60 protein-coding genes and 1 pseudogene (1 of these 61 cut by a window edge) are annotated in these 55390 nt (G+C 70.5%); 48 read left to right on the top strand and 13 right to left on the bottom strand.

Annotation, left to right across the window (positions count from 1 at the left end):
• The 3 genes in view from BM051_RS24845 to BM051_RS24835 are tightly spaced (at most 36 nt apart) and all read left to right on the top strand, a layout consistent with a single transcriptional unit that may run on beyond the window.
• On the top strand, positions 1 to 945 hold the 3' portion of the coding sequence (locus BM051_RS24845) for an MCE family protein (protein ID WP_092535326.1). The gene continues 336 nt to the left of window position 1, outside the view; only the last 945 of its 1281 coding nucleotides appear in the window; its start codon lies beyond the left edge, outside the window; it ends in the stop codon at positions 943 to 945.
• Between the two features lie 36 nt (positions 946 to 981).
• Positions 982 to 1689 carry a hypothetical protein gene (locus BM051_RS24840; RefSeq protein WP_243859819.1) on the top strand — a complete coding sequence of 236 codons (708 nt, stop codon included), beginning with the start codon at positions 982 to 984 and terminating at the stop codon, positions 1687 to 1689.
• A gap of 22 nt (positions 1690 to 1711) precedes the next feature.
• Positions 1712 to 2857 (top strand): hypothetical protein, encoded by a 1146-nt coding sequence (locus tag BM051_RS24835; protein WP_092535323.1) that lies wholly within the window; start codon positions 1712 to 1714, stop codon positions 2855 to 2857.
• A 51-nt stretch (positions 2858 to 2908) separates the two neighbouring features.
• Here the strand turns inward: BM051_RS24835 and BM051_RS24830 are convergent, their stop codons facing one another.
• Both BM051_RS24830 and BM051_RS24825 read right to left on the bottom strand, forming a co-directional pair.
• Positions 2909 to 3121 (bottom strand): hypothetical protein, encoded by a 213-nt coding sequence (locus BM051_RS24830; RefSeq protein ID WP_092535320.1) that lies wholly within the window; start codon positions 3119 to 3121, stop codon positions 2909 to 2911.
• Positions 3118 to 4362 carry a hypothetical protein gene (locus BM051_RS24825; protein ID WP_177217002.1) on the bottom strand — a complete coding sequence of 415 codons (1245 nt, stop codon included), beginning with the start codon at positions 4360 to 4362 and terminating at the stop codon, positions 3118 to 3120. Before BM051_RS24825 ends, BM051_RS24830 begins: the two co-directional genes overlap by 4 nt.
• 76 nt (positions 4363 to 4438) lie before the next feature.
• Between BM051_RS24825 and BM051_RS24820 the strand changes: the two genes are divergently transcribed.
• From BM051_RS24820 to BM051_RS24810, 3 genes are all read left to right on the top strand, one after another.
• Positions 4439 to 5368: a glycosyltransferase gene (locus BM051_RS24820; protein ID WP_092535317.1), complete on the top strand. Its 930-nt coding sequence runs from the start codon at positions 4439 to 4441 to the stop codon at positions 5366 to 5368.
• A 225-nt stretch (positions 5369 to 5593) separates the two neighbouring features.
• Positions 5594 to 9106, top strand: a complete 3513-nt coding sequence (gene rpoB / locus BM051_RS24815; RefSeq protein WP_092535314.1) for a DNA-directed RNA polymerase subunit beta — start codon at positions 5594 to 5596, stop codon at positions 9104 to 9106.
• A 147-nt stretch (positions 9107 to 9253) separates the two neighbouring features.
• The gene (locus tag BM051_RS24810; protein WP_092535311.1) at positions 9254 to 13168 is read left to right on the top strand and encodes a DNA-directed RNA polymerase subunit beta'; all 3915 of its coding nucleotides are present in this window, start codon (positions 9254 to 9256) and stop codon (positions 13166 to 13168) included.
• A 110-nt stretch (positions 13169 to 13278) separates the two neighbouring features.
• Here BM051_RS24810 and BM051_RS24805 read toward each other — a convergent pair whose 3' ends face one another.
• Together BM051_RS24805 and BM051_RS24800 are read right to left on the bottom strand one after the other, a co-directional pair.
• Complete coding sequence (locus BM051_RS24805; protein ID WP_092535308.1) at positions 13279 to 14130, bottom strand: SDR family NAD(P)-dependent oxidoreductase; 852 nt, start codon at positions 14128 to 14130, stop codon at positions 13279 to 13281.
• Positions 14131 to 14287: 157 nt separating this feature from the next.
• Positions 14288 to 15109 carry a M15 family metallopeptidase gene (locus BM051_RS24800; RefSeq protein ID WP_092535305.1) on the bottom strand — a complete coding sequence of 274 codons (822 nt, stop codon included), beginning with the start codon at positions 15107 to 15109 and terminating at the stop codon, positions 14288 to 14290.
• Between the two features lie 129 nt (positions 15110 to 15238).
• On the opposite strand from BM051_RS24800, the gene BM051_RS24795 reads away from it, so the two are divergent.
• Positions 15239 to 15976 (top strand): D-Ala-D-Ala carboxypeptidase family metallohydrolase, encoded by a 738-nt coding sequence (locus BM051_RS24795; protein WP_092535302.1) that lies wholly within the window; start codon positions 15239 to 15241, stop codon positions 15974 to 15976.
• A gap of 108 nt (positions 15977 to 16084) precedes the next feature.
• Here BM051_RS24795 and BM051_RS24790 read toward each other — a convergent pair whose 3' ends face one another.
• Genes BM051_RS24790 through BM051_RS24770 form a run of 5 tightly spaced genes read right to left on the bottom strand, consistent with a single transcriptional unit; the run spans position 16085 to position 19260 of the window.
• The gene (locus BM051_RS24790; protein WP_092535299.1) at positions 16085 to 16552 is read right to left on the bottom strand and encodes a hypothetical protein; all 468 of its coding nucleotides are present in this window, start codon (positions 16550 to 16552) and stop codon (positions 16085 to 16087) included.
• A 4-nt stretch (positions 16553 to 16556) separates the two neighbouring features.
• Positions 16557 to 17156: a hypothetical protein gene (locus BM051_RS24785; RefSeq protein ID WP_092535296.1), complete on the bottom strand. Its 600-nt coding sequence runs from the start codon at positions 17154 to 17156 to the stop codon at positions 16557 to 16559.
• Between the two features lie 60 nt (positions 17157 to 17216).
• The gene (locus BM051_RS24780) at positions 17217 to 18332 is read right to left on the bottom strand and encodes a hypothetical protein (protein ID WP_092535293.1); all 1116 of its coding nucleotides are present in this window, start codon (positions 18330 to 18332) and stop codon (positions 17217 to 17219) included.
• 11 nt (positions 18333 to 18343) lie between these two features.
• Complete coding sequence (locus tag BM051_RS24775; protein WP_092535290.1) at positions 18344 to 18685, bottom strand: WXG100 family type VII secretion target; 342 nt, start codon at positions 18683 to 18685, stop codon at positions 18344 to 18346.
• Entirely contained in the window at positions 18685 to 19260 is a 576-nt protein-coding gene (locus tag BM051_RS24770) for a YbaB/EbfC family nucleoid-associated protein (protein ID WP_092535287.1), read from the bottom strand. The genes BM051_RS24775 and BM051_RS24770 overlap by 1 nt, the downstream gene beginning before the upstream one ends.
• 440 nt (positions 19261 to 19700) lie before the next feature.
• Here BM051_RS24770 and rpsL point away from each other — a divergent pair, with 440 nt between their 5' ends.
• From rpsL to truA, 37 genes and pseudogenes are all read left to right on the top strand, one after another.
• Entirely contained in the window at positions 19701 to 20075 is a 375-nt protein-coding gene (rpsL, locus tag BM051_RS24765; protein ID WP_003102113.1) for a 30S ribosomal protein S12, read from the top strand.
• Between the two features lie 73 nt (positions 20076 to 20148).
• Positions 20149 to 20619, top strand: coding sequence for a 30S ribosomal protein S7 (gene rpsG, locus BM051_RS24760; RefSeq protein WP_092535284.1), 471 nt, complete (start codon positions 20149 to 20151; stop codon positions 20617 to 20619).
• 73 nt (positions 20620 to 20692) lie between these two features.
• Entirely contained in the window at positions 20693 to 22792 is a 2100-nt protein-coding gene (gene fusA, locus BM051_RS24755; RefSeq protein WP_092535281.1) for an elongation factor G, read from the top strand.
• Between the two features lie 122 nt (positions 22793 to 22914).
• Positions 22915 to 24108, top strand: coding sequence for an elongation factor Tu (tuf, locus tag BM051_RS24750; RefSeq protein ID WP_092535278.1), 1194 nt, complete (start codon positions 22915 to 22917; stop codon positions 24106 to 24108).
• A 411-nt stretch (positions 24109 to 24519) separates the two neighbouring features.
• The gene (gene rpsJ, locus BM051_RS24745) at positions 24520 to 24825 is read left to right on the top strand and encodes a 30S ribosomal protein S10 (RefSeq protein WP_003883485.1); all 306 of its coding nucleotides are present in this window, start codon (positions 24520 to 24522) and stop codon (positions 24823 to 24825) included.
• A 30-nt stretch (positions 24826 to 24855) separates the two neighbouring features.
• Positions 24856 to 25512: a 50S ribosomal protein L3 gene (rplC, locus tag BM051_RS24740; RefSeq protein WP_092535275.1), complete on the top strand. Its 657-nt coding sequence runs from the start codon at positions 24856 to 24858 to the stop codon at positions 25510 to 25512.
• Entirely contained in the window at positions 25509 to 26216 is a 708-nt protein-coding gene (rplD, locus tag BM051_RS24735) for a 50S ribosomal protein L4 (protein WP_092535272.1), read from the top strand. Before rplC ends, rplD begins: the two co-directional genes overlap by 4 nt.
• Positions 26213 to 26524 (top strand): 50S ribosomal protein L23, encoded by a 312-nt coding sequence (rplW, locus tag BM051_RS24730; RefSeq protein WP_092535269.1) that lies wholly within the window; start codon positions 26213 to 26215, stop codon positions 26522 to 26524. Before rplD ends, rplW begins: the two co-directional genes overlap by 4 nt.
• 16 nt (positions 26525 to 26540) lie before the next feature.
• A complete protein-coding gene (gene rplB, locus BM051_RS24725; RefSeq protein WP_092535266.1) occupies positions 26541 to 27374 on the top strand; it encodes a 50S ribosomal protein L2 in 834 nt (277 codons plus the stop codon).
• Positions 27375 to 27392: 18 nt separating this feature from the next.
• The gene (gene rpsS / locus BM051_RS24720) at positions 27393 to 27674 is read left to right on the top strand and encodes a 30S ribosomal protein S19 (RefSeq protein ID WP_009152380.1); all 282 of its coding nucleotides are present in this window, start codon (positions 27393 to 27395) and stop codon (positions 27672 to 27674) included.
• A 35-nt stretch (positions 27675 to 27709) separates the two neighbouring features.
• Positions 27710 to 28138: a 50S ribosomal protein L22 gene (gene rplV / locus BM051_RS24715; protein WP_092535263.1), complete on the top strand. Its 429-nt coding sequence runs from the start codon at positions 27710 to 27712 to the stop codon at positions 28136 to 28138.
• Positions 28138 to 28995: pseudogene (gene rpsC, locus BM051_RS24710) on the top strand (30S ribosomal protein S3); the annotation flags it as partial. The gene rplV and the pseudogene rpsC, both read left to right, overlap by 1 nt.
• A 195-nt stretch (positions 28996 to 29190) precedes the next feature.
• Positions 29191 to 29610, top strand: coding sequence for a 50S ribosomal protein L16 (gene rplP, locus BM051_RS24705; protein WP_009152383.1), 420 nt, complete (start codon positions 29191 to 29193; stop codon positions 29608 to 29610).
• Positions 29610 to 29864, top strand: a complete 255-nt coding sequence (gene rpmC / locus BM051_RS24700) for a 50S ribosomal protein L29 (protein ID WP_092535260.1) — start codon at positions 29610 to 29612, stop codon at positions 29862 to 29864. The genes rplP and rpmC overlap by 1 nt, the downstream gene beginning before the upstream one ends.
• Positions 29861 to 30142: a 30S ribosomal protein S17 gene (gene rpsQ, locus BM051_RS24695; protein ID WP_092535257.1), complete on the top strand. Its 282-nt coding sequence runs from the start codon at positions 29861 to 29863 to the stop codon at positions 30140 to 30142. Before rpmC ends, rpsQ begins: the two co-directional genes overlap by 4 nt.
• 75 nt (positions 30143 to 30217) lie before the next feature.
• The gene (gene rplN / locus BM051_RS24690; RefSeq protein ID WP_092535254.1) at positions 30218 to 30586 is read left to right on the top strand and encodes a 50S ribosomal protein L14; all 369 of its coding nucleotides are present in this window, start codon (positions 30218 to 30220) and stop codon (positions 30584 to 30586) included.
• 3 nt (positions 30587 to 30589) lie between these two features.
• Entirely contained in the window at positions 30590 to 30904 is a 315-nt protein-coding gene (gene rplX, locus BM051_RS24685; protein ID WP_092535251.1) for a 50S ribosomal protein L24, read from the top strand.
• Positions 30904 to 31473 (top strand): 50S ribosomal protein L5, encoded by a 570-nt coding sequence (gene rplE / locus BM051_RS24680; RefSeq protein WP_092535248.1) that lies wholly within the window; start codon positions 30904 to 30906, stop codon positions 31471 to 31473. Before rplX ends, rplE begins: the two co-directional genes overlap by 1 nt.
• A complete protein-coding gene (locus BM051_RS24675) occupies positions 31473 to 31658 on the top strand; it encodes a type Z 30S ribosomal protein S14 (RefSeq protein WP_092535245.1) in 186 nt (61 codons plus the stop codon). Before rplE ends, BM051_RS24675 begins: the two co-directional genes overlap by 1 nt.
• A gap of 78 nt (positions 31659 to 31736) precedes the next feature.
• Positions 31737 to 32135, top strand: a complete 399-nt coding sequence (rpsH, locus tag BM051_RS24670; protein ID WP_092535242.1) for a 30S ribosomal protein S8 — start codon at positions 31737 to 31739, stop codon at positions 32133 to 32135.
• An 18-nt stretch (positions 32136 to 32153) separates the two neighbouring features.
• The gene (gene rplF / locus BM051_RS24665; protein WP_092535240.1) at positions 32154 to 32693 is read left to right on the top strand and encodes a 50S ribosomal protein L6; all 540 of its coding nucleotides are present in this window, start codon (positions 32154 to 32156) and stop codon (positions 32691 to 32693) included.
• Between the two features lie 2 nt (positions 32694 to 32695).
• Positions 32696 to 33094 (top strand): 50S ribosomal protein L18, encoded by a 399-nt coding sequence (rplR, locus tag BM051_RS24660; protein WP_092535237.1) that lies wholly within the window; start codon positions 32696 to 32698, stop codon positions 33092 to 33094.
• Between the two features lie 31 nt (positions 33095 to 33125).
• Entirely contained in the window at positions 33126 to 33764 is a 639-nt protein-coding gene (gene rpsE, locus BM051_RS24655) for a 30S ribosomal protein S5 (protein WP_092535234.1), read from the top strand.
• Position 33765: 1 nt separating this feature from the next.
• A complete protein-coding gene (gene rpmD, locus BM051_RS24650) occupies positions 33766 to 33951 on the top strand; it encodes a 50S ribosomal protein L30 (protein WP_092535231.1) in 186 nt (61 codons plus the stop codon).
• On the top strand, positions 33948 to 34394 hold the full coding sequence (gene rplO, locus BM051_RS24645; RefSeq protein WP_092535228.1) for a 50S ribosomal protein L15: 447 nt from the start codon (positions 33948 to 33950) through the stop codon (positions 34392 to 34394). Before rpmD ends, rplO begins: the two co-directional genes overlap by 4 nt.
• A 435-nt stretch (positions 34395 to 34829) precedes the next feature.
• Positions 34830 to 36137 carry a preprotein translocase subunit SecY gene (secY, locus tag BM051_RS24640; RefSeq protein ID WP_092535710.1) on the top strand — a complete coding sequence of 436 codons (1308 nt, stop codon included), beginning with the start codon at positions 34830 to 34832 and terminating at the stop codon, positions 36135 to 36137.
• Entirely contained in the window at positions 36134 to 36685 is a 552-nt protein-coding gene (locus BM051_RS24635; protein ID WP_092535225.1) for an adenylate kinase, read from the top strand. Before secY ends, BM051_RS24635 begins: the two co-directional genes overlap by 4 nt.
• Before the next feature lie 43 nt (positions 36686 to 36728).
• On the top strand, positions 36729 to 37508 hold the full coding sequence (gene map / locus BM051_RS24630) for a type I methionyl aminopeptidase (RefSeq protein WP_092535222.1): 780 nt from the start codon (positions 36729 to 36731) through the stop codon (positions 37506 to 37508).
• Positions 37509 to 37837: 329 nt separating this feature from the next.
• Complete coding sequence (gene infA / locus BM051_RS24625; protein ID WP_009948665.1) at positions 37838 to 38059, top strand: translation initiation factor IF-1; 222 nt, start codon at positions 37838 to 37840, stop codon at positions 38057 to 38059.
• A 37-nt stretch (positions 38060 to 38096) separates the two neighbouring features.
• On the top strand, positions 38097 to 38210 hold the full coding sequence (rpmJ, locus tag BM051_RS24620) for a 50S ribosomal protein L36 (protein WP_092535219.1): 114 nt from the start codon (positions 38097 to 38099) through the stop codon (positions 38208 to 38210).
• 194 nt (positions 38211 to 38404) lie between these two features.
• A complete protein-coding gene (rpsM, locus tag BM051_RS24615) occupies positions 38405 to 38785 on the top strand; it encodes a 30S ribosomal protein S13 (RefSeq protein ID WP_092535216.1) in 381 nt (126 codons plus the stop codon).
• Positions 38782 to 38976, top strand: a complete 195-nt coding sequence (locus tag BM051_RS24610) for a hypothetical protein (RefSeq protein WP_092535213.1) — start codon at positions 38782 to 38784, stop codon at positions 38974 to 38976. Before rpsM ends, BM051_RS24610 begins: the two co-directional genes overlap by 4 nt.
• Positions 38977 to 38995: 19 nt before the next feature.
• Positions 38996 to 39400, top strand: coding sequence for a 30S ribosomal protein S11 (gene rpsK / locus BM051_RS24605; protein ID WP_092535210.1), 405 nt, complete (start codon positions 38996 to 38998; stop codon positions 39398 to 39400).
• Positions 39401 to 39423: 23 nt separating this feature from the next.
• Positions 39424 to 40029 carry a 30S ribosomal protein S4 gene (rpsD, locus tag BM051_RS24600; protein ID WP_092535207.1) on the top strand — a complete coding sequence of 202 codons (606 nt, stop codon included), beginning with the start codon at positions 39424 to 39426 and terminating at the stop codon, positions 40027 to 40029.
• A 115-nt stretch (positions 40030 to 40144) separates the two neighbouring features.
• Positions 40145 to 41218, top strand: coding sequence for a DNA-directed RNA polymerase subunit alpha (locus tag BM051_RS24595; protein ID WP_092535204.1), 1074 nt, complete (start codon positions 40145 to 40147; stop codon positions 41216 to 41218).
• An 81-nt stretch (positions 41219 to 41299) separates the two neighbouring features.
• The gene (gene rplQ / locus BM051_RS30085; protein WP_092535202.1) at positions 41300 to 42100 is read left to right on the top strand and encodes a 50S ribosomal protein L17, sunset domain variant; all 801 of its coding nucleotides are present in this window, start codon (positions 41300 to 41302) and stop codon (positions 42098 to 42100) included.
• Positions 42101 to 42159: 59 nt separating this feature from the next.
• A complete protein-coding gene (gene truA, locus BM051_RS24585; protein ID WP_092535707.1) occupies positions 42160 to 42999 on the top strand; it encodes a tRNA pseudouridine(38-40) synthase TruA in 840 nt (279 codons plus the stop codon).
• A gap of 95 nt (positions 43000 to 43094) precedes the next feature.
• On the opposite strand, the gene BM051_RS24580 is transcribed toward truA, so the two are convergent.
• Together BM051_RS24580 and eccE are read right to left on the bottom strand one after the other, a co-directional pair.
• Positions 43095 to 43817 (bottom strand): hypothetical protein, encoded by a 723-nt coding sequence (locus BM051_RS24580; protein ID WP_092535199.1) that lies wholly within the window; start codon positions 43815 to 43817, stop codon positions 43095 to 43097.
• Positions 43814 to 44995 carry a type VII secretion protein EccE gene (gene eccE / locus BM051_RS24575; RefSeq protein ID WP_092535196.1) on the bottom strand — a complete coding sequence of 394 codons (1182 nt, stop codon included), beginning with the start codon at positions 44993 to 44995 and terminating at the stop codon, positions 43814 to 43816. The genes BM051_RS24580 and eccE overlap by 4 nt, the downstream gene beginning before the upstream one ends.
• 495 nt (positions 44996 to 45490) lie before the next feature.
• Here eccE and eccB point away from each other — a divergent pair, with 495 nt between their 5' ends.
• From eccB to BM051_RS24560, 3 genes are all read left to right on the top strand, one after another.
• Positions 45491 to 47119: a type VII secretion protein EccB gene (eccB, locus tag BM051_RS24570; protein ID WP_092535193.1), complete on the top strand. Its 1629-nt coding sequence runs from the start codon at positions 45491 to 45493 to the stop codon at positions 47117 to 47119.
• Between the two features lie 88 nt (positions 47120 to 47207).
• Positions 47208 to 47537 (top strand): hypothetical protein, encoded by a 330-nt coding sequence (locus BM051_RS24565; RefSeq protein ID WP_092535190.1) that lies wholly within the window; start codon positions 47208 to 47210, stop codon positions 47535 to 47537.
• Positions 47534 to 49153, top strand: coding sequence for a hypothetical protein (locus tag BM051_RS24560; RefSeq protein WP_092535187.1), 1620 nt, complete (start codon positions 47534 to 47536; stop codon positions 49151 to 49153). The genes BM051_RS24565 and BM051_RS24560 overlap by 4 nt, the downstream gene beginning before the upstream one ends.
• Before the next feature lie 25 nt (positions 49154 to 49178).
• Here the strand turns inward: BM051_RS24560 and BM051_RS24555 are convergent, their stop codons facing one another.
• Both BM051_RS24555 and eccD read right to left on the bottom strand, forming a co-directional pair.
• Positions 49179 to 50798, bottom strand: a complete 1620-nt coding sequence (locus BM051_RS24555) for a type VII secretion-associated serine protease mycosin (RefSeq protein ID WP_092535184.1) — start codon at positions 50796 to 50798, stop codon at positions 49179 to 49181.
• Between the two features lie 11 nt (positions 50799 to 50809).
• Positions 50810 to 52207, bottom strand: coding sequence for a type VII secretion integral membrane protein EccD (gene eccD, locus BM051_RS24550; RefSeq protein ID WP_092535181.1), 1398 nt, complete (start codon positions 52205 to 52207; stop codon positions 50810 to 50812).
• Between the two features lie 280 nt (positions 52208 to 52487).
• Here eccD and eccCa point away from each other — a divergent pair.
• A partial coding sequence (eccCa, locus tag BM051_RS24545; RefSeq protein WP_092535178.1) for a type VII secretion protein EccCa occupies positions 52488 to 55390 on the top strand: 2903 nt, incomplete at its 3' end.

The raw sequence follows: 55390 nt of genomic DNA, 5'->3' as shown, positions 1-55390 counted from the left end.
CGCCCGGTGACCGCGTCCGGCCCGTTCCTCGACGAGGGCGATGTCATCCCGGCGGAGAAGACCACCACGCCGATCCGCACCGACGAGGTCCTCGCCGACCTGGACGGCCTGGCGGCCTCGGTGCCCACCGAGGCGCTGCGCACCGTGGTCGACGAGTCCTACGACGCCTTCCGCGGCACGGGCGACGACCTGCAGGTGCTGATCGACACCGCGCGGGACTTCACCAGCACCGCGCGGGAGTACCTGCCGCAGACGGTCACCCTGCTCGACTCCGGCGGCCAGGTGCTGCGCACACAGAACGAGCTGGCCGGCTCGATGCGCTCGTTCAGCGCCGACCTGAACCGGCTCAGCGAGACGCTCCGCGACTCCGACGCCGACCTGCGGCACCTCATCGCGGTCACTCCGGAGGTGTCCCGGCAGGTCAGCGAGGTCCTCGCGGAGACGGGCCCCGGGTTGGGCGCGCTGGTGGCGAACCTGCTCACCACGGCCAACGTGATGGTGACCCGGCTGGACGGGCTTGAGCAGGTGTTCGTCACCTACCCGCTGCTCTCCGTCGGCGCGCAGACCGTGGCGCCCGGCGACGGCACCGCCCACCTCGGGCTCGCGCTGAACATGTTCGACCCGCCGCCGTGCACCAAGGGCTACCCGCGGGCCGAGGCGCAGATCGCCGGCCAGCACGGCTACCGGCCGGGCAACGAGACCACGCCACGCCAGCCGGACGAGAACGCCTACTGCGCCGAGCCGCAGGGCAGCCCGATCGCCGTGCGCGGCGCGCAGAACGCGCCGTACCACGGCGTCCCGGTGTCACCCACGCCGGAGCAGGTCGAGGCGAACCGGAACCGGCCGGCCGAGGAACTGGCCTCGTTGCGCGGCGTGCCGGGTCCGGCCGGCGGGCCCGGGCTGAGCCTCACCACCCTGCGCGACCTGCTCGCGCTACCACACTGACAGCGACCACACAACCGCCACGTACTCTGGAGAGCTATGGATTCCGACGAGCAGCGGGCCGACCGCGCGGAGACCCCCGAGGTCACCGCGGACGAGCGCCCCGCTGACACCGGCGCCGAGCACCCCGCGGACAGCGGCGCCGAGGACCGCGCGGAGGCCGGTGGTGCAGCCGGCTTCGCCGAGCCGGACGCCGTCGCGACCAAGGCCGAGCGGGACCGGAAGCTGACGAGACGGCTGGTGTTCGGCTCCGCCGCGCTCGCCGTCGCGTCGTTCCTGGCCGCCGCGCTGTTCGGCGTGCTCTGGTGGGTGGCGGAGGCCGACGACAACGTCGAGCTGGCCACCGCGCGGGACGAGGTGGTCCGGGTCGGCAGCGCCGCGGTCAAGGCGTTCACCGAGCTCGACCACAACAACCCGAAGGAGTTCTTCGACCGCTCGATGGCGGTGTCCGACGAGGAGCTCGCCAAGCAGATCGACGAGAGCCGGGAGGCCTACACCAAGGCGATGACCGAGGCGAAGACCACGGCCACCACCAAGGTGCTCGACATCGCCGTCGACGAGTTGAACCTGCACGAGGGCAAGGCCCGCTTCCTGGCCGCCATCCAGGTGGAGGTCGAGCAGGGGGACAAGACCAACACCAAGCAGATGCGCATGGAGGTCCAGATGACCCGGGTCGACCAGGGCGGCGACCAGGTGTGGAAGGTCTCCGGCATCAGCAACGTGCCCGTCGTCGGCGCCGGCCAGTGAACGAACGTCCGAGGAGTATCCGGTGACACCGTCCCGTCGCACCCCGCGTACCCCGGCCCCGGCGTCGACACGCCGCCCCAGGGTCGCCGGCCTGCGCAAGCCCGCCGCCGGCAAGGACTCCCGGCCCAGCCCGCGGCCCCGGCCCGAGCCGGCCGAGGAGCCCACCGGGCCCGCCGACCCAACAGCCGAGCGCGCCACCGAGGACACCACACCGGTCGAAGCGGCCGCGGATGCCCGGTCCACGGCGGAGCTCAACACCACCGCGGAGCCCGACACCACGGCGGAGCTCGACACCACCGCGGAGCCTGACACCACGGCGAGGCCCGACGACACCGCGGAGCCGGAGACCGTCGCGGAGCCCGAGTGGCCCACCGCGAGGACCGCGCCGGTCGAGGCCGAGCCGGACACCGAGCCGGAGGCCGGCGCCGAGGTCGGGAAGGACACCGCGACCGGGGCCGAGCCGGAGGCGCGGCCCCGGCCGAGTCCGCGACGCAAGACCCGGGACGCCGGCGTGACCAAGCCGACCAGCGAGGCCGAGGCGGCCCGAGCCGCCGGGGCCGCAGCGGGCCGACAGCGCGCGGCCGGCGGGTCGCGCCGGACGGTCACGGCGCGCTCGCCGAAGGTGCTCATCGGTGTCTTCCTCGCCGCGGCGGTGGTGTTCGCCGCGCTGGCCGTGTTCTTCCGGATCCAGGGCAGCGAGGCCGAGGCGGCCACCGCCAACAAGGCGCTGATCGACGTGGCCCGCACCGCCCAGGTGAAGCAGCAGACCAGCGAGGCGGTCGAGGCGCTGTTCTCCTACGACTACAACGACATCGCCAAGACCGAGAACGCGGCGAAGGACCTGCTGGTCACCGACGAGGTGCGGACGAAGTACGAGCAGCAGTTCGCCGAGGTCAAGCGGCTGGCGCCGGAGCAGAAGATGGTGGTGACCACCAAGGTCAGCCGCAGCGGCGTCGTGATGCTCGACGGCGACCGGGCGAAGGTGCTGCTGTTCGTCGACCAGACCTCCACCCGCACCGACGAGAACAAGACCTCGGCCGGTGGCTCGCAGCTGTCGGTGAACGCCGAGCTGCGCGACGGGAAGTGGAAGATCACCCAGATCGACACCTACAACGACATGCCACAGCCGCCGCCCGCCGAGCAGCCCGCCCCGCCGAACGGCAACTGAGCCTTCCGGGCGTGCCCGCTCCACCCGGCGGGCTCGCCCGGTGGTCCCGCGCTACCGCTCGGTGCCGCCCCGCGGGTCCTTCGGCCCGAAGACCAGGGCGAAGGTCACCGCCATGGGCAGGGCCACGCCCGCGGCCAGGCCCCAGGCGCTGCCGGTCAGTCCCTCGCTCTCGTCGCGGAAGGCGCCGAGCAGCACCGGGAACAGCAGCAGGAACACGGCCGCGCCGCGCAGGATCCGGAACACCGACCGCCGCCACCCGCTCACCGGCCGACCTCCGGCGGTGCCGATCCCCCGACCGCGGGGTCGGTCCCCTGCCGCACCTGGGTGATGAACCAGGTCGCGCCGACGACGAGCAGCGCGAACAGCAGCAGCCCCGCGCCGAACAGGCCGAGCAGCACGGCACGGTCGCGCAGCGGCAGCGCCCCGGTGAGCGTCACCTGCAACGACCCCACGGCGAACGCGATCGCCGCGGTGAACAGCGCCACCACCTCGATGGTCCGCACCGGGGTGGACTGCACGGTGCGGCGCAGCGCCGCGTTGTCCGCGACGAGCCGGTCGACCAGCTCCCGCTGCTCGGCCATCCACTCCGCCCGCCGGCGCTCGTCCCGGATGGTGTTGCGCTCGGCCAGGTACTGCTCCTGGAGCTGCTTGTGGCTGCCCCGCCGGCCGATCGCCGGCAGCAGGGCCAATGCCTCGTCGATGTCGTCCAGCGCCGCGTCGTGGTTCTCGCACATCCGGTGCCCGACCGCCAGCCGGTAGTGGAAGACGTGGTCGCCCGGGTGGCAGCGCACCGCCTCCAGCGCCCGGTCGCGCAGCAACTCGCCCTGGCCGTCGAACGGCCGGGCCACCCACAACCCGTTGAGGCACACGTCGACCACGTGCCGGGTGCGTCGCGGGTCGTGCCACGCCCGCTCGAACAGCGCCACCGCGTGCCTGCTCGTGATCGCCGTGCGGCCGAACGCGGAGAACGCCCGCAGCGCGACGAACAGGGGATCCTCCCGGTGCTCGCCGGCGGCCAGCGCCAGCAGCGAGGCGTCGAGGAACCGGTCGAGCTCGTCGAAGCCGAAGTTCGCCCGCAGCTTGCCGGCGTGGTAGAGGGCGGCGAAGTAGGCGATGTCGGCGGAGCCGTGGTCGCCGTCCATCACGGCGCCGGTCGCGGCCTCGATCTCGGTCCCGGACTCCACGCTGTCCTTGGTGACGAAGGCGTACCCGAGCGCCCACTTCTCGGCCACCTCGGTCCGCGCGTCCCCCGCCACGTGCGCGTGCAGCCACCGGGCGCACGCCGCCGCGGTGGACACCGAAGGGCGATCGAGGAACCGCCAGTACCAGTAGCGGTCGGCGCAGATGAGCAGGGCGTCGCCGGCGAAGTCGGCGGAGCGCACCTCGAACGGCGGCTCGGTGCCGTCCGCCAGCAGCTCCCTGGCGATCCGGTCGCAGACCCGGTCCAGCTCCCTGGTTCCCGCGGCCGCCGCCTCGGCCAGCTCGGTCACGATCGGTTCGGTCATGTCTCCCCTCGGTCCCCTCGTGAGGCGCGCCACGTGGCCGGCGCACGAGCCGTGATCATGGTGGTACACACGGCGCATGCGTGTCGACGTGGTCACCGCCGTGCACGCCGCCTACGCGCCCTTCCTGCCGGCCGCCTGGGCCTCGGTGCGCGCCCAGCGGCACCGGGACTGGACGTGGCTGGTGCAGGTGGACGGCCCCGCCACCGCCGTCACGGCCGCGTTGGCCGCCTGCGGCGCGGCGGACGACCCGCGGGTGCGCCTCGACGCGCACGGCACCCGGGAGGGGCCGGCGGTGGCCCGCAACATCGCGCTGGGCCGGGCCGAGGCGGACCTCGTGCAGAACCTCGACGCCGACGACGAGCTGGAGCCGGACGCGCTGACCGTCCTCGCCGCGGCGCTGCGGGAGCACCCCGACGCGGGGTTCGCCGTCGGACATGCCCGCGACCTGTTGCCGGACGGCACCCTGCGCGAGCATGCGCTCGACGTGCGACCGGGCCGGCTCGCCAGGGGCGAGCTGCTTCGAATCTGGCGCCACGACCCGCGCCGCGTTCCCGTGCACCCGGCCGGGGTGCTGTGGCGCCGCGACCTGCTGCTCCGGCTCGGCGGCTGGATGGCGCTGCGCGGGATGGAGGACACCGGCCTGCTGCTGGCCGCCTCCGCGGCCGCCGCCGGGGTCCACGTTCCCGCGGCCACCCTCCGGTACCGAAGGCACCCCGGGCAGCGGTCGACGCGCCGGGGAAAGTTCACGGGGGGGGGGTGCGCAGATCGCGCTGCTCCGGCAGCGGGCCGAGCGGCTCTCGAGCGAGCCCGTACCGGATCCGAAACCATACTGACCAGGCCGAACCCGGCGATCCGGTCCGCGCGGACTCCGCCAACCGCGTGCCACCGCGCGTGGGAGCTTGACTCCCGGACGGAGTGCGGTCACGCTTACTGCCGATGGCATCGCTCATGCGGGAGGCGAGCCGGGAGACGAGACGGTAGCGAGAGATCCGGCGTCTGGGACTGACGCTGGAACGCGGCAGGAGGCCGGGCCCCGTCCCTGTACCGGGGCGGCGACGGGAGGCCCCCTCGACAGGCGCCGTCTCAGGGGCTAGACTGCTTCTTTGCGCTGCCCACTTTCAGGCTGCCCAAACGCGGTAGCTAGGATGGTGGCACCACCGCACCCTTGACAGCACGTGTTACCAGTTGCTAACGCGGCTGCGCAACCGCTATGTCCCCGGAAGGACGCATCTTGGCAGTCTCTCCCGCGAACCAGGCCACTGCTGCGACCAACTCGGCTGTGTCTTCCACACCGTCAACGGGAGTCCCCGGAGCGCCCAAGCGGGTCTCCTTTGCGAAGATTCGCGAGCCGCTGAGCACTCCCAACCTGCTCGACATCCAGATCCGGTCGTTCGAATGGTTCACCGGCGACGAGGCGTGGTTCCAGCGCCGCGTCGAGGAAGGTGAGGAGAACCCGGTCGGCGGCCTCGAGGAGGTCCTCAACGAGATCTCCCCGATCGAGGACTTCTCGGGATCCATGTCCCTGTCCTTCTCCGACCCGCGCTTCGACGAGGTCAAGGCCTCCGTCGAGGAGTGCAAGGACAAGGACATGACCTACGCGGCGCCGCTGTTCGTCACCGCCGAGTTCGTCAACAACAACACCGGTGAGATCAAGAGCCAGACGGTCTTCATGGGCGACTTCCCGGTGATGACCGACAAGGGCACGTTCATCATCAACGGCACCGAGCGGGTCGTGGTGTCCCAGCTCGTGCGGTCGCCCGGCGTGTACTTCGACCAGTCGGTCGACAAGTCCACCGACAAGGACGTCTTCAGCGTCAAGATCATCCCGAGCCGGGGCGCGTGGCTGGAGTTCGACGTCGACAAGCGGGACACCGTCGGCGTGCGCATCGACCGCAAGCGCCGCCAGCCGGTCACCGTCCTGCTGAAGGCCCTCGGCTGGACCACCGAGGCGATCCGGGAGCGGTTCTCCTTCTCCGAGACGCTGCTGGCCACGCTGGAGAAGGACCACACCGCGGGCACCGACGAGGCGCTGCTGGACATCTACCGCAAGCTGCGTCCCGGCGAGCCGCCCACCAAGGAGAGCGCGCAGGCCCTGCTGGAGAACCTGTTCTTCAAGGACAAGCGCTACGACCTGGCCAAGGTCGGCCGCTACAAGGTCAACAAGAAGCTCGGTCTCGACGTGCCGTACGACACCGGCACGCTGACCGAGGAGGACATCGTCACCACCGTCGAGTACCTCGTCCGGCTGCACGCCGGCGAGACCAAGATGGAGGTGAAGCGCGCCGGCGGCACCGCCGAGGTGCCGGTCGAGACCGACGACATCGACCACTTCGGCAACCGGCGCATCCGCACGGTCGGCGAGCTGATCCAGAACCAGATCCGGGTCGGCCTGTCCCGCATGGAGCGCGTGGTCCGCGAGCGGATGACCACCCAGGACGTCGAGGCGATCACGCCGCAGACCCTGATCAACATCCGCCCGGTCGTGGCGGCCATCAAGGAGTTCTTCGGCACCTCGCAGCTGTCGCAGTTCATGGACCAGAACAACCCGCTGTCGGGCCTGACCCACAAGCGCCGCCTCAACGCGCTGGGCCCTGGCGGGCTGTCCCGTGAGCGCGCCGGCATGGACGTCCGCGACGTGCACCCCAGCCACTACGGCCGGATGTGCCCGATCGAGACGCCGGAAGGCCCGAACATCGGCCTCATCGGCTCGCTGTGCTCCTACGCGCGGGTCAACCCGTTCGGCTTCATCGAGACGCCGTACCGGAAGGTCGTCGAGGGCCGGGTCACCGACGAGGTGCACTACCTGACCGCCGACGAGGAGGACCGCTTCGTCAAGGCGCAGGCGAACGCGCCGATCGACGACGACGGCTACTTCGTCGAGGAGAAGGTCCTCGGCCGGCGCAAGGGCGGCGAGGTCGAGCTGATCGACCCGCTCGAGATCGACTACATGGACGTCTCGCCGCGGCAGATGGTGTCGGTCGCGACCGCGATGATCCCGTTCCTCGAGCACGACGACGCCAACCGCGCGCTGATGGGTGCGAACATGCAGCGCCAGGCGGTGCCGCTGCTGCGCAACGAGGCCCCGTTGGTGGGCACCGGCGTGGAGCTGACCGCCGCGGTGGACGCCGGTGACGTGCTGGTGGCCGAGCAGGCCGGCGTGGTCGAGGAGGTCTCCGCCGACCTGGTCACCGTCATGCACGACGACGGCAGCCGGAAGAGCTACGGGCTGTACAAGTTCCGTCGCACCAACGCCGGCACCTGCTTCAACCACCGGCCGATCGTCGCCGAGGGCGACCGGGTCGAGAAGGGCCAGGTCATCGCCGACGGGCCGTCCACCGACCACGGTGAGATGGCGCTGGGCAAGAACCTGCTCGTCGCGGTCATGCCCTGGGAGGGCCACAACTACGAGGACGCCATCGTCATCTCGCAGCGGCTGGTCCAGGACGACGTGCTCACCTCGATCCACATCGAGGAGCACGAGATCGACGCGCGGGACACCAAGCTCGGTGCCGAGGAGATCACCCGGGACATCCCGAACGTCTCCGAGGACGTGCTCGCCGACCTCGACGAGCGCGGCATCATCCGGATCGGTGCCGAGGTCCGCGACGGCGACATCCTGGTCGGGAAGGTCACGCCCAAGGGTGAGACCGAGCTGACCCCGGAGGAGCGGCTGCTCCGCGCGATCTTCGGTGAGAAGGCGCGCGAGGTCCGCGACACCTCGCTGAAGGTGCCGCACGGCGAGACCGGCAAGGTCATCGGCATCCGGGTGTTCTCCCGGGAGGACGACGACGAGCTGCCCCCCGGCGTCAACGAGTTGGTCCGGGTCTACGTCGCCAAGAAGAGCAAGATCCAGGACGGCGACAAGCTCGCCGGCCGGCACGGCAACAAGGGCGTCATCGGCAAGATCCTGCCGGTGGAGGACATGCCGTTCCTCCCCGACGGCACGCCGGTCGACGTCGTGCTGAACACCCACGGCGTGCCGCGCCGGATGAACATCGGGCAGATCCTGGAGCTGCACCTCGGCTGGCTGGCCTCGCAGGGCTGGAAGGTCGAGGGCGCGCCGGAGTGGGCGAAGGACCTCAACCCGGAGCTGCGCGACGTGGAGCCGGACACGCTCACCGCCACCCCGGTGTTCGACGGCGCCAAGGAGGAGGAGCTCATGGGGCTGCTCTCCTGCACGAGGCCGAACCGGGACGGCGACCGGCTGGTCCGCGAGGACGGCAAGGCGGTGCTGCTCGACGGCCGCACCGGCGAGCCGTTCCCGTACCCGGTCGCGGTCGGGTACATGTACATCCTGAAGCTGCACCACATGGTGGACGACAAGATCCACGCCCGGTCGACCGGACCGTACTCGATGATCACCCAGCAGCCGCTGGGCGGTAAGGCGCAGTTCGGTGGCCAGCGGTTCGGCGAGATGGAGTGCTGGGCGATGCAGGCCTACGGCGCGGCCTACACGCTCCAGGAGCTGCTCACCATCAAGTCCGACGACGTGCTCGGCCGGGTGAAGGTCTACGAGGCCATCGTCAAGGGCGACAACATGCCGTCCCCCGGCATCCCGGAGTCGTTCAAGGTGCTGCTCAAGGAGTTGCAGTCGCTGTGCCTCAACGTGGAGGTGCTCTCCAGCGACGGGGCCGCGATCGAGATGCGCGACTCCGATGACGAGGACCTCGAGCGTGCCGCCGCCAACCTCGGCATCAACCTGTCCCGCAACGAGTCCCCCTCCGTCGACGACGTGGTGCAGTAGTTGCCAGTCCAGTGACCGCCCGAAGTCAGGCCCTACCCAACGGGACCTCAGGGGACCGTGACGGTAGGCGACCAAAGGAAGCCATGAGTCGTAACTGTTGCTCAGTAACGCAACAACACCAAAATTCCGGGGAGGCGGACTAGTCCCGTGCTGGACGTTAATTTCTTCGATGAGCTCCGGATTGGCCTTGCCACCGCGGACGACATTCGACAGTGGTCCTTCGGTGAGGTGAAGAAGCCGGAGACGATCAACTACCGGACCCTGAAGCCGGAGAAGGACGGGCTCTTCTGCGAGAAGATCTTCGGTCCGACCCGGGACTGGGAGTGCTACTGCGGTAAGTACAAGAGGGTGCGCTTCAAGGGCATCATCTGCGAGCGCTGTGGTGTCGAGGTCACCCGCGCCAAGGTGCGCCGCGAGCGGATGGGCCACATCGAGCTGGCCGCCCCGGTCACCCACATCTGGTACTTCAAGGGCGTGCCCTCGCGGCTGGGCTACCTGCTCGACCTGGCCCCGAAGGACCTCGAGAAGATCATTTACTTCGCGGCCTACGTGATCACCGGCGTGAACACCGAGCTGCGGCACAACGACCTGCCCACGCTCGAGAGCGAGATCAACGTCGAGCGGAAGAACATCGAGGCCAAGCGTGACGCCGACATCGAGGCGCGGGCGCAGAAGCTCGAGGCCGACCTCGCCGAGCTCGAGGCCGAGGGCGCCAAGTCCGACGTGCGCCGCAAGGTCAAGGAGGGCGGCGAGCGGGAGATGCGCCAGCTCCGCGACCGGGCCCAGCGCGAGCTGGACCGGCTCGAGGAGGTCTGGACGACGTTCACCAAGCTCGAGCCGCGGCAGCTCATCGTCGACGAGCTGCTCTACCGCGAGCTGGTCGACCGCTACGGCGAGTACTTCACCGGTGGTATGGGCGCGGAGGCCATCCAGAAGCTGGCCACCGAGTTCGACGTCGACGCCGAGGCGGAGAACCTGCGCGAGACCATCCGCAACGGCAAGGGCCAGAAGAAGCTGCGCGCGCTCAAGCGGCTCAAGGTCGTGGCGGCGTTCCAGGCGACCGGCAACGACCCGCGTGGCATGGTGCTCGACGCCGTGCCGGTGATCCCGCCGGAGCTGCGCCCGATGGTGCAGCTCGACGGTGGCCGGTTCGCCACGTCCGACCTGAACGACCTCTACCGCCGGGTCATCAACCGGAACAACCGGTTGAAGCGGCTGATCGACCTCGGCGCGCCGGAGATCATCGTCAACAACGAGAAGCGGATGCTGCAGGAGGCCGTCGACGCGCTGTTCGACAACGGCCGCCGCGGCCGGCCGGTCACCGGCCCCGGCAACCGCCCGCTGAAGTCGCTGTCCGACCTGCTCAAGGGCAAGCAGGGCCGGTTCCGGCAGAACCTGCTCGGCAAGCGGGTCGACTACTCGGGCCGGTCGGTGATCATCGTCGGGCCGCAGCTGAAGCTGCACCAGTGCGGCCTGCCGAAGGACATGGCGCTGGAGCTGTTCAAGCCGTTCGTGATGAAGCGGCTGGTGGACCTCAACCACGCGCAGAACATCAAGTCCGCCAAGCGCATGGTCGAGCGGGCCAAGCCGCAGGTGTGGGACGTGCTGGAAGAGGTCATCGCCGGCCACCCGGTGCTGCTGAACCGGGCGCCGACGCTGCACCGCCTCGGCATCCAGGCCTTCGAGCCGCAGTTGGTCGAGGGCAAGGCCATCCAGCTGCACCCGCTGGTCTGCGAGGCGTTCAACGCGGACTTCGACGGTGACCAGATGGCCGTGCACCTGCCGCTGTCGGCGGAGGCGCAGGCCGAGGCGCGGATCCTGATGCTGTCGGCGAACAACATCCTGTCGCCGGCGTCGGGCCGCCCGCTGGCGATGCCGCGGCTGGACATGGTGACCGGCCTGTTCCACCTCACCCGGCGCATCGAGGACGCCGAGGGCGCGGGGCGTTCGTTCTCCTCGCCGGCCGAGGCGATCATGGCGCACGACCGCAAGGTGATCAGCCTGCACGCGCCGATCAAGGTGCGCGTCGCCGACCGGCAGCCGGGCAAGGAGCTGCAGGCGAAGCTGGCCGAGGACGGTTGGGAGCCGGGTCAGCCGTGGCTGGCCGAGACGACCCTCGGCCGGGTGCTGTTCAACGACCTGCTCCCGCCGGACTACCCGTTCGTCAACGAGCCGCTGCCGAAGAAGCGCCAGGCCGTGATCGTCAACGACCTGGCCGAGCGGTACTCGATGACGACCGTGGCGCAGACGCTGGACCGGCTCAAGGACGCCGGATTCCACTGGGCCACCCGGTCCGGGGTCACCGTGGCGATCTCCGACGTGCTCGTGCCGCCGGAGAAGAAGCAGATCCTCGACGAGTACGAGGCCAAGGCCGCGCAGGTGGAAAAGCGCTACCAGCGTGGTCAGCTCTCGCACGCCGAGCGGAACAACGAGCTGGTCAAGGTGTGGGCGCAGGCCACGGAGGACGTGGCCAAGGTCATGGAGGACCACTTCCCCGAGGACAACCCGATCGCGATGATCGTGAAGTCCGGGGCGGCGGGCAACATGACCCAGGTGCGGTCGCTGGCCGGCATGCGCGGTCTGGTGTCGAACCCGAAGGGTGAGTACATCCCGCGGCCGATCAAGGCGAACTTCCGCGAGGGCCTGTCGGTGGCGGAGTACTTCATCGCCACCCACGGTGCCCGGAAGGGTCTCGCCGACACCGCGCTGCGGACCGCCGACTCGGGTTACCTGACCCGGCGCCTCGTGGACGTGTCGCAGGACGTCATCGTCCGCGAGGTCGACTGCGGCACCAGCCGTGGCGTCAACATGCCGATCGCGGAGAAGGTGGCCGACGGGACGCTGCTGCGGACCGAGCACGTGGAGACCAGCGTGTACGCCAGGGCGTTGGCGGCCGACGCCGTCGACGAGAAGGGCAACGTGGTGCTCAACGCCGGGGACGACCTCGGCGACCCGGCGATCGAGAAGCTGATCGCCAGCGGGATCACCAGGGTCAAGGTGCGCAGCGTGCTCACCTGCGAGTCGGCCGTCGGGGTGTGCGCCACCTGCTACGGCCGCTCGATGGCCACCGGCAAGCTGGTGGACGTCGGCGAGGCCGTCGGCATCGTCGCCGCGCAGTCGATCGGTGAGCCGGGCACGCAGCTGACGATGCGGACGTTCCACCAGGGTGGTGTCGCCGGTGACGACATCACCACCGGTCTGCCCCGGGTCACCGAGCTGTTCGAGGCTCGGGTGCCGAAGGGCAAGGCGCCGATCGCCGACGTCGACGGCCGCGTGCGCATCGAGGAGAGCGAGCGGTACTGGAAGATCACGCTGATCCCGGACGATGGCAGCGAGGAGATCGTCTTCGACAAGCTGTCCAAGCGGCAGCGGTTGGCGATCACGCCCGAGGGGCGTCCGCTGGCCGACGGGGACCACGTGGCGGTCGGCCAGCAGCTGCTGGAGGGCACGCCGGACCCGCACGAGGTGCTGCGGGTGATGGGTCCGCGGGAGGCGCAGATGCACCTGGTGAACGAGGTGCAGAAGGTGTACCGCGCGCAGGGTGTGTCCATCCACGACAAGCACATCGAGGTCATCGTCCGGCAGATGCTGCGCCGGGTGACGATCATCGACTCCGGTTCCACGGACTTCCTCCCGGGCGAGCTGCCCGAGCGGACCAAGTTCGAGGCGACGAACCGGTCGGTGGTGGCCGAGGGCGGCGAGCCCGCCTCCGGCCGGCCGGTGCTGATGGGCATCACGAAGGCGTCGCTGACCACCGACTCGTGGCTGTCGGCGGCGTCGTTCCAGGAGACCACGCGGGTGCTCACCGACGCGGCGATCAACGGCCGCAGCGACAAGCTCGTGGGTCTGAAGGAGAACGTGATCATCGGTAAGTTGATCCCGGCCGGGACCGGCATCAACAAGTACCGGAACATCCAGGTGCAGCCGACCGAGGAGGCCAGGGTGGCGGCGTACGCCATCCCGTCCTACGACGACGGCTACTACACCCCGGATGTCTTCGGGACGGGCACCGGTGCCGCCGTTCCGCTGGACGACTACGACTTCGGCCGCGACTTCCGCTAGGCCGCAGGTCGACACGGGAGCCCCCGACCGGGTCCGGTCGGGGGCTCCCGCGCTTTCCTGCCCACCGCGCGGTCGTCCGTTCCGTCCCCGAACCGTGGCGGCCCGCGGTTCTAGCGGCCCCAGCGGGTGGCCGGGGGTGGTTCGAGTGCGCCGGCGAGCTCGCCGGCGAAGGCGCGGGCGATGTCCTCGACCTCCCACCGGTCCCGGCGCAACACCGGTTCCTTCACGGCGGGCTGGCGGACGATGTGCAGCGTCTCGCCGATGAACCGGATGAGTTGCCCGGTGATCCCCACCGACAGGTCGCTGAGCAGGTAGGTCACCAGCGGGGCGATCCGCTCGGGGGTGGCGGCCGGGCCGGAGCGCTGGTGCGCCTTCGGGTCCTCGCGCATCAGCTTCGTCCAGGCCAGCGGGCAGATCGCGTTCACCCGGATCCCGTGCTCGGCCAGGTCCACGGCCCACGAGGCGGTCATCGACGCGACCGCGCCCTTCGACGCGGAGTAGGCCGCGGCCTTCTCCTGGCCGAGCATCGAGCCGGACGCCACGTTCACGATGACCCCACCGCGCCCGGCGGCGTGCATCGCCCTGGCCGCGGCGGTGCCGCAGTACATCGAGCCGAGCACGTTGACCTCGATCACCGCCCGCAGCCGTTCGGGGTCGTCCCGCCACGGCGGCGCGTGGTGGACCACCGCGGCGTTGTTGACCAGCCCGTCGAGGCCGCCGAGCTGCGCGACGCAGCGGCCCACCATCACGCCGGCATAGTCGGGGTCGGCCACCGACCCCACATCCGCCACGGCCCGCCCGCCGGACGCCAGGATGCCCCGGGCCACCCGCTCGGCGAGCTCCCCTTCCACGTCGTTGACCAGCACTGACGCGCCCGCCCTCGCCGCGTGCTCGGCGTAGGCCCTGCCCAACCCCTGCCCCGCACCGGTGATCACCACGGCCTTGCCGTCGAGAAGTCCCATGACCCCGAGTCTGGTCGCGGTGCGGCCCTGGTGTTGGCTGGACCGCCCAGTGGCCACCCCCGTGCGCCGAGTGGGACCGCGGTGACCGGCGGTGCGCGACAGCCGGCCCGATCGTCCGCGCCGCCGCGAACCAAGCGGGACCGCCGCGCCGTGACGGTCAGTGGGGGAGCGCGTGGCGGGTCACCGGGAAGTCGAAGTAGGTGTCGGGGTACGGCTCGTCCCGGAAGGTGAAGTGCCACCACTCCTCCGGGAGGTTCCGGAAGCCGACCGCGGCGAGCGTGTCGCGCAGCAGATCCCGGTGCTCGCGCGCGGCACCGGTGATGCGGGAGTCGTCGGTGTGGGACAGCGTGTCGAAGCAGTCGAAGCCGGTGCCCATGTCGACGCTGTTGTCCGGGAAGCGCTCACCGACGGGTGCGAAGCACGGGACCAGCGGTTCGCCCGGCCGGTACGGCCGCTGCGGCCGCACCGGCAGCTTCACCAGCGTGAGGTCCACCGTGCTGCCGCGGCTGTGCCCCGACCTCTCGGCGATGTACCCCTCCTCGAATAGTCTCGACTTGTCGACATTGGGGTAGAACTCCGCCTTCATCCGCCGGTCGAACGGGTTGCGTGCCCAGCGCACGAAGTGATCCACCGCCCGCTGCGGCCGGAAGCAGTCGTAGACCTTCAGCGTGTACCCGCGGTCGAGCAGGCGCCGCTGTGCCGCCTGCAACGCCTCGGCCGCCGGCCGGGTGAGCAGGCACACCGGTTCGAGGTACCCGCGGATCCGGCGACCCACGAAGTTGTGCGGGCCGGTGTAGCGCATCTCCTCGAGGATCGTGGGCTCGACGTCGCGCAGCGCGACGAAGTCGGCCGGCGCGCGCCCGGAGGAGAGGCTCGACGACGCGGTCGCGGGCGGGGTGCCGACGGTGGTCACGGCGAGGACGGCGAGGGTGGCGGCGCAGGCCAGGCCGCGCAGCCGCCGGGCGGAAAGCCGGGTCATGCCCCTGTCTTAGCAGGCCAGCGGCCGTGAAAAAAAGCCCTTATGGTCCATTTGTGCGTCAATCGTTGACTGAGTTCCGGTGTTACTTCAGGCTTCCGGGTGTCACTCGTTCGAGTAGGTGGAGGTCTCATGTCCAGACGGATCGCGCGACTGCTCGCCGGCCTGCTGCTCGCCGTCGCGACCAGTTTCGTCGGCGCGGTGGTCACCGCCGCTCCCGCCACGGCCGACGGCTGTTACACCTGGAACCGCACCCTGTCGCAGGGCATGTCCGGCGAGGACGTGCGGCACCTGCAGATCCGGGTCTCGGGCTATCCCGGCTACGGCAACGTGCTGGCGCTCGACGGTGACTACGGCCCGGCCACGAAGGCGGCCGTCACCCGCTTCCAGCAGGCCTACGGCCTCGGCGCCGACGGCATCGCCGGGCCGGCGACGTTCGGCAAGATCTACGCCCTCCAGGACGACGACTGCACCCCGGTGAACTTCTCCTACGCGGAGCTGAACAGGTGCAACTCGACGTGGTCGGGTGGCGCGGTGTCGGCGGCCACGGCCCGCGCCAACGCGCTGGTCTCGATGTGGAAGCTGCAGGCCATGCGGCACGCGCTCGGCGACCAGGCCATCCGGGTGACCAGCGGGTTCCGCAGCCACGCGTGCAACGACGCGGTCGGCGGCGCGCCGAGCAGCCGCCACCTCTACGGCGACGCGGTCGACCTCGGCTCCGGCCCGCACTCCCTGTGCACCCTGGCCAAGCAGGCGCGCAACCACGGCTTCAACGGCATCCTCGGCCCGGGCTTCCCGGGGCACAACGACCACACCCACGTCGACCACCGCTCCAGCCGCTACTGGTCGGCCTCCAGCTGCGGCATCTGACGGCCGCGAGGTGCCCTCGGCCGGTGGCCGGGGGCACCTTCCGCGGTGGCGGCGCCTCCGGGTTCTCCGAGTGCCGGCGGCACCGCGCCTCGGCGAGGGGAACGGGTCTCAGGGACCGACCGGGGGAGTGATGGGTCGGTTCCGCCGGCCGGAGCGGATCGCCCAGGCCACCCCGCCGACGACCATCCCGACGCAGAACACGCCCACGCCGATCCGGAGCAGTGGCTCCCACCAGGAGATGATCGGCTCGTCGAAGCCGAACCACTCGATCGGGGCGAACTGGGCGTCGACAACCTCACCCTCGGTGCCGCCACCCAGGCCCGTCCGGTGGATCTCACCGTTCCGGACGTACTCGCCGGTCGCGTCCGATGAACGCCGGCGGAACCCGTGTTCGGCCACGACGCGGATGCTCACCGGCTCACCCAGCCCCAGCGCGGTGGCCGTGCCGTTGACCAGCGACAGCACGCCGTACCCGAACACCGCACCGACCAGCGCCACCCCGGCGACCACGATGGCGACCAGGCCCACGGTCAGGCCGACCGAGGAGCCCTTCGCCGGCTCCCACGGTTCGTTCATCCCGCTACCCCCATGTCCTCGCGCCGGTGAGCTGGTCGAGCGAGTGGAGCACCCGCTGTCGGGTGAGCCGGCCCTGCCAGCTCACCGAGCGCAACCCCGGTCCCTCCTGCGCGAGCGGCTCGCGCTGCTCCGGGCGACGGTTGCGAGCCCAGTCCAGGAAGTCCGGGTAGAACGCCCGCGCGTCGCCGGTGAAGGCGCGGCCCCCGCCACCGGCGTGGAAGCCGCCGAACGGCCGGGCGGAGGTGGCCACCGTGACCACCGAGTACCGCCGCACCTTCGTCGTCCAGTTCTCGTACACCGCGTCGAACGTCCTGCGCCGCACGGCGATCTCGATGCCGTGCACCGGCTGGTGGCGGTAGGTACCGAGGAACTCGCACTCCATCTCCGGCAACGAGTGCGCCCAGTCGGCCGACCCGCTGCCCGGCAGGTCCGCCGGCTGGCGTCCCCACGCCCCGCGGGTCTTGACCAGCCAGCCGTGCTCGCGGGCCAACCGGGGCAGTCGGACGTACCGGAACAGGATCGGCGCCAGCCAGCGGCCCGCGGTGAACCCGAACACCCCCACCACGATGACCAGGCCGATCACACCGCCGATGTCGAACGTCATGTTCCCTCGCTGGTCGTGCCGAGCGCCCCAGCCCGCCTCCGGGCGGCCATCCCGACCACGTCAGAAGTCGAGCTGCTCGCGGGTCCGCTCCGGCGACTGGTCCTCGCCGCCGGTGTCCCCGTACTCCTCGGCCTTCCCGGCGTTGTCGTAGTGGCCGGCCAGTGCGCCCGGCTTGACGTGGTCCTGGACGTTGTCCGTGGCGGCCCTGCCCACGGAGGGGCCGAACCCGGTGCTCACCCGCTCGCCGACCATGCCGCCGTCGGCGTTGTTCAGCCGCGCCGACCAGCTGGCCCGCCGGCCCGCCTCGGCCGCGGACTCCACCTCCAGCCTGGCCAGGCTGCTCTGCATCTTCTTGGTGTCCATGACCCGCCGGAAGTTGGTCTTCAGGTCCGACATCCAGGTCTTCAGCTTCGCCAGGATGTCCTTGATCCGGTCCAGGAGCTTGCGGAGCCTGCTCACCTGCTGGGACGCCCGTGCCCCGGTCTGCGCGGCCCGGACGCCGGTCGCCGTTCCCGCGGCGGCGGTCGACGCTCCCGCGGTGGGGATCGCGGCGGCCAGCGCCGGGATCCAGATCATGATCAACCAGGTGATGAGCTCGGTGAGCAGCGCCTTGATGAACTCCTCGATGACCGTCATGATCATGCTGGAGATCTGCAGCAGCTGGGCGATGTTGCCGGCCTCGCCGGCCACCCCGCCGATGCCCTTGCCGAACTCGGCCAGCTTCGCGGCGGCGGCCTCCGCGGCGCCGCCCTCCCACTCGGCCAGCGCCGCCACCGCGTCCTCGCCGAACTTCTGGCCGAACTCCTGCAGCCCACTGCCGATGTTGTTGAAGCTCTCCGCCGCCTCGGCCAGCGCCGGGCCGTCCCCGCTGACCATGTGGATCAGGTCCTGCAGTGGCTGCACCACGGCGAGCAGGAAGTCGAGGCCCTGGCTGACCAGCCAGCCGACGGGGTCGGTCGCGATGCCCTGCGCGGCGTCGGTACACGACTGGATGAAGCTGCCGCCGTCCGCGGCCAGCCCGCGCACCTCGCCGAACGACACGCTGCCGTCCGAAAGGGCGTCGCTGGCGCTGGTGAACGTCTTGACCGCACTACCGGCCAGCGGGATCGACTCGACGACCTTGTCGCCGTACGACTGCTTCTCCTTGAGCTGGATGTCACCCAGCGGGTCGCTCATCGTCCTCCCCCTCAGGCCCTGATCTCGCGGATGACGGTGGCGTCGAACTCCTCGACGATCTTCGCCAGCGCCTTCCGGTGCCGCTCGTCCGCCTCCTGGTACATCTCGGCCGCCTTGCCGATCTTGTCCGACGCCGATTGCAGGCCGGTCTCCACCTCGGTGAGCAGCTCCTTGAGGTCGGTCAACATGTCGGTGTACCGCTCCTTGACGAACAGCCCGACGACGCCCCAGGACTCGTTGCCGACGTCGGCCTGCCCGACCAGACCGCTGACCCGGTTCACCGCGGTTTTGTTCCCGGCGAGGTCCCGCGAGTACCTGCGCAGGGCCTCGAGCTCGACCCGGTAGCCCTCCATCAGCGGTCCTCCTCGTCGAACAGGTTCTTGAGGAACTCGTCGCCCGCGGAGCCGCCCGGGCTCGGCGGCGGCGCCGGCCGCGGCGGGGCGTCGTCGTCGGTCAGGACGCTCCGCTGGGAGTAGTCGTCGTCCGGGTGCTCCTCCCGCGCGGGCCGGCGCGCGGGTCGCTCCTCGGCCAGCCGCTCGCGCAGCTCCTCCGGGGACGTGCCGAACAGCTCGGCCTGCGTCTCCACCACCTGGTCGGTGAGGTGCATGTCACCCCCGAAGTGGCCGTCCACGATCGCGGCCTGCCGACGCGCGGCCTCGGCCACCGCCTGCTGGATGGTGAACACCACCGCGGACGACAGTGCCTGCGGCGTCTGGGCGAGTGCCTTCTCGGTGAACCGGACGTCCTTGATCGCGCCACCCGGCCCGGCGACCACGGTGACCGACCGGTCGTCCGACGTCGCGGTGGCCTCCAGCTCCGCGATCTCGCTCCGCATCTCGCCGAGGTTCGCCAGCTGGTCGTCGACCTTCCTCAGCCTCGACTGGAATCTCTCGAACTGCGCGACGAGCTGCTCGAACTCCGCCGACACTCCGCCTCCCCGGTACCGTTGGTCCTGATGCCGCCCTGCGTGAGATCCCACTCACCCCATCGTGGTCGGGCAGTGCCCAGCATGGCGTATCCGCCGTCGCCGTGGGCAGGGTTCAGGTAGACTGGACGTCGCACATCCCCCGTCCGAGCCGACTGTGCCGAGCCCGCCCCACGTCCGTCCGACGGAAACGGACCCCGAGTTGGTTCCGCCGCGAACGGGCGGGTATCTTTGACGACCGTGCCCGGCATGCGTCGGGCCGCTCCGCGTGCCATTCGGCCACGGTCGGGTGCTCCGGTAGCCGGCGGGCGCCGGGTGAAGCGGAGTCCACGGAAATCCCGATGGGAAGTTACCGGATCTCACGATCCTGACGCGGGCCGACACGCCCGACCGCGGGGGCCGGGGAACAACAGACAAGCAAGACGCGACAGAAGGCTGGTCCATTGCCCACGATCCAGCAGCTGGTCCGCAAGGGCCGCCAGGACAAGGCTGCCAAGCAGAAGACCGCGGCGCTCAAGGGGAGCCCGCAGCGGCGTGGCGTGTGCACCCGCGTGTACACCACGACGCCGAAGAAGCCGAACTCGGCGCTGCGCAAGGTCGCGCGTGTGAAGCTGACCAGCGGCATCGAGGTCACCGCTTACATTCCCGGTGAGGGCCACAACCTGCAGGAGCACTCGATGGTGCTCGTGCGTGGCGGTCGGGTGAAGGACCTGCCGGGTGTCCGTTACAAGATCATCCGCGGGTCGCTCGACACGCAGGGCGTGAAGAACCGCAAGCAGGCGCGCAGCCGGTACGGCGCGAAGAAGGAGAAGAGCTGATGCCCCGCCAACAGCGGAGTCGGCACCGAAGCGGCCGCTGCGGCCTCGAGGCAAACCCGAAGGAGAAGAGCTGATGCCCCGCAAGGGTCCGGCCCCGAAGCGGCCACTGATCTCCGACCCCGTCTACGGCTCACCGCTGGTCACCCAGCTGGTGAACAAGGTGCTGAAGGACGGCAAGCGCTCGCTGGCCGAGCGCATCGTGTACGGGGCACTGGAAGGCGCTCGCGAGAAGACCGGTACCGACCCGGTCGTCACGCTGAAGCGCGCCCTCGACAACGTGAAGCCCACCCTCGAGGTGAAGAGCCGCCGCGTCGGTGGTGCCACCTACCAGGTGCCGATCGAGGTCAAGCCCGGCCGCTCGACCACTCTTGCGCTGCGCTGGATGGTCACCTTCGCGCGGCAGCGCCGCGAGAAGACCATGATCGAGCGCCTGCAGAACGAGCTGCTCGACGCGAGCAACGGCCTCGGGGCGAGCGTGAAGCGCCGCGAGGACACCCACAAGATGGCGGAGTCGAACAAGGCGTTCGCCCACTACCGCTGGTGACCGAAGAAGTACTGCCCGGTCCGACTGATCGAGCCAATGCCGGGCCCCACGCTTGAGACAGGGGAACATTCAAGTGGCACGTGACGTGCTGACCGACCTGAACAAGGTCCGCAACATCGGCATCATGGCGCACATCGACGCCGGTAAGACCACGACGACCGAGCGGATCCTGTTCTACACCGGGATCAACTACAAGATCGGCGAGGTGCACGACGGCGCCGCGACGATGGACTGGATGGAGGAGGAGCAGAAGCGGGGGATCACCATCACCTCGGCTGCCACCACCACCTTCTGGAACGACTACCAGGTCAACATCATCGACACGCCGGGCCACGTCGACTTCACCGTCGAGGTGGAGCGGAACCTGCGCGTGCTCGACGGCGCGGTCGCCGTCTTCGACGGCAAGGAGGGCGTCGAGCCCCAGTCCGAGCAGGTCTGGCGGCAGGCGGACAAGTACGAGGTCCCCCGGATCTGCTTCGTCAACAAGATGGACAAGCTGGGCGCGGACTTCTACTTCACCGTGCGCACCATCGAGGAGCGCCTCGGCGCCCGCCCGCTGGTCATCCAGCTGCCGATCGGCGCGGAGAGCGAGTTCGAGGGCGTCGTCGACCTGGTTCGGATGAAGGCGCTGACCTGGCGCGGCGACGTCAAGAAGGGCGAGGACTACGAGGTCGAGGACATTCCGGCCGAGCTCGCCGAGAAGGCCGCCGAGTACCGCGAGAAGCTTATCGAGGCCGTCGCCGAGTCCGACGACGAGCTGATGGAGAAGTACTTCGGCGGTGAGGAGCTGACCGAGGCCGAGATCAAGGGCGGCATCCGCAAGCTCACCATCGCCCGCGAGGCCTACCCGGTGCTGGCCGGCTCCGCGTTCAAGAACAAGGGCGTGCAGCCCATGCTCGACGCGGTGATCGACTACCTGCCCTCGCCGCTGGACGTCCCGCCGGTCGAGGGGACGCTGACCGACGGCGAGACCCCGGCCAGCCGCAAGGCCTCCGTCGACGAGCCGTTCTCGGCGCTCGCGTTCAAGATCGCCGCGCACCCGTTCTTCGGGAAGCTGACCTACATCCGGGTGTACTCCGGCAAGGTCGCCTCCGGCGCCCAGGTCATCAACTCGACCAAGGAGCGCAAGGAGCGCATCGGCAAGATCTTCCAGATGCACTCCAACAAGGAGAACCCGGTCGACGAGGCCCAGGTCGGTCACATCTACGCGGTCATCGGCCTGAAGGACACCACCACTGGCGAGACCCTGTGCGATCCGCAGAACCCGATCGTGCTGGAGTCGATGACCTTCCCCGAGCCGGTCATCAAGGTGGCCATCGAGCCGAAGACCAAGGCCGACCAGGAGAAGCTCTCCACCGCGATCCAGAAGCTCGCCGAGGAGGACCCGACGTTCCGGGTCAGCCAGGACGAGGAGACCGGCCAGACGATCATCGAGGGCATGGGTGAGCTGCATCTCGAGGTGCTGGTGAACCGGATGAAGTCCGACTACAAGGTCGAGGCGAACATCGGTAAGCCGCAGGTCGCCTACCGGGAGACGATCCGGAAGACGATCGACAAGCTCGAGTACACCCACAAGAAGCAGACCGGTGGGTCGGGCCAGTTCGCCAAGGTCATCATCCGGCTGGAGCCGCTGGAGACCGCCGACGGCGCGCTGTACGAGTTCGACAACAAGGTCACCGGGGGCCGCGTCCCGAGGGAGTACATCCCCTCGGTGGACGCCGGTGCGCAGGACGCCATGCAGTACGGCGTGCTGGCCGGCTACCCGCTCGTCGGGCTGAAGCTCACCCTGCTGGACGGCGCCTACCACGAGGTCGACTCCTCGGAGATGGCGTTCAAGATCGCCGGTTCGATGGCGATGAAGGAAGCCGCCAGGAAGGCGAACCCGGTCCTGCTGGAGCCGATGATGGCGGTCGAGGTGACCACGCCCGAGGACTACATGGGCGACGTTATCGGTGACCTGAACTCCCGCCGTGGTCAGATCCAGGCCATGGAGGAGCGGTCGGGCACGCGTGTCGTGAAGGCGCTCGTCCCGCTGTCGGAGATGTTCGGGTATGTCGGCGACCTGCGGTCCCGCACCCAGGGTCGCGCGAACTACTCGATGCAGTTCGATTCCTACGCGGAAGTTCCGGCGAACGTCGCGAAGGAGATCATCGCGAAAGCGACGGGAGAGTAGTACCCCGAGCCGGCGGGCTTGGGGGGCTTCCCTAAGGTCCGCTGTCGACCAAGGAACACAAGCGCCGTTCGGCAGCCACGTCGACCGGCGAGCAAGCTCAAGAAGTCCAGGAGGACATTCCAGTGGCGAAGGCGAAGTTCGAGCGGGACAAGCCGCACGTCAACATCGGCACCATCGGTCACGTCGACCACGGGAAGACCACGCTGACCGCGGCGATCACCAAGGTGCTGCACGACAAGTACCCGGAGCTCAACGAGTCCCGGGCGTTCGACCAGATCGACAACGCGCCGGAAGAGAAGCAGCGCGGCATCACGATCAACATCTCGCACGTCGAGTACCAGACCGAGAAGCGTCACTACGCGCACGTGGACGCCCCCGGTCACGCCGACTACATCAAGAACATGATCACCGGCGCCGCCCAGATGGACGGCGCGATCCTGGTGGTCGCGGCGACCGACGGCCCGATGCCGCAGACCCGTGAGCACGTGCTGCTGGCTCGCCAGGTCGGCGTGCCCTACATCGTGGTGGCGCTGAACAAGGCCGACATGGTCGACGACGAGGAGATCCTCGAGCTGGTCGAGCTGGAGGTCCGCGAGCTGCTGTCGTCCCAGGAGTTCCCGGGCGACGACGCTCCGGTCGTCAAGGTCTCCGGCCTCAAGGCGCTCGAGGGCGACCCGAAGTGGACCGAGTCGGTACTGGAACTCATGCAGGCCGTCGACGACAACGTGCCGGACCCGGTGCGTGACCTCGACAAGCCGTTCCTGATGCCGATCGAGGACGTCTTCACGATCACCGGCCGCGGCACCGTGGTCACCGGTCGTGTCGAGCGCGGCCAGATCAACGTGAACGAAGAGGTCGAGATCGTCGGTATTCGGGAGAAGTCGACCAAGACCACGGTCACCGGCGTCGAGATGTTCCGCAAGCTGCTCGACTCGGGCCAGGCCGGCGACAACGTCGGTCTGCTGCTGCGCGGCATCAAGCGTGAGGACGTGGAGCGCGGCCAGGTCGTCGTGAAGCCCGGCACCACCACCCCGCACACCGAGTTCGAGGGCTCGGTGTACATCCTGTCCAAGGACGAGGGTGGCCGGCACACGCCGTTCTTCAACAACTACCGCCCGCAGTTCTACTTCCGCACCACCGACGTGACCGGCGTGGTGACCCTCGAGGAGGGCACCGAGATGGTCATGCCGGGCGACAACACCAACATCAAGGTCCAGCTGATCCAGCCGGTCGCGATGGACGAGGGCCTGCGCTTCGCGATTCGCGAGGGTGGCCGCACCGTCGGCGCCGGCCAGGTCACGAAGATCGTCAAGTAGCGTTTCCGAGCCCGAACCGGGAGCTCCACCCCCGGCTCGGGCTTGAAACGTGGGTGTGCGACACTGTACGGGTTGCTCGTCGCGGGGCGGCCGAATTCCACAGCGATTTCGGCCGCCCCGGCGCGAGTGGCCAGGGTTCGTGCCGGCACCGAGTTGCCTCCGGGCAGCGCGGGGCCGCTGAACCAGGGGAGGCCGGGAGCACCGGCCGCCCCGTCACGTTGACGACCTACCGGCACCGAGGACGATCCCCGGGGAACCGGTCTGCGCAGCAGGCGCGACACGCCCGACCGCGTGGACCGGAGCGAGGGTCGCTGACGTGCGGAAACGTCGGCCTTACTGGCTTGCGGGTGTGAGCCGCGGGATCGGCGTTGCGAGATAGCGGCACGAGACGACAAGGAACGAGCTGCCACCATGGCGGGACAGAAGATCCGCATCCGGCTCAAGGCCTACGACCACGAGGCGATCGACGCCAGCGCGCGCAAGATCGTCGAGACGGTCACGCGCACCGGCGCGTCCGTCGTGGGCCCGGTGCCGCTGCCCACCGAGAAGAACGTTTACTGCGTCATCCGCTCGCCGCACAAGTACAAGGACTCGCGCGAGCACTTCGAGATGCGCACGCACAAGCGTCTGATCGACATCCTCGACCCGACGCCGAAGACGGTGGACGCGCTCATGCGCATCGACCTTCCGGCCAGCGTCGACGTCAACATCCAGTAAGCGTTGGGCGAGCGGCGGAGATAAGAACTCATGTCTGACAGGCAAATGAAGGGCATTCTGGGCACCAAGCTCGGCATGACCCAGGTCTTCGACGACAAGAACCGGATCGTCCCGGTCACCGTCGTCAAGGCCGGGCCGAACGTGGTGACCCAGGTGCGCAAGAAGGAGACCGACGGCTACTCGGCCGTGCAGCTGGCCTTCGGCGCGATCGACCCGCGCAAGGTGAACAAGCCGCGCGCCGGTCACTTCGCGAAGGCCGGTGTCACGCCCCGGCGCTACCTCGCCGAGCTGCGCACCACCGACGCCGAGACCTACGAGGTCGGCCAGGAGATCACCGCCGAGGTGTTCGACGCGGGCGCCGTGGTGGACGTCACCGGCACCAGCAAGGGCAAGGGCTACGCCGGCGTGATGAAGCGGCACGGCTTCAAGGGCCAGGGCGCCAGCCACGGTAACCAGGCCAAGCACCGCGCCCCCGGCTCGATCGGCGGCTGCGCCACGCCGGGCCGGGTGTTCAAGGGCATGCGGATGGCTGGCCGGATGGGCAACAAGCGGGTCACCACCCAGGGGTTGACCGTGTACGCCGTCCGCCCCGAGGACGGCCTGCTGCTGATCAAGGGCGCGGTTCCCGGGCCCAGGGGCGGCGTGGTGTTCGTCCGCGACGCCGCGAAGGGTGGTGCGAAGGCATGACCAGTGTCGAGCTCAAGACGCCCGCCGGCGCCGCCGAGGGCACCGTCGAGCTTCCCGCCGAGATCTTCGACGTGCAGGCCAACGTGCCGCTGATGCACCAGGTCGTGGTGGCCCAGCAGGCCGCCGCCCGGCAGGGGACGCACGACACGAAGACCCGCGGTGAGGTGCGCGGTGGCGGCAAGAAGCCGTACCGGCAGAAGGGCACCGGCCGCGCCCGGCAGGGCTCGGTGCGCGCCCCGCAGTTCAGCGGCGGTGGCACCGTGCACGGGCCGACGCCGCGGAACTACAGCCAGCGGACCCCGAAGAAGATGAAGGCCGCCGCGCTGCGCGGCGCCCTCTCCGACCGGGCCCGCGCCGGCCAGGTCCACGTGGTCACCGAGTTGGTCACCGCGGAGCAGCCGTCCACCAAGGCGGCCAAGGCCGCGCTCGCCGCGGTCACGCAGGCCAAGCGCGTGCTCGTGGTCCTGCACCGCGACGACGAGCTGGGCTGGCGCTCCGCGCGCAACCTGTCCTACGTGCACCTGATCACGCCGGACCAGCTGAACACCTACGACGTGCTGGTCAACGACGACGTGGTCTTCACCAAGGCCGCGCTCGACGCGTTCCTCGCCGGCCCGGCCAGGGGCAAGGGTGTCAAGGCCTCCGCCCGGTCGAGCGAGGTCAGCGAGGTCAGCGAGGTCACGGAAGGGAGTGACGAGCGATGAGCTCGGTGGCGATCCCCGACCCGCGCGACATCCTGATCGCGCCGGTGATCTCCGAGAAGTCCTACGGGCTGCTCGAGGACCACAAGTACACGTTCCTGGTCCGCCCGGACGCCAACAAGACCCAGATCAAGATCGCGGTCGAGCAGGTGTTCGGCGTGAAGGTGGTCAGCGTGAACACGCTGAACCGGCAGGGCAAGCGCAAGCGCACCCGCTACGGGTTCGGCAAGCGCAAGGACACCAAGCGCGCTGTGGTGACGTTGTCGGCCGAGAGCAAGCCGATCGAGATCTTCGGCGGACCCGCCGCGTAAGGGACGGAAAGCTGACATGGGCATTCGCAAGTACAAGCCAACAACTCCGGGTCGCCGGGGCGCTTCCGTCTCCGACTTCACCGAGATCACCCGGTCGACGCCGGAGAAGTCGCTGCTGCGCCCGCTGCACGGCCGCGGTGGCCGCAACTCCTCCGGCCGGATCACCACCCGGCACAAGGGCGGCGGCCACAAGCGCGCGTACCGGATCATCGACTTCCGGCGCAATGACAAGGACGGCATCCCGGCCAAGGTCGCGCACATCGAGTACGACCCCAACCGGTCCGCCCGGATCGCGCTGCTGCACTACGCCGACGGCGAGAAGCGCTACATCATCGCCCCGGACAAGCTGAAGCAGGGCGACCTGGTGGAGAACGGCCCGCGGGCCGACATCAAGCCGGGCAACAACCTGCCGCTGCGCAACATCCCGGTCGGCACGGTGGTCCACGCGATCGAGCTCCGGCCCGGCGGCGGCGCGAAGATCGCCCGGTCCGCCGGCGCCCGCGTGCAGCTGGTGGCCAAGGAGGGCCCGTACGCCCAGCTGCGGATGCCCTCGGGCGAGATCCGCAACGTGGACGTGCGCAACCGCGCCACGGTTGGCGAGGTGGGCAACTCCGACCACGCCAACATCAACTGGGGCAAGGCGGGTCGCAACCGCTGGCGGGGCAAGCGCCCCACCGTCCGCGGCGTCGTGATGAACCCGGTCGACCACCCGCACGGTGGTGGTGAGGGCAAGACCTCCGGTGGTCGGCACCCGGTGAACCCGAACGGCAAGCCGGAGGGCCGTACCCGCCGCCGCAAGCCGAGCGACAAGTTGATCGTCCGCCGCCGGCGTACCGGCAAGAAGCGCTGAGCAGGGAGGTAGAAGCACATGCCGCGCAGCCTGAAAAAGGGCCCGTTCGTGGACGACCACCTGCTCAAGAAGGTGGACGCGCTCAACGAGTCGGGCAAGAAGACGGTGATCAAGACGTGGTCCCGCCGGTCCACGATCATCCCGGACATGCTCGGGCACACCATCGCCGTGCACGACGGCCGCAAGCACGTCCCGGTGTTCGTCACCGAGGCGATGGTGGGTCACAAGCTGGGCGAGTTCGCCCCGACCCGCACCTTCAAGGGTCACGTCAAGGACGACCGCAAGTCGCGCCGCCGCTGAGCGAGCGAGCCACGAGAGAGTTAGGGAATGCAGCGATGAACGCCCAGAAGGAGGCCACGGCGGAAGCCCTGCCGACGGCCGTGGCGCGGGCTCGCTTCGTCCGGTCCTCGCCGTCGAAGGTGCGCCGGGTGATCGAGCTCATCAAGGGCCGTAGCGTCGAGGAGGCCCTGGCCGTGCTCCGGTTCGCGCCGCAGTCGGCCAGCGACCCGCTGGCGAAGGTGATCGCCAGCGCCGCGGCCAACGCCGAGAACAACCTCGACCTGGACCCGGACACGCTCTGGATCAAGCACGCCTACGCCGACGAGGGCCCGACGCTCAAGCGCATCCGGCCCCGCGCGCAGGGTCGCGCCTACCGGATCCGCAAGCGGACCAGCCACATCACGGTGGAGGTCGAGTCCCGGCCCGAGGCCAAGGCGAAGGCGAAGGCGAAGACGAAGAGCAAGAAGAAGGCAGGTGGCCGGTAGTGGGCCAGAAGATCAACCCGCACGGCTTCCGGCTCGGGATCACCACGGACTGGAAGTCGCGGTGGTACGCCGACAAGCAGTACGCCGAGTACGTGGCCGAGGACGTCAAGATCCGCAAGCTCCTGTCCACGGGCATGGAGCGGGCCGGCATCTCGAAGGTGGACATCGAGCGCACCCGTGACCGGGTCCGCGTCGACATCCACACCGCTCGGCCAGGCATCGTGATCGGCCGCCGCGGCGCGGAGGCCGACCGGATCCGTGGCGCGCTGGAGAAGCTGACCAAGAAGCAGGTCCAGCTGAACATCCTCGAGGTGAAGAACCCCGAGGCGGACGCCCAGCTCGTCGCGCAGGGTGTCGCCGAGCAGCTGTCCAACCGGGTGGCGTTCCGCCGCGCGATGCGCAAGGCGATCCAGACCTCGATGCGCTCGCCGCAGGTGAAGGGCATCCGGGTGCAGTGCAGCGGACGGCTGGGCGGTGCCGAGATGTCCCGCTCGGAGCACTACCGCGACGGCCGGGTGCCGCTGCACACGCTGCGCGCGGACATCGACTACGGCTTCTTCGAGGCCAGGACGACGTTCGGCCGCATCGGCGTGAAGGTGTGGATCTACAAGGGCGACATCGTCGGTGGGCTCAAGGCCAAGGAGGCGCGGGACGCCGCCGCGGCCGCCGAGCGCGCGCCGCGCCGGGACCGCCCGTCCCGCCCGCGTCGCTCGGGCGCGTCGGGCACCACGCCCACCTCGACCGAGGCCGGTCGGGCCGCCGCCCAGGAGGCAGGACCGCGTGCCGCCGCCCAGGAGGCAGGACCGCGTGCCGCCGCCCAGGAGGCAGGACCGCGTGCCGCCGCCCAGGAGGCAGGACCCCGCGCCGCCACCCAGGAGGCGGGCACCAGGGCCCCCGGCCGCGAGGCTGGGCAGCGGGGCGGCAGCCGGGAGAACGAGATGGGTGTCGGCACCGCCGCGCAGGGCAGCGGGCGCAGCGACACGGACGACGCGACGCGCGAGGCGCCCGCCCAGGGGTCGCCGAACGCGGCCGAGAAGACGGAGGGCTGAGGCGTGCTCATCCCACGCAAGGTCAAGCACCGCAAGCAGCACTCCCCGAAGCGCTCCGGCGCCGCCAAGGGCGGCACGAAGGTGAACTTCGGCGAGTACGGCATCCAGGCGCTCGAGCACAGCTACGTGACCAACCGGCAGATCGAGTCCGCTCGTATCGCCATGACCCGGCACATCAAGCGTGGCGGGAAGATCTGGATCAACATCTTCCCGGACCGCCCGCTCACCAAGAAGCCGGCCGAGACCCGGATGGGGTCCGGTAAGGGCTCTCCCGAGTGGTGGGTGGCCAACGTCAAGCCCGGCCGGGTGATGTTCGAGATGAGCTTCCCGAACGAGGCCGTGGCCCGCGAGGCGCTCCGCCGCGCGATCCACAAGCTGCCGATGAAGTGCCGAATCGTGACCCGTGAAGGTGGTGAGTTCTGATGGCGAAAGCCGGAGGCGTCGCGGCGTCAGAACTTCGCGAGCTCTCCGCCGAGGAGCTCGTGCTGCGGCTGAAGGAGGCCAAGGAGGAGCTGTTCAACCTCCGCTTCCAGATGGCCACCGGGCAGCTGGACAACAACCGCCGCCTGCGCACGGTCCGCACGGACATCGCGCGCATCTACACGGTGATGCGTGAGCGCGAGCTCGGGTTGTCGGTCGCCCCTGACGACACGGACGAGAGTGAAGGTGCCGCATGACCGAGCCGGTGCAGAACAAGGAATCCGGCCGCAACTACCGGAAGGTCCGGGAGGGCATGGTCGTCTCGGACAAGATGGACAAGACGATCGTGGTCGAGCTCGAGGACCGCAAGAAGCACCCGCTGTACGGCAAGGTCATGCGCTCCACCAAGAAGGTGAAGGCGCACGACGAGGACAACACCGCCGGCATCGGTGACCGCGTGCTGCTGATGGAGACCCGCCCGCTGTCGGCCACGAAGCGGTGGCGGCTGGTCGAGATCCGCGAGAAGGCCAAGTAAGCAGGGGCCGTCCGGTCCCTTTTCGTTCCGCCAGGCTGGGCTCGCCCAGAACCGGCGCGACATACAGGAGTTGACGTGATCCAGCAGGAGTCGCGACTGCGAGTCGCCGACAACACGGGTGCCAAGGAGATCCTGACCATCCGCGTGCTCGGTGGCTCGGGGCGGCGCTACGCGGGCATCGGCGACATCATCGTCGCCACCGTCAAGGACGCCATCCCGGGCGCCAACGTGAAGCGTGGTGACGTGGTCAAGGCCGTCGTCGTCCGCACGAAGAAGGAGAAGCGTCGCCCCGACGGCTCCTACATCAGGTTCGACGAGAACGCCGCGGTGCTCATCAAGAACGACAACGAGCCGCGGGGCACCCGTATCTTCGGGCCGGTCGGCCGCGAGCTTCGTGACCGGAAGTTCATGAAGATCATCTCCCTCGCGCCGGAGGTGTTGTAACTGATGAAGGTGAAGAAGGGCGACACGGTCGTCGTCATTTCCGGCAAGGACAAGGGCGCGAAGGGCAAGGTCATCCAGGCCTACCCGGACCGGCAGCGGATCCTCGTCGAGGGCGTGAACCGGATCAAGAAGCACACCCGGATCACCCAGACCCAGCGGGGTGCGCAGTCCGGCGGCATCGTGACCCAGGAAGCGCCCATCCACGTGTCGAACGTGATGGTCGTCGACTCCGACGGCAAGCCGACCCGGGTGGGCTACCGCATCGGCGAGGACGGCAAGAAGGTCCGGATCTCGCGCAGGACGGGCAAGGACATCTGATGACCACCGCAGAGAAGACATACCCGACGCCGCGGTTGAAGACCCGGTACCGCGAGGAGATCGCCGGTCAGCTCCGCGAGGAGTTCGGGTACACGAACCCGCACCAGATCCCTGGCGTGGTGAAGGTCGTGGTGAACATGGGCGTCGGCGACGCCGCCCGGGACAGCAAGCTGATCGAGGGCGCCGTCCGCGACCTCGCCACGATCACCGGGCAGAAGCCCGAGATCCGCAGGGCCCGCAAGTCCATCGCGCAGTTCAAGCTGCGCGAGGGCATGCCGATCGGCGCGCGCGCCACGCTGCGCGGCGACCGGATGTGGGAGTTCCTCGACCGGCTGCTGACCATCGCCCTGCCGCGTATCCGGGACTTCCGTGGGCTGTCGCCGAAGCAGTTCGACGGCAACGGCAACTACACGTTCGGGCTCACCGAGCAGTCGATGTTCCACGAGATCAACCCGGACTCCATCGACCGTCCGCGGGGCATGGACGTCACCGTGGTCACCACCGCCACCAACGACGAGGAAGGCCGCGCGCTGCTCCGCAAGCTCGGCTTCCCGTTCAAGGAGAGCTAATGGCGAAGAAGGCGCTGATTCACAAGGCCGCGAAGAAGCCGAAGTTCAAGGTGCGCGCCTACACCCGCTGCAACCGGTGCGGGCGACCGCACTCGGTGTTCCGCAAGTTCGGCCTCTGCCGGATCTGCCTGCGGGAGATGGCGCACGCGGGTGAGCTGCCCGGTGTCAGCAAGTCCAGCTGGTAACGGCCGTAATTCTTTTCCTACCAGTTCGCCACAGGCCCCGGAGCGGGGAACCAGGGCGAGAAAGGTTGACAGGTCACCATGACGATGACCGACCCGATCGCAGACTTCCTGACACGTCTGCGCAACGCGAACTCGGCGTACCACGACGAGGTCGTGCTCCCGCACTCGAAGATCAAGGCGAACATCGCCGAGATCCTCAAGCGGGAGGGCTACATCGCGGACTACCGGGACGAGCCGGGTGAGAAGCACAAGAACCTCGTCGTGCAGCTGAAGTACGGCCCGAACCGGGAACGCAGCATCGCCGGTCTGCGCCGGGTTTCCAAGCCCGGTCTGCGGGTGTATGCGAAATCGACCGAACTGCCCAACGTCCTGGGCGGCCTTGGCATCGCGATCATCTCGACGTCGGCCGGGCTGCAGACGGACCGGCAGGCCAAGCGCAACGGCGTGGGCGGCGAAGTCCTCGCCTACGTCTGGTGAGGAAGGGGGACAACAGGCATGTCGCGTATCGGAAAGCTGCCGATTCCCGTCCCCTCCGGGGTCGAGGTGACCATCAACGGCCAGCACATCACGGTCAAGGGGCCCAAGGGCACCCTTGAGCACACGGTCGCCGAGCCGATCACCGTCGAGCGCGCCGAGGACGGCACGCTCCAGGTGAAGCGGCCCGACGACGAGCGGGAGAGCAGGGCGCTGCACGGGCTGACCCGCACCCTGGTGAACAACCTCGTCGTCGGGGTCACCGAGGGCTACCAGAAGAAGATGGAGATCCACGGCGTCGGCTACCGCGTGCAGGCCAAGGGCTCGGACCTCGAGTTCGCCCTGGGCTACAGCCACCCGGTGCGCATCGCGGCGCCGGAGGGCATCACGTTCACGGTGGAGAGCCCGACGCGGTTCTCGGTCAGCGGGATCGACAAGCAGAAGGTCGGAGAGACCGCCGCGGTGATCCGCAAGCTGCGGCGCCCGGACCCGTACAAGGGCAAGGGCCTGCGCTACGAGGGCGAGCGCATCCGGCGCAAGGTCGGAAAGACGGGTAAGTGATCATGAGCGAAACGGCAACCAAGCGCAAGCCGATCGGCAAGGACATCTCCACCCGGCGCCGCGTGGCGAAGACCCGCCGGCACTTCCGGCTCCGCAAGAAGATCAGCGGCACCCCGGAGCGGCCGCGGCTGTCGGTGAAGCGGTCCAGCCGACACATCCACGTGCAGGTGATCGACGACCTCGCCGGGCACACCCTGGCGGCGGCGTCCACCCTGGAGGCGGACGTGCGGGCGGTGGACGGCGACAAGAAGGCCAAGGCCGCCAAGGTCGGCGAGCTGATCGCCGGCCGGGCCAAGGCCGCCGGGATCACCAGCGTGGTGTTCGACCGGGGTGGCAACGACTACCACGGCCGGATCGCGGCGCTGGCGGACGCGGCCCGCGAGGCGGGGTTGGAGTTCTGAGCATGGTTAGTGGAGAGGGAAGGAAAGCCTGATGCCGGGACGTACACGGCAGTTCGGCGGCGGCCAGGGCCAGGGTGGCCCCGGCGGCGATCGCGGTGACCGCCGCGACCGCAGGGACCGTCGCGATGGTGGCCGTGGCGGGGCGGCCCAGGACAAGACCCCGCACCTCGAGCGCGTCGTCGCGATCAACCGCGTCGCCAAGGTCGTCAAGGGCGGTCGGCGGTTCAGCTTCACCGCGCTGGTGGTCGTCGGTGACGGCGACGGGCAGGTCGGCGTCGGCTACGGCAAGGCCAAGGAGGTGCCCTCGGCGATCGCCAAGGGCGTCGAGGAGGCCAAGAAGAACTTCTTCCGCGTTCCGCGCATCGCCGGCACCATCCCGCACCCGGTGCAGGGTGAGGACGCCGCGGGTGTCGTGCTGCTGCGGCCGGCCAGCGCGGGTACCGGTGTCATCGCCGGTGGCCCGGTGCGGGCCGTGCTGGAGTGCGCGGGCGTGCACGACGTGCTGTCCAAGTCGCTGGGCAGCGACAACGCGATCAACATCGTGCACGCGACCGTGAAGGCGCTGAAGGACCTGCAGCGTCCCGAGGAGGTCGCGGCGCGCCGTGGCCTTCCGCTCGAGGACGTGGCGCCGGCCCGGATGCTGCGGCAGCGTGCGGGGCAGGGGATCTGACATGGCTCAGCTGAAGGTCACCCAGATCAGGAGCACGATCGGCACCAAGCGGAACCACCGGGAGTCGCTGCGCACCCTCGGGCTGCGCAAGATCCGGCAGTCCGTGGTGCGTGAGGACACTCCCCAGGTCCGCGGCCTGATCCACACGGTCCGGCACCTGGTGACTGTGGAGGAGGTCCAGTCATGACCGCCATCAAGATCCACCACCTGCGGCCCGCGCCCGGCGCCAAGCGCGACAAGATCCGGGTCGGCCGTGGTGAGGGCTCGAAGGGCAAGACCGCGGGGCGTGGCACGAAGGGCACCAAGGCCCGCAAGAACGTGCCCGCCGGCTTCGAGGGTGGGCAGATGCCCCTCCACATGCGGCTGCCGAAGCTGCGCGGCTTCACCAACCGGTTCCGCACCGAGTACCAGCCGGTGAACGTGGGTGACATCGCCAGGGTGTTCGCCGACGGCGGCAAGGTCGGGCCGGAGGAGCTCGCCGCGCGCGGGCTGGTCCGCAAGGGCAAGCTCGTGAAGGTGCTCGGCAACGGCGATGTGGACGGCGTCAAGCTCGACGTCACCGCGGACGCCTTCTCGAAGAGCGCGAAGGAGAAGCTGGAGGCCGCTGGTGGCTCCGCCACCACGAAGTGACCCCGGCTCGGTCCACGAGCGGCCCGTCCGGCACCCGCCGGGCGGGCCACTCGTCGTTGTCGACCGCGCCGCGCCCGGCATGGCCGCGGTTGGTCGTCCCGTGACGTGGCCGGCCGCATCCGGACGTGACCGTCGTCGCAGCGGTCGCCGCGGCTCGCCGGCCCCGGTGACGGCGCGTTTCGGAGGGTCGACCGGTGCGGCCGGCGCCGACCGCACGGGCGGCCGGTTCCACGCGGTGCGACGTCCGTCGGTTTTTGGGCCATGCCCTGCGGGAGTCCGGCCAGGGGCTGTTAGAGTTCAGCGACACGCTTCGGGACACGTGTGCCCCGAAGCGTTCCTGGCTTGCCCGCCAGCGACAGTGAGTTCCCGCCGGCCGCCGTGCCGGCCAAAGCCGTTCGTCGGCTGACCGCCGACGACGTCGAGGAGGTCCCCCGCGTGCTCAGCGCCTTCCGCTCGGCCCTCGCGACGCCGGACCTGCGCAAGAAGATCCTGTTCACGCTGATGATCGTGGCCGTGTACCGGGTCGGTGCGGTCACGCCGTCGCCCGGGATCTCCTATCCCAACGTGCAGGAATGTCAGGCGCAGGTCGACGACCAAGGCATCTACTCACTGCTGAACCTGTTCAGCGGTGGGGCGCTGCTGCAGCTGTCGATCTTCGCGACCGGCATCATGCCCTACATCACGGCGAGCATCATCGTCCAGCTGCTCACCGTGGTGATTCCGCGGTTCGAGGAGCTGAAGAAGGAGGGGCAGGCCGGGCAGAGCAAGCTCACCCAGTACACCCGCTACCTCACCATCGCCCTGGCGATCCTGCAGGCCACCGGCGTGGTCGCGCTCGCCGACCGTGGCGGCCTCTTCGGTGACTGCCCCTCCCCGGTGATCCCGGACAACGACGTCTTCACGCTCGGCCTCATCGTGCTCACGATGACCGCCGGCACCGCGGTGATGATGTGGCTCGGCGAACTGATCACCGAGCGCGGAGTCGGCAACGGCATGTCCGTGCTGATCTTCCTGAACATCGCGGCCAGGATCCCGGCCGAGGGCGCCAACATCCTCAGCAGCCAGGGCGGCATGGTCTTCGCGTTCGTCTGCGTGCTGGCGCTGGCCATCATCGCCAGCGTGGTCTTCGTCGAGCAGGGCCAGCGCCGCATCCCGGTGCAGTACGCCAAGCGGATGGTCGGCCGCCGGATGTACGGCGGCACCTCCACCTACCTGCCGATCAAGGTCAACCAGGCCGGTGTCATCCCGGTGATCTTCGGGTCCTCGCTGCTGTACCTGCCCGACCTGATCAGCCGGCTGGTCGGCGACCCGAACAGTGCCTCCGGCTGGCAGGTGTTCCTCCAGCAGTACATCGTCGACCAGTCCAGCTGGATGCACATCCTGCTGTACTTCAGCCTGATCATCTTCTTCACGTACTTCTACATCACGATCACGTTCAACGTGGACGAGCGCGCGGAGGAGATGAAGAAGTTCGGCGGCTTCATCCCGGGCATCCGGCCGGGCCGGCCCACCGCGGAGTACCTGCACTTCGTGCTGAACCGGATCACCTTCCCCGGCTCCATCTACCTGGGCCTGGTGGCGATCCTGCCGAACTTCTTCCTGTCCATCACCGACGAGGGCAACAACCAGAACTTCCCGTTCGGTGGGACCGCGGTGCTGATCATGGTCGGCGTCGGGCTGGACACGATGAAGCAGATCGAGAGCCAGCTCATGCAGCGCAACTACGAAGGGTTCCTCCGATGACGCGGGTCGTTCTCGTCGGCCCGCCCGGCGCGGGCAAGGGCACGCAGGCCGTCGCGCTGTCGGAGCGGCTGGGCGTCCCGCACATCTCGACGGGGGAGCTGTTCCGCGCCCACGTCGGCGAGCGGACGCCGCTCGGCCGGGAGGCCAAGCGCTACCTCGACTCGGGCGAGTTGGTGCCGGACACGGTGACCAACGAGATGGTCCGCGAGCGGCTGGTCGAGCCGGACGCCAAGGTCGGCTTCCTGCTCGACGGCTTCCCGCGCAACACGAAGCAGGCCGAGGTGCTCGGCCAGATGCTGGCCGAGTCGGACACCTCGCTGGACGCGGTCGTCGAGCTCAAGGTGCCGGAGGACGTCCTCGTGGAGCGGCTGATGGCCCGGGGCAGGTCGGACGACACCGAGGAGGTCATCCGGCGCCGGCAGCAGGTGTACCGGTCGGAGACCGCGCCGCTGCTCGAGTACTACGACGACCTCCTCGTCACCGTCGACGGGGTGGGCAGCGTCGACGAGGTGACGGCGCGGGTGCTCGACGCCCTGCGGCGCCGGTGAGGCGGAGCGCTCCCACGTGCTGCGGTTGTTGCGTCGACATCGCATGATCGAGATCAAGAGCCGGACCGAGCTGGAGGCGATGCGCGCCGCCGGGCTCGTGGTGGCCAGGACGCTCGCGCTGGTCACCGCGGCGGCCCGGCCCGGGGTCAGCACGGCGGAACTGGACGAGCTCGCCGAGCAGACCATCCGGGACGCCGGGGCCGTGCCGTCGTTCAAGGGCTACCATGGCTTCCCCGCCTCCATCTGCGCGTCGGTGAACGAGGAGATCGTGCACGGCATCCCCTCCGCCGAGCGGCGACTGGCCGAGGGTGACCTGCTCTCCGTCGACTGTGGCGCGATCCTGGACGGCTGGCACGGCGACTCGGCGGTGACCATCGAGGTGGGCACCGTGTCCACCGCCGACCACGCGCTCTCCGCGGCGACGAGGGCGGCGATGTGGGCCGGCGTCGAGGCCGCGGTCGCGGGTGCCCGGCTGACCGACATCTCGCACGCCGTGGAGACCGCGGCCGCGCGCGAGGGCAGTGCCCATGCCGTCGAGTACGGGATGATCGCCGAGTACGGCGGGCACGGCATCGGCAGCCAGATGCACATGGAGCCGTTCCTCCCGAACGTCGGCAAGCCGGGCAAGGGGCCGCGGTTGCGGGTCGGGATGGCACTGGCGATCGAGCCGATGCTGACCTCCGGCAGTGGCGAGACCGTGGAGCTCGCGGACGGCTGGACGGTGGTCACCGCCGACGGTTCGCGAGCGGCCCACTGGGAGCACACGGTCGCGATCACCGACGAGGGCCCCTGGGTGCTCACCGCCCCGGAGGACGGCGCCTGAGCGCGCTCCTGTCCCCCGGACAGGGGAGGCGTGGCCACCCGGACGTGGGACTCGCGGTCCCGAACGTGGAACTCGCCGTCCTGGACGGGGGCTCGCGGGCCAGAGGTGGGGCCGGCGGGCGGGGACGCGTACCATGGGCCGCCCCGGTTTGGGGAGCGCGACGCGGGGTGCGTACACTGTCTAGTCGGCGTGCTCATCACGCCGATTCCATCGTGCTTGTGAATTCTCGCGGCATTGGAGTCGGGGTGACGTGCGTGCCGGCACCACCCAAGGCAAGCACTCACCGCTGCGCCGATCACACTGAGTCGAACTCGGGAAATGCGGAGGACATGGGCAAGAAGGACGGGGCGATCGAGGTCGAGGGCCGGGTGATCGAGCCGCTCCCCAACGCGATGTTTCGCGTCGAGTTGGAGAACGGCCACAAGGTCCTCGCGCACATCAGCGGCAAGATGCGGCAGCACTACATCCGCATCCTGCCGGAGGACAGGGTCGTCGTGGAGCTCTCGCCCTACGACTTGTCCCGCGGGCGCATCGTCTACCGCTACAAGTGATCACGGCGAGCAGAGCACGAGCAGGAGAGCAGGAGACGTGAAGGTCCAACCGAGCGTCAAGAAGATCTGCGACAAGTGCCAGATCGTCCGGCGACACGGCCGGATCATGGTGATCTGCGAGAACCTGCGGCACAAGCAGCGGCAGGGCTGATCACCGGCGCGCCCGCGCCACACAGTTGAAGACCTCCCCGCACCTGCCGGGTCACCTCGACCCGGTTCGCCCCCGGACTCCAGGCCGGGGCCGGGACACCAGCCGCGCGAGCGGGTGGCACGACAGGCGAGTCGGTCCCGGGACGGGTGGGGAGCAGACCTGGAGCGACACACGGAAGAAGGAGCACACGCCTCATGGCACGACTCGCTGGCGTCGACCTCCCCCGCGAGAAGCGGTTGGAGATCGCGCTCACCTACATCTACGGCATCGGCCGTACCCGCTCCAGGCAGATGATCGCCGCGACGGAGTTGAACGCGGACACCCGCGTCAAGGAACTCAGCGACGAGGACCTGGTGAAGCTGCGGGACTACATCGAGGAGAACTTCAAGGTCGAGGGTGACCTCCGCCGCGAGGTGAACGCCGACATCCGGCGGAAGATCGAGATCGGCTGCTACGAGGGCCTCCGGTGGCGCCGCGGCCTGCCGGTCCGCGGGCAGCGGACCAAGACCAACGCGCGGACCCGCAAGGGCCCGAAGAAGACGGTCGCCGGCAAGAAGAAGGCTGGCAAGAAGTGAGCGTCCGCGGGAAGAGGATCGCGCGTACCGGCGGTGTCCAGCGCCGTGCGACGTCGTGCGTGTCACCCGGGGCGCTCTACGCCCGTCCGATGGCCCTGCGCCAGCTGTACACCGACGCCGGCACGGTGATCCGGCGCGGCCAGCGGGAGGCCAGGAAGGCCGCGGCCGCCCACCACGAGAACTCGCGCTAACGAGGAGAGTCACCCCCACATGCCACCGAAGTCTCGCGCCACCGGGGCCAAGAAGGTCCGGCGCAAGGAGAAGAAGAACGTCGCGCACGGTCACGCGCACATCAAGAGCACCTTCAACAACACGATCGTCTCGATCACCGACCCGACCGGCGCGGTGATCTCCTGGGCGTCGTCCGGCCACGTCGGCTTCAAGGGCTCGCGGAAGTCCACGCCGTTCGCCGCGCAGATGGCCGCCGAGAGCGCCGCGCGCAAGGCCGCCGAGCACGGGATGAAGAAGGTCGACGTGTTCGTGAAGGGTCCCGGCTCCGGCCGGGAGACCGCGATCCGTTCGCTGCAGGCCGCCGGCCTCGAGGTCGGCACCATCCAGGACGTGACCCCGCAGCCGCACAACGGTTGCCGCCCGCCGAAGCGGCGCCGGGTCTGAGGCACGGGGAGGAGTAAGAAGACATGGCTCGTTACACCGGCCCCGCGACCCGTATCTCGCGTCGCCTGAAGGTCGACCTCATCGGTGGCGACCAGGCGTTCGAGCGTCGCCCCTACCCGCCCGGCCAGCACGGCCGTGGCCGGGTCAAGGAGAGCGAGTACCTGCTCCAGCTGCAGGAGAAGCAGAAGGCCCGGCACACTTACGGCATCCTCGAGCGGCAGTTCAGCCGCTACTACAAGGAGGCCGTCCGGCGCACCGGCAAGACCGGTGAGAACCTGCTGCAGATCCTGGAGTCCCGGCTGGACAACGTGATCTACCGGGCGGGCATCGCCCGCACCCGGCGGCAGGCGCGCCAGCTGGTCAGCCACGGCCACTTCCTGGTCAACGGGAAGAAGGTCAACATCCCCAGCTACCAGGTGTCGAAGTGGGACATCATCGACGTGCGGCCCAAGTCGCTGAAGACGCTGCCGTTCGTCGCCGCGAAGGAGTCCTTCGGCGACCGCCCGGTGCCGGCGTGGCTGCAGGTCGTCCCCTCGAACCTGCGGGTGCTGGTGCACCAGCTGCCCGAGCGCGCGCAGATCGACGTCCCGGTGCAGGAACAGCTGATCGTCGAGTTCTACTCGAAGTGATCCCCGCCCGGGCCACCCGGCCCGGCGGGATCGGGCGGCGGCGCCCGGTGCGCCGCCGCTCCGCCACCCCTTTCGGCGTCATATGGCGGGCGCCGGCAGGAAAGGAAGAAAGAACGTGCTGATTTCCCAGCGGCCGACTCTCAGCGAGGAGACGGTCAACGAGACCCGCTCCCGGTTCACCATCGAGCCGCTCGAGCCCGGGTTCGGCTACACGCTCGGCAACTCGCTGCGGCGCACGCTGCTGTCGTCCATCCCGGGCGCGGCGGTCACCAGCATCCGCATCGACGGCGTGCTGCACGAGTTCACCACGGTTCCCGGGGTGAAGGAGGACGTCACCGACATCATCCTGAACCTCAAGGAGCTGGTGATCTCGTCCGAGGAGGACGAGCCGGTCACCATGTACCTGCGCAAGCAGGGCCCCGGTGACGTCACCGCGGCGGACATCGTCCCGCCGGCCGGGGTGACCGTGCACAACCCGGACCTCCACATCGCCTCGCTGAACGGCAAGGGCAAGCTGGAGATCGAGCTGGTCGTCGAGCGCGGCCGCGGCTACGTGCCGGCCCTGCAGAACAAGCAGGCCGGCGCCGAGATCGGTCGGATCCCGGTGGACTCGATCTACTCGCCGGTGTTGAAGGTCACCTACAAGGTCGAGGCCACCCGTGTCGAGCAGCGCACCGACTTCGACAAGCTGATCCTGGACGTGGAGACGAAGCCGTCGATCACGCCGCGGGACGCGGTCGCGTCGGCCGGCAAGACGCTGGTGGAGCTGTTCGGCCTCGCCCGCGAGCTGAACGTCGACGCCGAGGGCATCGAGATCGGGCCTTCGCCGCAGGAGGCGGACACCATCGCCGCCTACGCGATGCCGATCGAGGACCTGGACCTGACGGTGCGGTCCTACAACTGCCTGAAGCGCGAGGGGATCCACACGGTCGGCGAACTGGTCTCGCGCAGCGAGGCCGACCTGCTCGACATCCGCAACTTCGGCGCCAAGTCGATCGACGAGGTGAAGCTCAAGCTCGTCGGCCTCGGCCTGTCGCTGAAGGACAGCCCGCCCGGGTTCGACCCGACGGCGGCCGCGGCCAGCTACGACGGCGAGAGCTGGTCCGAGGGCGCCACCGGTCTCTCGGACGGCACCACGGACCACGGCCACGACGATGGCCAGGACTACGCAGAGACGGAGCAGCTGTAAGGCCAGCTACGGCCCGCCCGCCCCGGGACACCCCGGCGGGCGGGCCCGGCCTCCAGCTGAACAGCTGAACGAGGAGAACCGATGCCCACCCCCACCAAGGGCCGCCGTCTCGGCGGGTCGCCGGCCCACGAGCGGTTGATGCTGGCGAACCTTGCCACGTCGCTGTTCGAGCACGGCCGCATCACCACGACCGAGGCCAAGGCCCGGAGGATGCGCCCGCTCGCCGAGAAGCTGATCACCAAGGCCAAGCGGGGTGACCTGCACAACCGGCGGGAGATCCAGCGGGTCATCCGGGACAAGGCGGTCGTGCACAAGCTGATGGCCGAGATCGGCCCGTTCTTCGCCGACCGCGACGGCGGGTACACCCGGATTGTCAAGACGATGCCGCGCAAGGGCGACAACGCCCCGATGGCGGTGATCGAGCTGGTGTCCGAGAAGACCGTCACCGCCGAGGCCGAGGCCGCTCGGAAGACGAAGTTCGCCAAGGACACGCCGAAGCCGGAGACCGAGGCCGAGGACACCACGACCGACGAGAAGGCCGAGACGGCGACCACCGAGGCGGCTGGCACGGGCGCCGCGGAGGCCGCGATCTCCCCGGCCGACGCCTCGGCCGAGGTCGAGGAGAGCTCTTCGACCGAGGAGGCCCCCTACGGCGAGGGCAGCCACGCCCCGCTGGAGGACGGCTCGCAGCCCGAGGGCTTCCCGATCAAGGGCAAGGAGAGCTCGAGGCTCTACCACACCCCGGAGAGCTCGCACTACAAGCAGACGGTCGCCGACGTGTGGTTCGCCACCACGGAGGCGGCCGAGGCGGCTGGCTTCCAGCTGCCGCCGTCGCAGCGCACCGACAACGCCGAGTCCTCCTCGTCGGAGGACGAGTCCTGACCGCTGCCGGTCTTCCGGACGAGCCCGCCACTCCCACCGGGGAGGGCGGGCTCGTCCGTCTGCGCGTCGACCTGAGCTACGACGGCACGGGCTTCTCCGGGTGGGCCAGGCAACCCGGCCGGCGCACGGTGCAGGGCGTGGTCGAGGACGCGCTAGCCAAGCAGCCGCCCGGCGCCGCGGTCGCCGGCCTGGTGGTGGCCGGCCGGACCGATGCCGGGGTGCACGCCACCGGCCAGGTCGTGCACGTCGACGTCCGCCCGCTCGACGCCGCGCCCCCCCGGCTGCCGGTGGACGACGCCGGGATTCCGGACCTCGACCGGATGCGGCACCGGTGGAACCGGTACCTGCCGGGCGACGTGCGAGTGCTCGGCGCGCGGGTCGCCCCGCCCGGGTTCGACGCCCGGTTCTCCGCGGTGCGCCGGCACTACCGCTACCAGGTGTCCGACGCCCCGTGGGGCGTCGACCCGCTGCGCCGCAGGGACACCCTCGCCTGGGGCAGGTCGCTCGACGTGGCCGCGATGAACCGGGCCGCGGAGGCACTGCTCGGGCTGCACGACTTCGCCGCGTTCTGCAAGCGCAGGGAGGGCGCCACCACGATCCGCGAGCTGCAGCGGCTGAGCTGGCGCAGGGTGGCCGACCACGTCGTGGCGGCCACCGTGTCCGCGGACGCGTTCTGCCACTCGATGGTGCGCAGCCTCGTCGGGGCGCTGCTGCTGGTCGGCGACGGCCGGCGGGACGAGGACTGGCCGGCGCGGCAGCTCGCCACCAGGACCAGGGACAGCGCCGTCGCGCCGGCGCACGGCCTCACGCTGGTCGGCGTGGACTACCCGCCGGACGCCGAGCTCGCCGCCCGCGCGGACCGCACCCGTAACATCCGTTCCCCGCACGAGACCCACTGACAGGCGTCGCCGGCCCCCATGCCATGAAGATGCCATGAAGGCCACCTTCATTGCGCTCGACGCCATGAAGGTGGCCTCCATGGCGTCGATTCCGCTCAGTCGCCGCGGCGGACCGGGCCCAGCAGCTGCTGCTCCTTCGGGGTGGTCACCAGCCGCAGCGGGCGCCACAGGTTGCGGCCCAGCGCCACCACCTGGTCGTCCTTCAGCGTGGTGAGCTGCCGCGTGAGCTGTGGCGGCAACCGCCACAGCCGGGCCGCCAGCTCGGCCTGGCCGGCCGGCAACCGCTGCATGAGCACCAGGTCGGCGGCGTTGGCCGTCGCGCCCGCCTGCGGGTGCAGGTAGGGCAGCACGTACACCGTGGTCTGCCACGGCGAGCGGGGCGGGAACAGGTCCTGCGGCGTCGGCCCGCCGTCGTGCACGACGAGCAGTGGCGCGTCCTCGGACGGCCGGGGCAGCTCCACCGGGGACAGCCGGCGGATCTGCACCAGCGGGGACGGCCGCCCGTTCGGCTGCGTGCCGGCCGCCTTCGACAGCAGCTGCCACGCCGCGGGCCGTCCGGTGGCGACGACGATCCACGCGCCCACCGCCATCGCCCGCAGCGCCACCTGCCGGGCCAGGTACAGGCCGCCGACCAGGACGATCCGGGTCGGTGCCGAGCGCAACGCCGAGATGGTCAGCGGCTCGCCCTGGAGCCCGGAGCCGAGCACGATGCCGCCCCGGTCGCCCGAGGGGCTGATGGCGTCCAGCAACGCCGGGTCGACGGTGAACTCCGGCGCGACGCCGGTGTGCTGTGTCGCGTCCCGCAGCCGTGACGTCATGCCGTCCCTCCGATCGGCAGCGTGGCGGCGAAGCCCTCGACCTGCACGCCGCGCAGCGGGGTCAGTGTCACGCCGACCCGGTCGGCCAGCGTGCCCAGCCGGTCGTCGGCGGCCTCCAGCTCCCGCGGGTTGCGCGCGCTGAGCCGGGCCACCCCGCGCAACCCGATCCTGCCGTCCTCGGTGGACGGGGAGATCGACAGCGCGACCGTGGCGGACAGCGCGCGCACGCTCGTCAACGCGTTGAGCGTGCTGGTGATCTTGCCCTTGGGCCAGCTGGTGATCGCGTAGCTGGCGTGGCCGATGCCGGCCGCCGTGACGCCGGTCCACCGCTCCTGCAGGGCCACCCTGGCGCCGGAGCCGGCCACGCCGGTGAGCTCGGCCGCCGAGATGCCGGCCCGCAGCAGCTCGTCCGGGTCGAGCGGGCGGGTCGGCACACCGCGCGACTCCAGCGCGTTGCGCACCCGGGACAGCGCGCCGATCAGCGCCCGGTGGGCACCCACGACACCGCCGCCGCGCTCCCGCACGGCGGCGGGGCACCGCTTCGGGTCCAGCCGGATCGCCACCCAGGTGGTGCGCCGGGCGGCGGCCGGCAGCGGCCCCAGCACCTCCAGGTACGAGCTCAGCGCCGGCGAGTCCGCCGGCAGCGCCGCGCTGCCCGGGTAGCAGTGCCAGATCACCTGGATCGAGTCCAGCAGCACGCCGCGGTCCTCCAGGCACGGCGCCAGCGCCGACAGTGGAAGGCTGGGCGCGCCGCCGGCCTGGGTGATCAGCGCGGGCGCCGGCTCGACGAGCAGCACCGCCGTCCACGTGCCGTCGTGCCAGGCCAGGCCGACCTGCTGTCGCTCGTGGTCGACGCCGTGCGCGACCACCAGGTCCGGCACGACCAGCCGGAGCAAATTCACCCTCGGGTCGTCCGGGCCGGTGACCGCGTCGTCCTCCGCGGTGAGGGACTCCAGGCTGGTGGGCTGCACCGGCGTGGCCACCCTGCCGTGTGACCGGAGCGTGTAGCGCGCGGTGAGCCCGGCCCACTGGGTGAACCACTGGCCCTTCCAGCGCAGGAACGCCACCAGGAGCGCGGCCAGCAGCACACCGCCGGCCACGTACAGCAGCCCGGTGTCGATCGCGAGCAGGATCAGCCCGATCGCCAGGCCGACCTCGACCACCACGACGTTGGCCACGGGCAGCGGGCCGAGCGTGGCGCCCAGGGTGCGCCGGCGGGCCGGCGGGGCGAGCCGAGGCGGGACCGGAGCGGGACCCGCGCCACCCGGTCGCGGCGGGGGTCCACCGGGACCACCAGGCCCTCCCGGGCCACCGGGGCCGCCCGGACCACCGGGACCGCCCGGGCCGCGTGGCCCCCCGGGGCCGGGTCCCCCGGGACCGCTCGGGCCGCCGGGCCCACCCCCGCGGCCGCCCGGCCCACCCGGGCCACCCGGCCGGTGTGGCGGCCCCGGCGGTCGTCCTGGCGGCGGGGACCCCGGCGGCGGGCCCGCCGGACGTGGAGGAGTGGTGACGGACATCCGCGCGTTCTCTTCCCCTCGTTGGTGCTGCCGATCTGGAGAGCCGGTCCCGGAGAGTCAAACCCTAGCCGGAGTTGGTAGAAAGCCCACACCAGACGGTCCCCGTACGACTATCCTGCGGAACCGTACCGCGACACAAAGGGCTGTAGGTCGAGAATGCCGTCAACACCGACGACGAAGTCACAGGTCCAGGCGTACCAGTTCGTCCTGCGGCGGATGCAGTCCGCGCTGGTGCGCAAGGACGCCGTGATGCTGCACGACCCGATGCGCACGCACAGCCGTGCCACGGCCGTCGGTGTGGTGCTCAGCGTGCTGGGCATGCTCGGGTTCATCATCTTCGGCCTGTTCAAGCCGGCCCCCCAGGCTCCCGGCCCCGGCAGCATCGTCATCGGCGAGCAGTCCGGATCGATGTACGTCGTGGCCGGCGAGCCGAAGAAGCTCATCCCGACCTTCAACCTCGCCTCCGCGCGGCTGCTGCTGCTGGCCCAGCAGGACCAGGCCGCCCAGGGCGGGGCCGGCGGCGGACAGAACGCCGCGCCCGCCGGCGGGCAGGTGGAGGTCGTCGAACCGCAGGTGGTGCCGGACGACCAGCTCAAGGACATCCCGAAGGGTCGCCTGCACGGCATCCCGGACGCGCCAGGACTGCTGCCGAAGAAGGAGCAGCGGATCTCCGACGACTGGGCCGTCTGCGACGAGATCGGACTCGACCACTCACTGCCCGACCCGACGAGCATCAACCAGAACGAGACCACCGTGTTCGGCGGCGTGCAGGACCTCGGCCAGGAGCTGGCGCCCGACTCCGCGCTGCTGGTCACCGCGGACAACGGGTCGACCTACCTGGTGTACCGGCAGGTGGACAACCCGAACCGGCCCAACGCCGACACCGTGCGCGCCAAGGTCGACCTCACCCAGGCGTCGGTGGTCCGGGCGCTGGGCCTGGACGTCAAGCCGCGGCACATCTCGATGGGCCTGCTCAACGCGATCCCCGAGGTGACCGAGATCAAGGCGCCCGTCATCGAGGGCGCCAACGAGAGCAGCACCTTCAACCTCAGCGGCCTGCGGGTGGGCGACGTGTTCTCCACCGTGCGCGCCGGCGCCGCCGAGGAGTACTGGGTGATCACCCGGCACGGCATCCAGCGGGTGCCGCGCGCCGTGGCCGACCTGATCCGGTTCCACCGCACCGGCCAGCCGGCCGGCATCACCCAGGTCCGCCCCGACCGGCTGCAGAACGTGCCGGTGCTGCATCCGGGGCAGCCGGGTTACCTGCCGGTGGACGACTACCCGCAGATCGTGCCGCACATCCTCGACCCCGTGCGGTATCCGGTCACCTGCCTGGGCTGGAGCCTGGTCGGCGAGGGGGCGAACCGGGACGGCCAGACCAAGGTGTACTACGGCGCGGAGCTGCCCGGCCCGAAGAACGAGCAGGGCGAGTCCGTGGCGGTGCAGGTGGGGCAGGCCAGCCCGGACGGGATGAAGGTCGACCGGTTCTACATGCGGCCCAATTTCGCCGCGGTGGTGCGCTCGGCGACCAGCAAGGAGACCTTCGACAAGGGCCCGATCCAGCTGATCTCGGACCGGGGCATCCGGTACGGGGTCAAGGACCTGCGCACGGCGCAGGCGCTCGGGCTCGGCGAGCAGAGCCCCGCCCCCGAGTCGATCATCCGGCTGCTGCCGGCGGGGGCGTCGTTGAACACCCAGGACGTGATGCGGACGTTCGACTCGGTGCCCGTCGACCCGCGGGCCGGCACGTTCCAGCCGCCGCAGCCGCAGGCCGCGGGGAACTGAGCCGGCGGCGGCAGGAACCGCCGGCCGGCGGGGCTCGTCCGAGCATGGACGACCTTGCTGATCTCGACGGGGCGGGAGGCGCGCCGGCATGGAACTCACGATCGACACGGTGGCGGTCGGCAGGTGTGCCGGCGCCATGGAACGGGCGGGGGACGACCTCGACGACGTCCGGGCGCGGCTCGACGACGGCACGGTGAGCGACGACGTGTTCGGCGCGCTCGGGGCGGAGACCGGCGCGGTGGCCGCCTACCGGGGCACGGCGGAGGCGCTGCGCGAGCGGCTGGTGGCCGGCTCCGCGGCGCTGCGCGCGGCGGCGGAGACCCTGCACGAGGTCGCACGGCGCTACCTCGACGCGGACGACGCCATGGCCGCCGACGTGGCCGGCGCCGTGCGGACCGTGCAGGTCGGGCGCCGATGAGCGGCGCCGAGGTGGACACGAACCTGTTCCGCGGGCTGCGGGTGCCGCCCGGTGCCGGCGGTGAGCCCACGCCGCCGGCCGTCCCGAGTGGCGTACCGGTGCTGACCGTGGGGTTGCCGAGGGACGGTGCGGACCTCGTCCAGGAGATCGGCCCGCACCTGGAGTACCTGACCGGCCTGGCCGCCGAGCTCGGCGAGCCGGACGTGGTGGCGGACTGCTTCCGGCCGGTGCTCGGGCGGTGGAGCGAGTTGGACGCCGAGGCCGAGCGGTGGCGGGTGGCGGCGGAGGCGGCCGGTGAGGTGGCCGCCGACGTCGGCGGGTTCCGGAGCGCTCTCGACGGTGCGTGGGAGGGCCGGGACGCGGACGCGTTCGTGGCGCACCTGGCGCGGGTCACCGCGGCCGGCACGGCGACCGCCGACGCGATGCGGGCGCTGGCCGAGGTGGTGACGACGACGGCACAGGGTCTCCGGCACGTGGTGCGGGCGCTGGCCGAGGTCCTGGTCGACGGCGCGTCGGCGGCCGCGGCGTCGGGGGTGGCCGTGACGTCCCCGCCTGGCGAGGGTGCGCTGTCGCCCGGGAGTGCGGCGCCCTCTTCCGCTGGGCCGGCCCTGCCGGCGGGCGACGCGGCGGTGGCAAGGGCGGCCCTGGGCCGGACCCGGCAGGCGGCGCGACAGCTGGTCGACACGGCACGCGACGTGCTGGCCGAGTTCGGCCGTGCCTGCGCCGAGTTGGACGGCGCCATCGAGGCCCGCCGATACCCGGCCGAGCCGCTCCGCTCCCCGGTGGGTGGCGCGGGTGCCGGGTCGGGTGCCGCCGGCGCAGTGTCGCGGGCGGCGCGGGAAGCCGGGGATGACCGCGCCGCCGACCACGGTGGCACCGCGAGCCCTGACGAGGACTCGGCCGCCGGTGACCACCTCGGTGACTCGGGGAAGCCCGGCGGCGCCGGTGCGGTCGGGGAGCGCGGCGAGGGCTCCGGTGTCGGTGCCGTGGGTGCCGGAGGTGCCGCGGGTGCTGGTGGCGCCGCGGGGCCGGGCGATGCCGGCGGGTCCGAGGGGCACGACGACGCGGATCGCGGTGGTGCGGCCTTCGGCGGTGCCGCGGGTCCTGGTGGCGCCGCGGGGTCCGAGGAGTACGGCCACGCGGACCTCGACGATCTGGTCTCGGGTGGTACCGAAGGGGCCGGAGGCCCCGGTGGTGCCGGGAGAGCCGATGGTGCCGGTGGCTCCGAGGGTGCCGGGGGAGCCGGTGGTGTCGCGGAGGTCGGCGGTGGCGGGGGCTCCAGTGCCGGACATTCCGGCGGTGGGGCCCCGGACCAGGGGCGCGAGACCGCGGCCGCTCCGCCGGCCGAGCAGGGCATCGCCGCGGTGGGTGGTGCCGTGGGTGGCGCGGCGGTCGGGGCCGCCGCGGCCAGGGCGGCCGGCACGCCGCCGATGGTGGGCGGAATGATGCCGATGATGGCCGGCGCCGGCGCCGGCCAGGGCGGTGACCGCGAACACCGCGCCAAGCAGCGCCCGCCGGCGGACCCGAAGGACCTGTTCGGCGAGCTGGGCAAGGTCGTGCCCCCGGTGCTGGGCGCCGTCCGGCCCGACGACCGGCCGAAGGACAAGTCCGACTGACGGGTGCGGAAGTCGCGGCTTGGGCTCAGACGGTGCCGCGGCGTGGAGTGGTGGGTTCCCGGCGGTTGCGGCGGATGGTGTGCACCACGAACAGGGTGACGAACAACGCCACGAGTGCCCCGCCCGCGCCGGCGAACGCCACGATCAGCGGGACGTCGCTGCCCTCGTGCCACGGCGGCATGTCCGACGGCATCCGCTCCGGCCGCGCCGGCGGCACGCCCTCCTCCGAGGGAATGGTGGCGGTCAGCGCCGCCATCGGGTTGATCACCCCGTAGCCGGTGAAGTTGTCTCGGCCCTCCCGGCCACCCGGATGCTGTGCCGTGCTGGTGATCCGGTGCATCACCTGCCGCGCGCTCAGGTGCGGGTACTTCGCCCGAACCAGCGCCACCACCCCGGACACGTACGGCGCCGCGAAGCTGGTGCCCTGGATCGGCATCGGCTCGCCGTTGCCCTCCACCATCCGGTTGGCCAGCAGGTTCGAGTTCTTCGCCGGGTCCAGCGAGATGATGTTCGTCCCGGGTGCCGCGACACTCACCCACGGCCCGTTCACGCTGAAGTCGGCGACGCTGCCGGTCTCGTCGATGGCCGCGACGGACAGCACGTCGTTCGCGAACCACGGCGGCGTGACGATGCTCCGCGGCTTGCTCGGGTCGAGCTGGTCGTTCTGCTTGCAGCTCTCCGAGGTGTTGCCGGCGGCGGCCACCACCACGATGTCGCGCTCCACCGCGTGGTGCACCGCGGCCTGCAGCCTGGCCTCGCCCTCGTTCATCGGCAGCGCGGCGTCCCGACAGTTGTTGATCGAGATGTTGATGACCCGGACACCCTCGATCTCGGTGGCCCTGGCCACCGCGTAGGCGAGCGTGGTGAGGTTGCCCGCCGCGTCCTCCTTGTTCAGCTGCCGGGTCGGCCCGTTCTGCGCGGGCCCGGTGCCGGCGCCGCCGGAACCCCGCAGCGCGTTCGGCTGGTCCCCGGAACCACCCTCCGGCGGGTTCTCCGGCTGCTGCTCACCGCCGGGCTGGCCGGGCTCGTCCTGCGCCGGCGGCTGGGCCTGGTTCTCGTCCGGAGGGCCGTAGTTCTGGCTGGACTGCCGGATCGACACGATCGTGGCATCCGGCGCGACCCCGACGAACCCGATGTTCGGGTCCCGCGGGTTGGCCGCGATGATCCCGGCCACCTCGGTTCCGTGCCCGTCGCAGTCCTCCAGCCCCGCTCCCGGGGCCACCTCCGCCACGTAGTCGCCGCCGGGCTCGACCCGACCCTGGAAGAACGGGTGTGGCGTCACCCCGGTGTCGATCACCGCGACCTTGACCCCGCCGCCCGCGCTGCCGGTGGCCGAGCGCGTCAGCTTGTGCAGCTCCTCCACCCGCAGGTACTGCTGGCCCCACGGCTTGTTCGGCAGCACCACGTTCTCGTCGAGCTCGCGTCGGGTGACGCACTCGATCTTCTTCACGTACGCCTTGTCCGGCCGCACCCCGCCGTTGCCCGGGTACATCCCCGGGTTGACCGGTGGCGGCGTCACGGCCGACCCGGTCTCCTGCGCACCGGCCGGGGACACCGGCACCCCCGGCGCGAGCACCGCCACGGTCGCGGCCAGCACCACCGCCGTGACCCTGGGGGTGCGCCGGACTCCGCTCCTCGTTGCCATTCGATGTCCGATCAGAACCGGGTGTCGAGGTGCCGCAGGGTGGAGTAGAGGTCCATCACCGCGAGCGCCAGCGGCAGCACGGTGGCGATGCAGATCGCCTCGATGATCTCCACGCTGCGCCGCATCGGCGGCGAGAACCGCTGGTTCGGGAAGATCACCCCGACCACCAGCGCGGCCGCGGCCACCAGCACCAGCGCGCCGAACACCCACATCACCCTGCCGAACGGGTCCTCGCTGAACAGCCAACCGAGCAGGATCCCGCCGGCGGACACCATTCCGGTGGTCAGCAACGCCACCGCCTGGCTGCCGTTGGCGTAGGTCCGGGCGCGCAGCAGCAGTGCCAGGGTGGCCACCACCGCGGTGATGATCCCGAACACGCTCGGCGAGGTGGCCGTGATGATCGCCGCGACCGCGGTGGTCGCGCCGCAGCCGATGAGCAGGCCGGTCATGTAGTTGTGCGCGACCATGGTCCGCCGCTCGATCGCCGAGTAGTCGGGGAACCCGGTGTCCTCCTTCAGCTCCTCGGCGTTGCCCGGCACGTTCGGCAGCGGCAGCTTGGCCAGCCAGATGGTCGCCCTCGGCAGCACGGAGATGCAGGCCAGCGACACCGCCGCGGCGCCGGCCGCGATGCCCGGTGCGGGGTGAGCGATCAGCGCGGCGAACGCGAAGGCGATCAGTCCCAACGTGCCCGCGGTCGCGGCGGCGATGAAGGTGGTGATGCCCGCGCCGATCACCATGATCGACGCCGCGGCCACCACGACCATCAGCGCGCTGCCCAGCAGCAGGCTGGGCCGGACCTCCGCGCCGGGCACGATGTGGAAGCCACTCACGAACGCCATCGGCAGGCCACCGGCCGCGGCGACCAGCACCCCGGTGGACTCCGCCTGGTACGACTTCGCCAGCACCGCGCCGAGGGCCACGCAGACGATCGCGCCGACCCCGCCGGCGATGGCCGGGGTGAGCGAGCCCCCGCCGAACAGCGGGCCGCTCATGAACAGGGCGAGCGCGGCCGCCGCCAGCGCGAGCCCGCCGGCGATGTGCCCGATCCGCTGCGCGGTCTCCTTGGTCCACGGCCGGAAGCTGTCCGGCTCGGCCTCGGCGATGGCGTCGACGACGTCGTCGTACAGGGGCGGCGGCGGGTTCTCGTTGCGCTTGCGCAGCTGCAGCAGCTCGCCGTCGACGATCCCGAGGGAGGCCAGTGTGCGGCTCGGCTCCAGCGGGCCCCCGCCCAGCTTCGCCAGCACCCAACCGCCGTGCCGGGCGCCGCCGTCCGGGGTGACCTCCTTGGCCATCTCGAGCAGCATGGGCAGCAGGTCGGCCACCGCCACATCGGCGGGCAGCGCCACGTCGATGCGGGTGCGCGGTGCCACCACCGTGACCCTGCTGAAAACCGTCGTGCCCGTCGCCACCTGCTTGCCCCCTGCCTGGAGAGAATGCTGCGGGCTACTTATACCAACGCCCGCGTGCCCATCTTCGCCCGCTGGCCAACCTGGGCGAAACCGGCCCACACCGTCGGACGCCCGCCCTAGTATTAGCGCACCGGGCGGAGCCGGGAAGGCACTTCCGGCAAACCGGCTCGGTCGGGCGCGACACCGTGCCCGCAGCCCGCCCCGCCCACCGTTCGCTAACGTTGGGCGCGGTCGACCACGCCGCCGGCCGCCGTCGCCGAGTCTGAAGAGGGGTCATTCGGTGAGCACGCTCCAGTTCAAGCGGTCGCCACGCCTTGCCGCGCCACGCCCGCCCGGCGGCGAGGTGCACCTGGAGCCGCCCCCCGAGATCCCGCGCACCATCCCCGGCAACATCCTGATGAAGCTGATGCCGGTGGTGATGGTGGTCGCCATGCTCGGCATGGTCGTCTTCATGTTCACCTCCGGCGGCGCGCTGAGCCGCAGCCCGTTCTTCCTGATGATGCCGCTGATGATGATGATGTCGATGGTGGCGATGTTCGCCGGCGGCGGCGGGCGCGGGGGCGGCCAGAAGAAGGCCGAGATGAACGAGGACCGCAAGGACTACCTGCGCTACCTCGGCCAGATGCGGGACAGGGCCCGCGAGGCGATGATCGACCAGCGCGCCGCGCTCGAGTGGGTGCACCCCGACCCGCAGGCGCTGTGGTCGCTGGCCACCAGCCGGCGGATGTGGGAGCGGCGGCAGAGCGACCAGGACTTCCTGCACCTGCGGGTGGGCCGCAGCTCGCACCGGTTGGCCACCCGGCTGGTGCCCCCGCAGACCGGGCCGGTCGACGAGCTGGAGCCGATCGCCACGCTGGCGCTGCGCCGGTTCGTCCGGGCGCACTCGATCGTGCCGGACCTGCCCACCCAGATCACCCTGCGCGGGTTCGCCGCGGTGAGCATGCAGGGCGACCGGGAGCTCACCCGCGGCCTGGCCAGGGCGATGCTCGCCCAGCTGGTCACCTTCCACAGCCCGGACGACGTCCTGCTCGCGGTCGCCACCGCCGGCAGGGTGAAGCAGGAGTGGGAGTGGGCCAAGTGGCTGCCGCACGTGCAGCACCCGACGCTGTCCGACGGCATCGGGCAGCTGCGGATGATGTCCGGCTCGCTCGCCCAGATCGAGGCGTGGCTGGACGAGGAGCTGCGCGACCGGCAGCGGTTCTCCCGCAACGCGACCCCGCCGCCGGACCAGCCGCACGTCGTCATCGTGATCGACGACGCCGAGGTCACCCGCGAGGAGCAGATCATCCTCGAGGAGGGGCTGGTCGGCGTCACGCTGATCGACCTGTCCGACTCGATCGGCAACCTCGCCGCCCGCCGCGGGCTGCGGCTGGTGGTCGAGGAGGAGCGGCTCGGCGCGCGCAGCGCCGGCGGGGTCGAGTGGTTCGGCAAGCCGGACCGGCTCAGCGTCGTCGAGGCCGAGGCGCTGGCCCGCAAGCTGTCGCCGTACCGGGTCGGCACGGCCGCGGCGGAGGCCAGCGAGGACGAGCCGCTGCTGTCCAACCCCTCGCTGCTGGAGCTGCTCGGCATCCCCGGCGACCCGATGACGTTCGAGGTGCAGCAGGCGTGGCGACCGCGGCCGATCCGCGACCGCTACCGGGTGCCGTTCGGCGTCGGCGAGTACGGCCAGCCGGTGGAGCTGGACATCAAGGAAGCGGCGATGGAGGGCATGGGCCCGCACGGCCTGTGCATCGGCGCCACCGGTTCCGGTAAGTCCGAGTTCCTCCGCACCCTGGTGCTGGGGATGATGGCCACGCACTCCTCGACCACGCTGAACTTCGTGCTGGTCGACTTCAAGGGTGGCGCGACGTTCCTCGGGCTGGACAAGGCGCCGCACGTGTCCGCGGTGATCACCAACCTGGCCGACGAGGTCACCCTGGTCGACCGGATGAAGGACGCGTTGGCCGGCGAGATGAACCGCCGCCAGGAGGCGCTGAAGAACGGCGGCAACTTCAAGAACGTCTGGGAGTACGAGAAGGCCAGGGAGAACGGCGCCGACCTGGACCCGCTGCCGGCGCTGTTCATCGTGGTCGACGAGTTCTCCGAGCTGCTGTCGGCCAAGCCGGACTTCATCGACCTGTTCGTCGCGATCGGCCGGCTGGGCCGCTCGCTGCAGATGCACATGCTGCTGGCCTCGCAGCGCCTCGAGGAGGGCAAGCTGCGCGGGCTGGACTCGCACCTGTCCTACCGGATCGGGTTGAAGACGTTCTCGGCGGCCGAGTCGCGCGCCGCGATCGGTGTACCGGACGCCTTCGAGTTGCCGTCGGTGCCCGGCGGCGGCTATCTGAAGTACGACACCTCCACACTCGTCCGGTTCAAGGCCTCCTACGTCTCCGGGCCGTACCGCCCCGCGGGGATCAAGCAGGCGGCGCCCGGCGCCGCGGTGGTGCGCGCCGACAAGCGGCCCCAGCTGTTCGTGCCCGACTTCGTGGAGCTGCCCGCCGAGCCGGAGCCCGAGCCGGAGGTGGTGGAGCAGCCGGCGCAGCCGGCACAGCCGCAGACCGAGGAGGCGGTCGAGCCCAGCGAGCTGGACGTCATCGTCAACCGGCTGGTCGGCCAGGGGCCACCGGCGCACGAGGTGTGGCTGCCGCCGCTGAACGAGCCCAACTCGCTGGACACGCTGCTGCCGAACCTGAACCCGACGGAGGACCGCGGGCTGTCCCCGGTGGGCTTCTTCGGCAACGCCAAGCTGCAGGTGCCGATCGGCATCGTGGACCGGCCGTACGAGCAGCGGCGGGATCCGTTGTGGGCGGATTTCTCGGGTGCGTCCGGTCATGGTGTGGTGGTGGGTGGTCCGCAGTCGGGCAAGTCGACGGTGTTGCGGACGTTGATCATGTCGTTGGCGTTGACCCACACGCCGGAGGAGGTGCAGTTCTACTGCGTCGATCTCGGGGGTGGCACGCTGGCCGGGTTGGCGGAGCTGCCGCATGTCGGTGGGGTGGCGGTGGCCCGGCGGGAGCCGGACAAGGCGCGGCGGATCGTGGCGGAGCTGGCGACGTTGGCCGCGGAGCGGGAGGCGCGCTTCGGTGAGCTCGGGGTGGACTCGATGGCCGACTTCCGCAACCGCAAGCGGCGCGGGGAGATCACCGCCGAGCAGGACCCGTTCGGCGACGCGTTCCTGGTGGTGGACGGGTGGCGGGCGGT

Origin of the sequence: Amycolatopsis arida, from assembly GCF_900115565.1 — a bacterium.
Taxonomy (GTDB): Bacteria; Actinomycetota; Actinomycetes; order Mycobacteriales; family Pseudonocardiaceae; genus Yuhushiella; species Yuhushiella arida.
This window is presented reverse-complemented; position numbering and strand designations above follow the sequence as displayed.

What these genes read in the sequence shown, in the direction of transcription:
- map (WP_092535222.1), top strand. Translation starts at nt 36,729, where the DNA reads ATGATCGAGATCAAGAGCCGGACCGAGCTGGAGGCGATGCGCGCCGCC.
- rplR (WP_092535237.1), top strand. Translation starts at nt 32,696, where the DNA reads ATGAGCGAAACGGCAACCAAGCGCAAGCCGATCGGCAAGGACATCTCC.
- rplF (WP_092535240.1), top strand. Translation starts at nt 32,154, where the DNA reads ATGTCGCGTATCGGAAAGCTGCCGATTCCCGTCCCCTCCGGGGTCGAG.
- BM051_RS24795 (WP_092535302.1), top strand. Translation starts at nt 15,239, where the DNA reads ATGTCCAGACGGATCGCGCGACTGCTCGCCGGCCTGCTGCTCGCCGTC.
- rpsH (WP_092535242.1), top strand. Translation starts at nt 31,737, where the DNA reads ATGACGATGACCGACCCGATCGCAGACTTCCTGACACGTCTGCGCAAC.
- rpsJ (WP_003883485.1), top strand. Translation starts at nt 24,520, where the DNA reads ATGGCGGGACAGAAGATCCGCATCCGGCTCAAGGCCTACGACCACGAG.
- BM051_RS24785 (WP_092535296.1), bottom strand. Translation starts at nt 17,156, where the DNA reads ATGACGTTCGACATCGGCGGTGTGATCGGCCTGGTCATCGTGGTGGGG.
- rplC (WP_092535275.1), top strand. Translation starts at nt 24,856, where the DNA reads ATGTCTGACAGGCAAATGAAGGGCATTCTGGGCACCAAGCTCGGCATG.
- BM051_RS24840 (WP_243859819.1), top strand. Translation starts at nt 982, where the DNA reads ATGGATTCCGACGAGCAGCGGGCCGACCGCGCGGAGACCCCCGAGGTC.
- BM051_RS24825 (WP_177217002.1), bottom strand. Translation starts at nt 4,362, where the DNA reads ATGACCGAACCGATCGTGACCGAGCTGGCCGAGGCGGCGGCCGCGGGA.
- rplQ (WP_092535202.1), top strand. Translation starts at nt 41,300, where the DNA reads ATGCCCACCCCCACCAAGGGCCGCCGTCTCGGCGGGTCGCCGGCCCAC.
- rplB (WP_092535266.1), top strand. Translation starts at nt 26,541, where the DNA reads ATGGGCATTCGCAAGTACAAGCCAACAACTCCGGGTCGCCGGGGCGCT.
- rpsS (WP_009152380.1), top strand. Translation starts at nt 27,393, where the DNA reads ATGCCGCGCAGCCTGAAAAAGGGCCCGTTCGTGGACGACCACCTGCTC.
- rplX (WP_092535251.1), top strand. Translation starts at nt 30,590, where the DNA reads ATGAAGGTGAAGAAGGGCGACACGGTCGTCGTCATTTCCGGCAAGGAC.
- BM051_RS24805 (WP_092535308.1), bottom strand. Translation starts at nt 14,130, where the DNA reads ATGGGACTTCTCGACGGCAAGGCCGTGGTGATCACCGGTGCGGGGCAG.
- rpmD (WP_092535231.1), top strand. Translation starts at nt 33,766, where the DNA reads ATGGCTCAGCTGAAGGTCACCCAGATCAGGAGCACGATCGGCACCAAG.
- rpmC (WP_092535260.1), top strand. Translation starts at nt 29,610, where the DNA reads ATGGCGAAAGCCGGAGGCGTCGCGGCGTCAGAACTTCGCGAGCTCTCC.
- BM051_RS24790 (WP_092535299.1), bottom strand. Translation starts at nt 16,552, where the DNA reads ATGAACGAACCGTGGGAGCCGGCGAAGGGCTCCTCGGTCGGCCTGACC.
- BM051_RS24635 (WP_092535225.1), top strand. Translation starts at nt 36,134, where the DNA reads ATGACGCGGGTCGTTCTCGTCGGCCCGCCCGGCGCGGGCAAGGGCACG.
- BM051_RS24560 (WP_092535187.1), top strand. Translation starts at nt 47,534, where the DNA reads ATGAGCGGCGCCGAGGTGGACACGAACCTGTTCCGCGGGCTGCGGGTG.
- infA (WP_009948665.1), top strand. Translation starts at nt 37,838, where the DNA reads ATGGGCAAGAAGGACGGGGCGATCGAGGTCGAGGGCCGGGTGATCGAG.
- BM051_RS24675 (WP_092535245.1), top strand. Translation starts at nt 31,473, where the DNA reads ATGGCGAAGAAGGCGCTGATTCACAAGGCCGCGAAGAAGCCGAAGTTC.
- eccB (WP_092535193.1), top strand. Translation starts at nt 45,491, where the DNA reads ATGCCGTCAACACCGACGACGAAGTCACAGGTCCAGGCGTACCAGTTC.
- BM051_RS24580 (WP_092535199.1), bottom strand. Translation starts at nt 43,817, where the DNA reads ATGACGTCACGGCTGCGGGACGCGACACAGCACACCGGCGTCGCGCCG.
- rplO (WP_092535228.1), top strand. Translation starts at nt 33,948, where the DNA reads ATGACCGCCATCAAGATCCACCACCTGCGGCCCGCGCCCGGCGCCAAG.
- rplE (WP_092535248.1), top strand. Translation starts at nt 30,904, where the DNA reads ATGACCACCGCAGAGAAGACATACCCGACGCCGCGGTTGAAGACCCGG.
- rpsE (WP_092535234.1), top strand. Translation starts at nt 33,126, where the DNA reads ATGCCGGGACGTACACGGCAGTTCGGCGGCGGCCAGGGCCAGGGTGGC.
- rpsD (WP_092535207.1), top strand. Translation starts at nt 39,424, where the DNA reads ATGGCTCGTTACACCGGCCCCGCGACCCGTATCTCGCGTCGCCTGAAG.
- BM051_RS24820 (WP_092535317.1), top strand. Translation starts at nt 4,439, where the DNA reads ATGCGTGTCGACGTGGTCACCGCCGTGCACGCCGCCTACGCGCCCTTC.
- BM051_RS24780 (WP_092535293.1), bottom strand. Translation starts at nt 18,332, where the DNA reads ATGAGCGACCCGCTGGGTGACATCCAGCTCAAGGAGAAGCAGTCGTAC.
- BM051_RS24555 (WP_092535184.1), bottom strand. Translation starts at nt 50,798, where the DNA reads ATGGCAACGAGGAGCGGAGTCCGGCGCACCCCCAGGGTCACGGCGGTG.
- rpsK (WP_092535210.1), top strand. Translation starts at nt 38,996, where the DNA reads ATGCCACCGAAGTCTCGCGCCACCGGGGCCAAGAAGGTCCGGCGCAAG.
- rplD (WP_092535272.1), top strand. Translation starts at nt 25,509, where the DNA reads ATGACCAGTGTCGAGCTCAAGACGCCCGCCGGCGCCGCCGAGGGCACC.
- rpsM (WP_092535216.1), top strand. Translation starts at nt 38,405, where the DNA reads ATGGCACGACTCGCTGGCGTCGACCTCCCCCGCGAGAAGCGGTTGGAG.
- BM051_RS24800 (WP_092535305.1), bottom strand. Translation starts at nt 15,109, where the DNA reads ATGACCCGGCTTTCCGCCCGGCGGCTGCGCGGCCTGGCCTGCGCCGCC.
- rplW (WP_092535269.1), top strand. Translation starts at nt 26,213, where the DNA reads ATGAGCTCGGTGGCGATCCCCGACCCGCGCGACATCCTGATCGCGCCG.
- rplV (WP_092535263.1), top strand. Translation starts at nt 27,710, where the DNA reads ATGAACGCCCAGAAGGAGGCCACGGCGGAAGCCCTGCCGACGGCCGTG.
- BM051_RS24775 (WP_092535290.1), bottom strand. Translation starts at nt 18,685, where the DNA reads ATGGAGGGCTACCGGGTCGAGCTCGAGGCCCTGCGCAGGTACTCGCGG.
- rpsQ (WP_092535257.1), top strand. Translation starts at nt 29,861, where the DNA reads ATGACCGAGCCGGTGCAGAACAAGGAATCCGGCCGCAACTACCGGAAG.
- BM051_RS24565 (WP_092535190.1), top strand. Translation starts at nt 47,208, where the DNA reads ATGGAACTCACGATCGACACGGTGGCGGTCGGCAGGTGTGCCGGCGCC.
- rpsG (WP_092535284.1), top strand. Translation starts at nt 20,149, where the DNA reads ATGCCCCGCAAGGGTCCGGCCCCGAAGCGGCCACTGATCTCCGACCCC.